The organism is Duganella sp. Root1480D1 (genome assembly GCF_001427305.1).
GTDB lineage: Bacteria > Pseudomonadota > Gammaproteobacteria > Burkholderiales > Burkholderiaceae_D > Rugamonas.
In genome coordinates this window covers 54,965-111,809 of record NZ_LMFZ01000010.1, presented here as the reverse complement: position 1 = coordinate 111,809, position 56,845 = coordinate 54,965, and the positions used below count along the sequence as shown (strand labels likewise).

Below are 56,845 nucleotides of genomic sequence, written 5' to 3'. Positions count from 1 at the left end.
GAGCTGGCGCACGATCACCGAGGTGACCAGCGACTGCAGGGTGCGCACGCCAAGGCGCTGCACGGCCGTCTTTACGCTGGAAATCTCCATGCCGGAACGGTTGTAGGCCACCGAGTTGGCAATTGCCACCGTGCGTGCGGCCAGCAGCGGGTCGGCCTGCACCAGCTTGGCTGCCAGGTCGATATGGCAATTGTCATCGTTCAGCGCGCGCTGCAGCTTGATCGACGCGTCGATATTGGTGGGAAATGTAAGCTCACCGCGGCCGGCTTGGGCTGCAATTGCTTTGAAGGCTTCCAGTCTGTCCATGCGAAAATTATAAGCAGTAATTGCCCTGCGGAACTAGGACAGGGTGGTTTTTTTGATGAAAAAACTGGCCAGGTGCCCAGCTTAGCCTTCGCCGAAGATGGCGTCGCACCCTTCCACGGTGCCTTCGACATCTCCCAGCTCGTCGACCAGTTCCAGGTCTTCGAGTTCTTCCACCGCATTGGTGAAGCTGTTGTGCTTGGTGGCGCCGATCAGGCGGTAGATCTCGCCGTCTTCATTGCGAATGCCAATCAGCAGTTTTTCCTTGCGCACCAGGTCGGCGCTGGTGCTTTCAAGCAGCAGGTTGCCGGTGATCTGTTTATCGAATTTGGCTGGCTTGATGCCGTCCAGCAGGGTCGTCTTTAACATTCTTCTCGTTCTTTATAGTGGTGTACCGGCACTGATCGTGGCCTTCAGCCCGGCCAGGGTGCGTTCCAGGGCTTCATAATCGGCGTCGCTATAGTCGGAAAACAACTGCATGCCTTTAGCGACAATAACAGGAAACACCGTGGCAAACAGCTGCTCGCCCGCCGGTGTCAGCCGGACGAAGAAGGAGCGCTTGTCGTCGGCATTGCGTTCCCTTTCCACCAGGCCTTTCTGTTCCAGGCGTTCGATGACGCCGGTCAGGGTGCCTTTGGTGATCAGGGTGCGTTCGCCCAGCTCCTTGTAGCTCATGCCTGGGGTGTTGCCCAGTGTGGCAATGATATCGAATTGTGCGTGGGTGAGGCCAAGCTGGCGAACATGTTCGCCGGACCACCTCTCAAATCCCTGCATGCATTCGGCCAGCAGCCGGATGCTTTTCAAATATCGTTCGCCCATGACACCGGATTATAGCGCCCGCCAGCCTTGGCCTCCATCGGTTACTATATGCAAACTTATAACAAGATGGTGTTTTCGCCATGCCCCTACACGCACGCGGTATCCTGGCCCTGCTGGTGGTGACCATTGTCTGGGGCACCACCTTCCCCGCCATGAAGGATATGACCGACAACCTGTCGGCCAACTGGATCGTGGTGTCGCGCTTCGCGATTGCCGGCGTACTGTTATCTCCCTTCCTGCTGCGCGCCAAATGGCGCGACCTGCACTACGGCTTCCTGGCCGGGGTCCTGCTGTTCTTTTGTTACCTGACCCAGGTCGAGGGCCTGAGCCTGACTTCGTCCAACCGCAATGCCTTCATCTGCGGCCTGAACGTGCTGGTGGTGCCGCTGCTGGGCATCGCCATGGGCAAATGGCCGGACAAGCGCATCGTGCTGGCGCTGATCCTGGCGGTGGGCGGCCTGTTTGCCCTGTGCTGGGAGGGCAGTTTCACCTGGAGCCGCGGCGACTCGCTGGCGCTGGCGGCGGCTTTCCTGTTTGGCCTGTACATCAAGGTAATGGAGCAGTTCTCGCGCAAGGTGGAGCGCCTGATGACCCTGACCGTGGCCCAGATCTGGACCGTGGCCCTGTTTGCCGGCCTGTGGATCCTGCTGCGCGAAGTGCCGCGCGGGGTGATCGACGTGCCGCATGATGCGTCGGACTATTACACCTATATCTGGCAGGGTCTGGCGACCTATAAATGGAACCTGATTTACCTGGGCGTGATCGCCACTGCGGCCATTATTTCCCTGCAAACCTGGGGCCAGAGCCATGCCACCGCCAATGAGGCGGCGGTGATCTATGCCTTCGAACCTGCCAGCGCAGCCATCTTCGGCTATTTCTGGCTGGGCGAGACCATGGGCGCAATGCAGCTCCTGGGCGCGGTACTGTTGATCTCCGGTATGATTGTCAGCCAATGGAATACCCCGGAGCGCCCGGCGTCAGCGCTCGTCCCTGAATAGAAGATGTCATTTGCTCAACTTAGTCGCCTGAACCGGGAGCAGCCGCTGCGCATGCTGCTGGTGAATGCGGGCGAGCCGGACAGCCTGGCCTGGTCCGGCTTGGCGCAGCCCTTGCGGCTGGCCCAGCGCATCCTGAACGGCAGTTTCCAGCTCGACGTGATGACGCCGGCGCAAACGGCCGCCACGGCGGGCGACTGGCAACTGGCCCTGCTCGTTGCGGACGAGGGGTCGGTGCGCCCGGCCGAAGCCGAGCTGCGCGCGGTGATCGAGCGTTGCCGCGAGGCGGCGTATTGGGGCGGAGTAGGCGCCGGCGTGCTGTGGCTGACCCAGACCGGTGCTGCCGGCGGGGCGCGCATCGCGCTGCCATGGGCGCTATATGCGGAAACCGAGGATGTCACCGAGCGCGCCATCCTCACACCGAATTTGTTCGAGATCGATGGACGGTTGATTTCCTGCTGCGGCGGGGCGGCTTCGATCGACTTTTCGTTGACGCTGATCGAGGCGCTGTTCGGCGCCAATGTGCAGGCCGAGATCAAGGAAGCCTTGTGCATCGACCGGGTGCGCTCGTCGGAGGAGCGGCAACGGGTAGCCTTGCAGGCGCGATTTGGGGCGCTGCAGCCGAAGCTGTCGGAGGCGGTGACGCTAATGGAGGCGAATATCGAGGAGCCGCTGTCGACCGACGATATCGCCGGGCTGGTCGGCCTGTCGCGGCGCCAGCTGGAGCGCCTGTTCAAGCAGTACCTGGGGTCGCTGCCCTCGCGCTATTACCTGGAACTGCGCCTGCAAAGGGCGCGGCAATTACTTTTAGAAACAAACCATTCCATAGTGCAGGTTGGGCTGATGTGCGGCTTCTCGTCGGGATCGCACTTTTCCACCGCGTTTGGCACCTTGTTTGGCAATACCCCGCGCGAAGAGCGGCAGCGCAAATTGCAAGGCTAAAGTCGGGGTCAGCTCCGGCAATCGGACATTTCGCTGCGCGAAATGTCCGATTGCCGGAGCTGACCCCGACTTTCAAGCTGCTTGGACAATTTTGAAAATCCTTGTCGCAGATTCAAAAGAGTTTTAGCATCCCCGCTTTTACAATGCAGTACACCTTACCATTGATGGGGATTTGCTATGAACGCCAAGCTTGACTCGACTGTTGCCACCCGCCCTGTAACCCGCGCCACCTTCGACGAGGTGATCGTCCCGACTTACGCACCTGCCCAGATGGTGCCAGTGCGCGCAGCGGGCCTGGACCTGTGGGATCAGAACGGCAAGCATTACCTGGACTTCACCTCCGGCATCGCCGTGGCCTCCCTGGGCCACTGCAACCCGGTCGTGGTCGAAGCGCTGACCAGGCAAGCCAACACCCTGTGGCACCTGGGCAATGGCTACACCAACGAGCCAGTGCTGCGCCTGGCCCTGGCCCTGACCGAAGCCACCTTCGCCGATCGCGCCTTCTTCTGCAACTCCGGCGCCGAAGCCAACGAAGCGGCCCTGAAGCTGGCCCGTAAAGTTGCTCACGCAAAATACGGCGACAAGAAGCCACGCATCGTGTCCTGCCTGAATTCCTTCCACGGCCGTACCCTGTTCACCGTGTCCGTCGGCGGTCAGGCCAAATACACCGAAGGTTTCGAGCCACTGCCGCCTTCGATCCACCACATCCCTTACAACGATATCGAAGCGGCCAAGGCTGCCATCGGCGACGACGTCTGCGCCGTGATCGTTGAACCGGTGCAGGGCGAAGGCGGCGTGATGCCGGGCAATCCTGAATACCTGAAGACCCTGCGCGAGCTGTGCGACAAAGTCGGCGCCGTGCTGATCTTCGACGAAGTGCAATGCGGCATGGGCCGTACCGGTTCCCTGTTCGCTTACCAGGGCTACGGCGTGACCCCGGACATCCTGACCTCGGCCAAGGCCCTGGGCAACGGTTACCCGATCGGCGCCATGCTGACCACCGACGAACTGGCCAAGCACCTGGCAGTGGGCACCCACGGCACCACCTACGGCGGCAACCCGCTGGCTGCCACCGTGGCGCTGACCGTGCTGGAAACCATCAACCAGCCGGCTTTCCTGGCACGCGTGAAAGAAGCTTCCGAGAAGCTGATCGGCAAACTGGAAGGCCTGGTGCGCGACTTCCCGCAAGTGTTCTCCGCCGTGCGTGGTGCCGGCCTGCTGTTGGGTCTGGTTGTGGCCGAGCCGTTCAAGGGCCGCTCCAAGGATATCCAGCGCGCCGCTGAAGCACAGGGCCTGATGATCCTGATCGCTGGTACCGACGTGGTGCGCCTGGCGCCTGCGCTGATCGTGTCCGACGCGCAGATCGATGAAGCGGATCGCATCATCCGCCTGGCGATTGCTGAGCTGACCAAGGCAGCCTGAAACCGGTAACCCGGTGCCTGACCCGCAGGGTCAGGCACCCCAGTGTCAGAACCTGTGGGTCTGACGGGACGGCCAACCGGCTGGTTTACCGGTTCTGTGTTTTAGAGAAGAATAAAAGAGGAGCACCCCATGTACGTAGTCCGTCCGGTAGAAACCGCCGACATCGCCGCCCTCGAATCACTGGCCGCGGTCAGCATGCCGGGTGTCCATACCCTGCCGAAGACGCGTGAAAAGATCGAGCAGGCAGTCGAGCGTTCCATCGCTTCCTTCTCTGCCCACGTCGACATTCCAAGCGAAGAATCCTACATGTTCGTGATGGAGTCGCTGGCCGACAAGAAGATCGCCGGTACCGCCGCCATCCATGCCTCCGCGGGCTCGAACGGCACCTACTTCTCCTTCCGCAACGACGTTATCCAGCAAGTCTCGCGTGACCTGAACATCAGCCACAGCGTGCRCGCGCTGACGCTATGCTCCGAACTGACCGCCTACTCGCAGCTGTCCGGCTTCTACGTCGACGCCAGCGTGGCGCAGCGTCCGGAAGCAGCCCTGCTGTCGCGTTCCCGGCTGCTGTATGCGGTGCAGGCGCCGCACCGTTTCGGCGACCGTTTCTTCGTGCCGCTGGCCGGCCTGACCGACGAAAACGGCGGCTCGCCGTTCTGGGATGCGCTGGGCCGCAAGTTCTTCAAGATGGACTTCCTGGATGCCGAGCGCGTGATCGGCGGCGCCCGTAACCGCACCCTGATCGTGGAACTGATGCCGCACTACCCGGTCTACGTGCCGCTGCTGCCGGGCGATGCGCAAGCCGTGATGGGCCAGATCCACCCGAGCGGCGAGCTGGCTTTCAACCTGTTGACCTCCGAAGGCTTCGAAGCCGACGAATACATCGACATCTTCGACGGCGGCCCGATCCTGCAGGCCCACAAGCACACGCTGCGTACCTTCTCTTCGTCGCTGTCGCGCCGCGTGGCCAGCGCCGAAGGAACGCAAGCCAGCGATGCGGTGGCGACTTATGCCGTGTCCACCGGCCCCGACCAGCGCTTCCGCGCGGTGACCATCAACTGCGCACCGCTGGAAAATACCGATACCGTCTGCCTGTCCAGGCACGCCCAGGAAATCCTGCGTGTGGAAGAAGGCGACACCGTGACCTGCGTCCGCATTTAAGAACGAGAATACCTATGCTAGTTGTACGCGCCATTAAAGCGAATGACCTGGACGGACTGTTCAACCTCGCCAGCCAGGTAGGCACCGGCATGACCACGCTCAAGCCGGACATGAAGATGATGGGCGACCGCGTCGCCGTGGCGGTGGCGTCCTTCGCCGAAACCATCCCGCCGGAAGAACGCGACTACATGTTCGTGATGGAAGACACCGACACCGGCCGCCTGGCAGGCGTGTGCGCCATCAAGGGCGCGGTCGGCCTGACCGAGCCTTTCTACAACTACCGCATCGGCACCCTGGTGCACTCCAGCCGCGAGCTGAATGTGTTCACCCGCATGGACACGCTGTACCTGTCGAACGACCTGACCGGCTGCTCCGAGTTGTGCTCGCTGTTCCTGCACCCTGACTACCGCCAGGGCAATAACGGCAAGCTGCTATCGAAGAGCCGCTTCCTGTTCATCGCCCAGTTCCCGCACCTGTTCGAGCAGAAGATCATCGCCGAGATGCGCGGCTACCAGGCGGAAGACGGAACCTCCCCTTTCTACGAAGGCCTGGGCCGCTACTTCTTCAAGATGGACTTCCACCACGTGGACGACCTGACCGCGCTGGGCAAGAAGTCCTTCATTGCCGAACTGATGCCGCGCCAGCCACTGTACGTCGACTACCTGCCGAAAGACGCACAGGAAGCGATCGGCAAGGTGCACCAGGCCACCGCGCCTGCGCGCCGCCTGCTGGAGCAGGAGGGCCTGCACTACGAAGGCTACGTCGACATCTTCGACGCCGGCCCTGTGCTGCAAGCGCGCGTGACCGAACTGCGCGCGATGCGCGACAGCGAACTGGCAACCGTGGATCGCGATACCGACACGGCCCACGCCTGCGCGCTGCACACCACCGAACCATACCTGGTGTCGAACACCGTCATGCAGGACTTCCGCATGATCCTGACCGACGCCAATCCATCCGACGGCGGCATTGACCTGTCGAAGGAAGAACAAGCACTGCTGCACTGCCACTCCGGCGATACCGTGCGCACCCTGTCTCTCAACGTGAGGAAGAACCAGAATGTCTGAACTGAGCAATTTCATCAACGGCCAATGGAAATCCGGCCACGGCGAGACCATCGTGACCACCAACCCGGCCACCGGCAAGCATATCTATTCGTCGCAGGAATCGACCGCTGACGACGTGGCGGAAGCCGCGCAGGCCGCGCGCGCCGCCTTCGAAGCCTGGGCCTACCGTCCGCTGGAAGAGCGCATCGCCATCGTCACCAGGTTCCGCGACCTGCTGAAGGAAAACGCGGAAGACCTGGCGCAGACCATTTCCGAAGAAGTCGGCAAGCCGCTGTGGGAAGCGCGCACCGAAGTGACCACCATGGCCAACAAGGTCGACATCTCCGTAACCTCCTACGGCAACCGCACCGGCGAAACCCGCAACAAGGTCGCCGATGGCGAAGCGGTGCTGCGCCACCGTCCGCATGGCGTGTTCGGCGTGTTCGGCCCATACAACTTCCCGGGCCACCTGCCGAACGGCCATATCGTTCCTGCGCTGATCGCGGGTAACACCGTGGTGTTCAAGCCTAGCGAATACGCGCCGCGCACTGCCATCAAGACCGTCGCGTTGTGGGAAAAGGCTGGCGTGCCTGCCGGTGTGATCAACCTGGTCAACGGCGGCCGCGAAACCGGCATTGCGCTGGGCCAGAATACCGAAATCGACGGCGTGCTGTTCACCGGCTCTAGCCAGACCGGCGCGGCCCTGCACAAGCAGTTCGGCGGCCAGCCGGGCAAGCTGCTGGCGCTGGAAATGGGCGGCAATAACCCGCTGATCGTGTGGAACCCTACCGACATCGATGCCGCCGTGTTCATGGCGATTTCCTCGTCCTTCATCTCCGCCGGCCAGCGCTGCACATGCGCGCGCCGCGTGATCGTGCAGAAGGGCGAGCAGGGCGATGCCTTCGTCAAGCGCTTCGTGGAAGTGGCTTCGAAGCTGGGCGTAGGCGCCCCTGCTGCCGAACCAGCGCCCTTCATGGGCCCTGTGGTTTCCGCTGCCGTGGCTGAAAAGCTGGTGCAGGCGCAAGCCGACATGGTGGCCAAGGGCGGCAAGATGCTGCTGGAAATGCGCCAACTGGAACCGGGTACCGGTTTCGTTTCCGCCGGCATCGTCGACACCACCGACGCCAAGGGCATTCCTGACGAAGAATGGTTCGGCCCGCTGGCCCAGATCGTCCGCGTCGACGATTTCGACGCAGCTATCCGGGCTGCCAACAACACCGGCTACGGCCTGGCTGCAGCCCTGCTGTCGACCGACGAATCGCTGTGGCAGAAGTTCCAGCTGCGCGCCCGCGCCGGCATCGTGAACTGGAATCGTCCGACTACCGGCGCGGCCAGCTCGGCACCGTTCGGCGGCGTCGGCAAGTCCGGCAACCATCGTCCTAGCGCATACTATGCAGCGGACTACTGCGCCTACCCGGTCGCTTCGATTGAGAACGGCGCCCTTGAAATGCCTGCCAAGCTGTCGCCTGGCATGAACTTCTGAGGATGGCCATGCCTACTGCTCGCGAATACAACTTCGACGGCCTGGTTGGGCCGTCGCACAACTACGCCGGCCTGTCGTTCGGCAACGTGGCGTCGTTCAACAACGTCAAGAGCGCTTCCAATCCGAAGCAGGCTGCCCTGCAGGGCCTGGCCAAGATGCGTGAGTTGGCCAGGCGCGGCTTCGCGCAGGCGCTGCTGCCGCCGCAGGACCGTCCCAATTTCGGCCTGCTGCGCAGCCTTGGCTACAACGGCACCGATGCCGAAGTGATCGCCCAGGCGTACAACGACTCGCCGGTAATCCTGGCGTGCGCCTACTCGGCTTCGCCGATGTGGACAGCCAATGCCGCCACCGTCAGCCCGTCGGCAGATACCAGGGATGGCCGCGTGCATTTCACCGCCGCAAACCTGAACAACAAGCTGCACCGCGCCTTCGAGCACGTGCAGTCGGCGCGCGCGCTGCGCGCCATCTTCAAGGATGAACGCTTCTTCGCCGTCCACGACGCACTGCCTGGCACGCCGGCCTTCGGCGATGAAGGCGCGGCGAATCATACCCGCCTGTGCGACCAGCATGGCAATCCTGCCGTGGAGCTGTTCGTGTACGGACGCGTGGAGTTCGATCCGAACGCTCCGGCGCCGAAAAAATTCCCGGCCCGCCATACGCTGGAAGCTTCGAAAGCTGTAGCTCGCCTGCATGGCCTGGATCCAGCGCGCTGCGTGTTCGTGCAGCAGAATCCGGACCTGATCGACCAGGGCGTGTTCCACAACGACGTGATCGCGGTGGGCAACTGCAATGTACTGTTCTATCACGAGCAGGCTTTCGCCGACGAACAGGAGGCGCTGGCCTCGATCCGTGCTGCCATGCAGGGCGTTGGTGCCGAACTGATTGCGGTTCGCGTGCCGACTACCGAAGTGTCGGTGGTAGACGCGGTTTCGTCCTACCTGTTCAATACCCAATTGCTGTCCAAGCCGGACGGCAAGATGGCGCTGGTTACGCCGCACGAATGCCAGGAGATCCCGGCTGTTGCGGCCTTCCTGGAGAAGCTGGTTTCTTCCGGCGGCCCGGTCGATGAACTGATTCACTTCGACCTGCGCCAGTCGATGCGCAATGGCGGCGGACCGGCTTGCCTGCGCCTGCGCGTAGCGTTGACCGGGGAGGAGGCAGCGGCCATGCACCAGGGTGTGGTCATGACCGAAACGCTGTACCATAGCCTGGTCGCATGGGTGGAGAAGCATTACCGCGACCATTTGGAACCTGAAGATTTGGCAGATCCGCAATTGGCTGTTGAAGTGCATACCGCATTGAAAGAGCTGGAACAGATTTTGGGCTTACCCGGCCTGTACGATCTGTAAAACCGGTAAACCGATGTCTGACCCGCAGGGTCAGACACCTGTCTGTTCGTAGGCTGGGGCGTTAAAAGCACCTTTGGGCATTGAGCAGCCGGTTTGAAAAAAAGAAGATACCTACAACGTATTTGGAGAAGCAGATGAAACAAATGCCACAAGAGTTGCGCAAGCAAACGCTCGAACTGGTCAAAGCCAGCGGCCCGATTGCGCAACTGATCGAAGCCTGGCTCGGCTCCCTGGACGATGAAGACCTGGCCGACCTGTCCCCTGGCAGCCTGGCCCCGGTCCTTGTGGAAGGTTTCACCCAATTGGCCAAGCGCACCGGTTCCGGTTGCCAGATCGCCAAGCTCCAATATCAGGAAGCACGCGGCGGCCATGCCACCGCGCTGCTGATCGTCAACGACGACATGCCTTACCTGGTCGACTCCATCGTGATCGCCATGCGCAAGCTGCGGGTCGGCTCCAACGGCGTGCTGAACGCCGTGCTGCCGGTGCGCCGCAGCACCGATGGCAGCGTTGAAGCCGTCGGCCAGAAGGGCGACAAGCTTGAGTCCATGGTCCTGTGCCTGCTGTCCGAAAAGCTGGAAGACGGCGCACTGAAAGAACTGACCGACCGCATTGAAATGGTGGCGCGTGACGCCGCCGTCGTGAAACGCGACCAGGCCGCAATGAAGGAGCGCTTCACCGCCGTCGCCACCGACTCCGCAGGCCATGGCGAAGAAGGGCAGGAAGTTGCTGCCTTCCTGCAGTGGGCCCGCGACGAAGGCTTCGAAGTGCACGGCTACGCCTACTATCAGGTGAAGCCGGGTGCGCGCGAACTGGAACGCGACATCCCTAGCCGCATCGGCGTGCTGCAAGACACCGCGCACCCGATCTACGGCACCTGCCTGGCCAATATTCCTGGCGACTTCGACACACTGTCCAAGCGCGCCCACACCCTGTCGATCGTCAAGGCCGACGTGGGCGGCACGCTGCACCGCGACCAGTCGCTGGACTTCATCGGTGTGCGCCACACCGACGGCAAGGGCGCCATCCTGGGCGAGCATTGCTTCGTCGGCCTGTTCACCCGCGCCGCCAACCTGACCCCGCTGGCCCGCCTGCCGTTCGCACGCGGCCGCATTGCGCAAGTGCTGAAGATTGCCGGCGTGCGCGAGACCGGCTTCCGCGCCGAGAAATTCATCGAGATCCTGGAGTCGCTGCCGCGCACCGAAGCGCTGGAAGCGGAACCGGAATGGCTGGCCGAAGTGTGCGGCGCGGTGGTGTCGCTGTACAAGCAGCCGCGCGCCAAAGTGTTCGCCCGCCGCGACGTCTATGCCCGCCACCTGAACGTGCTGGTCTACCTGCCGCGCGAACGCTACTCCGCGTCGGTGGCGCACGCGCTGGCGCGCGCCCTGCAGGAAAGCTCGGGCGCCACCCACGTCAGCTCGCAGACCCTGGTGTCGGACGGCCCGCTGGCCCGCCTGTACCTGATCGCCCACGCTGCGCGCTATCCGCTGGACCTGGAAAGCGATATCCAGCGTCCGCTGCTGACGGTGCTGGACGGCTGGCACGACCAATTCTCGGAACTGGCCGACAAGGTTGGCGAGGAACCGCTGCGCAACAGCTTGCGCAAGCTGTGCTCCACGCTGCCGGTCGACTACGTGGCCGCAACGCCGCCTGCCGTGGCTTTCCACGACCTGGACAAGATCCTGCGCAATGGCGTCGACGAACGCGTCGCCGTGCGCGTCGAGCTGCCATCGGACGGCAATGCCTCTACCACCATCCGCCTGTATTCGGTGGACCGCGTGCCTGCACTGTCGTCGATCCTGCCGGCGCTGCATAACGCCGGCGTCGCCATCGAGCGCGAATCCGCACACACCATTCGCACCGCGGACGGCAAGAAGCATTACGTGACCAGCCTGGCGGTCGATGCGCAGAGCGCGCTCGAGCTGTCGCGCCCAGGCGTGGTGCAAGTGGCGGAAGACCTGTTCAACGCCCTGTTCAACAACGAAGCCGAAGATGGCCGCCTGAATGGCCTGGTGGTTGAAGGCGGCCTGCGCCTGCGCGAAGTGCAACTGGTGCGTGCTTACATGAGCTACTGGCGCCAGGCCGGCACCCAGTTCACCGTGCGCTACATGGCGGAGATCCTGCGCCGCCATCCGGCGCTGGTGAAGGAACTGGTCGACGCATGGAAAGAGCGCTTCGATCCAGCGCTGCCGGAAGCCACCCGCACCGCAGCCAAGGACAAGCTGCTGGCCATCAAGGGCCGCCTGTCCTCGATCAACCATGCCGACACCGAAGTGATCTTCGCGGCCATGATCGACCTGATGCTGGCAACCCTGCGCACCAACTACTTCCAGAACGCGGGCCAGGGCGACAAGATCATCTTCAAGTTCGATACCAGCAACCTGCACCTGGTGCCGGAACCGCGTCCGTTCCGCGAGATCTACGTGTTCTCGCGCCGCTTCGAAGGCGTGCACCTGCGCGGCGGCCCGGTCGCCCGCGGCGGCCTGCGCTGGTCGGACCGCATGGAAGACTACCGTACCGAAGTCCTGGGCCTGGTGAAGGCGCAGATGGTGAAGAACGCCGTGATCGTGCCGGCCGGCGCCAAGGGCGGCTTCGTCTGCAAGCAGATGCCCAAAGACGCGCCGCGCGACGTGGTGGCTGCGGAAGGCGAAGCAGTCTACCGCCTGTTCATCGCCAGCCTGCTGGAAATGACCGACAACCGCGTGCTGGGCAAGATCGTTGCGCCTGAAGACACGGTCCGCTACGACAACGACGATCCCTACCTGGTGGTGGCTGCCGACAAGGGCACCGCGACCTTCTCCGACATCGCCAACAGCATCGCCGTGAAGCGTGGCTTCTGGCTGGGCGACGCGTTCGCTTCCGGCGGCTCCAACGGCTATGACCACAAGAAGATGGGCATTACCGCCAAGGGCGCGTTCGAAGCGGTCAAGCGCCACTTCTACGAGATGGGCCACGACATGAACACCACCCCGTTTACCGTGGTGGGCGTAGGCGATATGTCGGGCGACGTTTTCGGCAACGGCGTGCTGCTGTCGCACCAGATCAAGCTGCTGGCGGCCTTCGACCACCGCCACATCTTCCTGGACCCGAATCCGGATACCGCGAAATCCTTCACCGAACGCCAGCGCATGTTCGCGCTGCCGCGCTCCTCGTGGGAGGACTACAACAAGGAACTGATCTCGAAAGGCGGCGGCGTGTTCCCGCGTACCGCCCGCACCATCGAGCTGTCGCCTGAAATCCGTTCCGCGCTGGACATCGCAGAAACTTCGCTGACGCCGGAAGAGCTGATGCACCGCATCCTGCTGGCCCCAGTGGACCTGTTCTACAACGGCGGCATCGGTACCTACATCAAATCGTCGGCCGAAACCCACGCGCAGGTGAAAGACCGCGCCAACGACAATATCCGCGTCAGCGGCAATGAGCTGCGCTGCAAGGTGGTGGCGGAAGGCGGCAACCTGGGCGCGACCCAGGCAGGCCGCATCGAATTCGCCCTGGCCGGCGGCCGCATCTTCACCGATGCGATCGACAACTCGGCCGGCGTGGATTGCTCCGACCACGAAGTGAACTGCAAGATGTGGCTGGACGTGGAAGTCAATGCCGGCCAGACCACCGAGGCAGCCCGCAACCAGCTGCTGAACGACATGACCATGGAAGTGGAACGTCTGGTCCTGCGCGACAACACGCAGCAAACGCGCCTGCTGGTGCGCGAATTCCAGGCCCAGTCCGAATCGCATGTGCAGGACGGCTACGCCGACCTGATCGCGGACCTGGAAGAGGAGGGCGCGCTGTCGCGCGAACTGGAGCACCTGCCAAGCGTGGCCGAACTGGCGCGCCGCAAGGCCGATGGCCGCGGCCTGACCACGCCGGAACTGGCGGTGGTGATCGCCAACGTGAAGAACCGCTACAAGCGCCTGCTGTCGGCCATGCCGCTGACGGACGAAAGCTGGGCGGAGAAGGTGCTGCGTCCTTACTTCCCTGAACAACTGGTGGCCACCCGTCCGCCGCTGCACCACCCGCTGTCAAATGCCATCCTGGCGACCGTGCTTGCCAATGAAGTGGTGAACCGTTGCGGCCCGTTGATGATCCGCGACCTGGCTGCTGCCAACAATTGCAGCGAACAGGACGTGATTCTGGCCTGGGGCCAGGCGTGGTCCGCGCTGGACCTGGCGCCGGTCTTCGACACGCTGGATGCGGACGCGCTGAACGTCCCGCGCAATGTGGCGATGCGCGTCGATGTGCGCACCCGCGCCATGCTGAAGGCGGTGATGGAAGGCGTGCTGGCGGTACCGAAGGACCAACTGCGTGGCGCCGGCATTGCGGAACTGGCCAAGCTGTTCGCCGATCCTGCTACCGTGCGCAAGATGGCTTCGGACGTGCAGTCGGAAGCGGCAACCCACAGCGGCCTGCGTGCCGAGTTCGTGCAGGCATGGAATGCGGTCGATGCGCTGGAAGGCGTGGCTGCGTTCGTGTTCGCGGCGCTGTCGGTCAAGCGTCCTGCTGGCATGGACCTGCCGGGCTTCCTGGCGGTGGGCATGGCGCTGCGTTCGCAGGCCGGCATCGATACGCTGGAACGCGGCCTGAAGCTGCCGGCTACCTCGAAATCGCAGGAACAGCTGCGCAGCTACGCACAGCAGGCCTTGCGCCGCACGCAGCAGAAATTGCTGTCGCAGGTGCTGGCACGCGCCACCAACGGCCATGATGCGGCCGAAGCGGTGGAGCTGGTGACCTGCACCCTGGGCTTGTCCGGCTATGCCGCCTCGGCGGACCTGGAGCAGGCGATGCTGGATGTGTGGGCGTTGTCGGAGGCGGTCAACGCCGTCGGCCTGGCAGCCTGAACCCGGTAAACCAGCGGCCGCCGCAGGATGGGTGTCGGACCCTGCGGGTCAGACACCGATTTATCGGTTTTCGCGGAGCAGAAAAGAAACAGCAACAAAGAATGGCAGACAATCAAACAATCCCCCCCGCAGTGCGCGCCCTCGCTGAAGCCGACTTCAGCGCGGTAGCAAGCAGTTTCACCAGCGCCGGCTTCAAGGTCGGCCAACCCGCCGACGGCATCCTCACCCTCCGCAGCCAGCAGCCTGGCCGCCCGGCAGTGCTGCTCTCGGTCGGCGTGCACGGCGACGAAACCGGTCCAATCGAACTGGTAGCCTACCTGCTTGACGCCCTGGCGCGAGAACCGCAGGCGCTGCAAGTCGACCTGATGCTCTGCGTCGGCAACATCGGCGCCATCCGCCAGGCCAAGCGCTTCATCGATGCGGACCTGAACCGCATGTTCCGCGCCGAACGCGGCACGCTGGCCGGCACCGCCGAAGCCGCACGCGCCGACGTGATGATCTCCGCCACCAGCGAATTCTTCGCCAACGCCGGCAAAGAGCGCTGGCACCTCGACCTGCACACCGCAATCCGCCCGAGCGTGTACCCAACCTTCGCCATTGTCCCCGACCTGATTGCCGAAGAAGCGAAGCGGCAATTGGTGGGCTGGCTGGGCGAGGCCGCCATCGGCGCCATCATCATGAATCCTTCGTCGGCCGGCACCTACAGCTATTACAGCGCCGAGCACCATGCCGCCGCCGGCACCACGATTGAATTGGGCCGCATTGGCACCCTGGGCCAGAACGACCTCACGCAGTTCGAGGACGCCAAGCTGGCATTGGACCGGCTGCTGCGCGGCAAAGCTCCTGAGCAAGCTGCCAACCAGCCGCACGTCTTCAAGGTCGCGCAGAACATCATCAAGCTGAGCGACAACTTTCAGATGGCCTTCGGCAAGGACACGCAGAATTTCACGGCACTGAAAAAGGGGGACGAGATCGCTCGCGACGGCGACACCGTCTATACCGTGCAGCACGACGAAGAACTGGTGGTCTTTCCCAATCCCGACGTTCGCATCGGCCTGCGGGCAGGAATGATGGTCACGCGCGTGAACTGAAGGATTGCGCTACACTTCCCGGACACTCACCGAAAAGGAGTAGCGCATGTCCCTGTCCATGTATAAAGTCTCCGCGCCCATTTTCGTGCGCGGCCTGAACGTGATGGCTAGTCTGCTGCGCAAGGCGCAAGCGCACGCAGAGGAAACCGGCAAAGTCCCGGAATCGCTGCTGTCGGCCCGGCTGGCCGACGACATGCTGCCGCTGACCGCCCAGGTACAGCGCGCCAGCGATACCAGCAAACTCTCCATTGAACGCCTGAGCGGCATCGCCGCGCCGAAATTCCCCGACAACGAAGCCAGTTTCGACCAGCTGCAGCAGCGCATCGCGAACACGATCGCTTATATCGAGAGCGTGGGGGAGGAGCATTTCGCGAACAGCGAAACGCGGGAGGTGGCACTGAGTTTCGGCAGCTTCAAGCCAACCTTCACCGGCGAGAGCTATCTGCTGACTTTCGCGCTGCCGAACTTCTACTTCCATGTCGTGACGCTGCACGACATCTTGCGCAACCAGGGAGTCAAGATCGGCAAGATCGACTACCTGGGTCCTTACCAGGGTTAAATACTGACGTGCAGGGCGTAGGTCGTCGCCATGGTCAGCAGGAGCAGGCCCACTGAGAACGCTTTCGTTGGGTTAAAGCGGGAGGAAACGGTCGGGATTTTGCGGTACATGGCGGGCTCCTTCTCAATAGCGGTTTTGCATGCTTCGCAGCTTATCAATGCGTGCCGCGCCAAGCTAGGCGCCAGCCTGTATCAATAGTAAGAACTTGTAACTTCATGAGCCATCTGTTCTCCCCTTATGCCTTGGGCCCGCTGCAACTGGCGAACCGCATCGCCATCGCGCCCATGTGCCAATACTCCGCCAACGAGGGCCTCGCGACCGACTGGCACATGATCCACTACGGCCACCTCGCGCTATCCGGCGCCGGCTTGCTGATTTTGGAAGCCACAGCCATTTCGCCGGAAGGCCGCATCTCGCCGGCCGACCTGGGGCTGTGGTCGGCTGCGCACCAGCAGGCGCTTGCGCCAATCGTGCAGGCGATCCGCCGCCATTCGCCGATAAAGCTCGCCGTGCAGCTTGCCCACGCTGGCCGCAAGGCTTCCAGCGCACCGCCATTCGACGGCGGCCAAGCGCTGGCGCCGGGGCAGGGCGGCTGGCAGACGGTCGCCCCTTCCGCACTGGCTCGCGCGCCCACCGATCCCGCACCGCTGGCGCTTGACGCGGCAGGGCTGGCCAAGGTCAAGGCCGACTTCGTGAGTGCAGCGCTGCGCGTGCATGCCCTCGGCATTGAAGCCATCGAGCTGCATGGCGCCCATGGCTACCTGCTGCACCAGTTCCTGTCGCCGCTGGCAAACCAGCGTGACGACCAGTACGGCGGCTCGCTGGAAAACCGCATGCGCTTCCCGCTGGAAGTGTTCGATGCAGTGCGCGCCGCACTGCCGCGCGAACTGGCGATCGGCATGCGTGTGTCGGCATCGGATTGGGTGGAGGGCGGCTGGGACGTCGAGCAGTGCGTGGCCCTGGCGCATCAGTTGAAGCAGCGCGGCGCCGACTTTATCCACGTCTCCAGCGGCGGCGTCTCGCCGCTGCAGCAAATTCCGCTCGGCCCGGGCTACCAGGTTCATTTTGCGCAGCGCATCAAGGCCGACACGGGCATGCCAACGATTGGCGTGGGCCTGATCACCGAACCGCTGCATGCCGAAGCGATCGTCGCCAACGGCCAAGCCGACATGGTGGGACTGGCGCGCGCCATGCTGTACAACCCGCGCTGGCCCTGGCACGCGGCCGCCGCCCTCGGCGCCCAGGTTGCTGCACCGCCGCAGTACTGGCGCTCCCAGCCCCGGGAACTGAAAAACCTGTTCGGCGAAACGCGCCTCGGCCAGCGCTAAAAAACGCGGCTTCGTGGGGCGCCCGCCACGGTTGCCTTTCCGGCATCAAAATCCTTTAGGTACAGAAACTGCGAAGTCTTATAATCGTGGGGTTTTTTTGTCCTGAAGGATATGCCTGTGAATCAATCGCTGGTCCAGAAGCTGACCCGTACCAAACCGACCCCGGTGGATACGGATGCCGGCACGAGCCTGCACGGGGAGGGCCTTAGCCGCTCCATCGGGCTGTTTTCGCTGACGATGATCGGCGTCGGCGCCACGATCGGCACCGGTATCTTCTTCACCATGGTCGAAGCGGTGCCCAAAGCCGGCCCTTCGGTGGTGCTGTCCTTCCTGCTGGCCGCGCTGACCGCCGGCCTGACTGCGCTGTGCTACGCCGAGTTGTCCTTCCGCGTGCCTGCCGCCGGTTCCGCCTATTCCTTCGCCTACCGCACGCTGGGCGAGTTCATGGCCTTCATCGTCGCCTTCTGCCTGTTGCTTGAATACGGGCTGGCGGCCAGCGCCACGGCGATCGGCTGGTCGGATTACTTGAACAACTTCCTGATCAACGCCTTCCACTGGCAGATTCCGGAAAGCCTGCGCTCGCCGATGATCGTCTCGACCCCGAACGGCACGGTGTGGAACATGGGCCACTTCAACCTGCCGCCGGTGATCCTTGTGGCACTGTGCTGCTTCCTGCTGGTGCGCGGCGCCAAGGAATCGGCTACCGCCAACGCGATCATGGTGATGATCAAGCTGGTAATCCTGATCTTCTTCTGCGCGGTCGCCTTCACCGGCTTCGACACCGCCAACTTCACGCCGTTCATCAAGCAGACGCCGGGTGAGTGGCTGCCAGGTGCGAGCGGCATCGCCGCCGCAGCCGGCACGGTGTTCTTCTCCTTCATCGGCCTGGATACCATTGCCACCGCCGGCGAAGAAGTGCGCAACCCGAAGCGTAACGTCCCGATCGGCATCATCGCTGCGCTGCTGCTGGTGACCGTGTTTTATATGCTGGTTGCCATGGCGGCCATGGGCGCCCAGCCTGCCCATAAGTTCGAAGGCCAGGCCGCCGGCCTGTCCGTGATCCTGCAGAACGTCACCGGCAAGGCCTGGCCTGCACTGGTGCTGTCGGCCGGTGCCGTGATCTCCGTGTTCTCCGTGACGCTGGTGACGATCTACGGCCAGACCCGCATCCTGTATGCGATCGCCAAGGACGGCCTGGTGCCAAAAGCCTTCCAGAGCGTGAACCCGAAATCGCACTCGCCAGTGGCCAACACGCTGATCGTCAGCGTGGTCGTGGGCATCGTGGCTGGCCTGGTCGATTCCACCTTCCTGTGGGATATGGTCTCGATGGGCACCCTGACCGCCTTTATCGTGGTGTCGATTGCCGTGCCGGTACTGCGGTCGCAGGAACGTGCGGCGGGCACCTATACCAAGGGCGGCTTCCGCGTACCGTTCGGCCCCTACTTCGTGCCAGGCCTGAGCATCCTGGCCTGCGGCTACCTGATGATCAACCTGTCGCACGCCACCAAGGTGATTTTCACTATCTGGATGGTCGTAGCAGTGCTAACCTACTTCATCTACGGGATCCGGCACTCCAGGCTTAACAAGGTATAAACAAATGCAGGTCAAAGCAATCGCCCACACAGCATTCCTGGCCACGGCCATAATCTCTGGGGCGGTTGCCCAGGCGGGGTCTCCCGGCGCCGCCATCCGCGACTACCGCTCGGTCGCCATCTCCCCAGCCGGCGACCGTGTCGTGTCGCTGGAATCCATCGACACGGGCAACGGCAAGCGCCCGCACCCCACCGTGATCGTGCGCGATGCCTCGACCGGCGCCATCGCCGCCGAATTCGATCCCTGCTCCACATGCAGTTATGACAAGCCATCCTGGTCGCCGGACGGCAAGGCGCTGGCCTTTATCGCCAGCGACAAGCGTTCCTCTTCGGCGTGGCTGTACGTCGCGGCCGGCGGCAAGGCGCGTGCCCTGGCCACCGTGCAGGGCGTCGCCAGCACCGCGCGCTGGTCACCGGATGGCGGCACGCTGTCGCTCCTGGCTACCGTCGGCGCGAAGAAGGAAACCGGCGCCACCGCTGCCGGCGCGCGCCTGGTAGGCGAGATCGGCGCGGAGGAAGATGCGCAACGCATCGCCACCATTGCAGCCGCTGGCGGCACCCTCAAGCTGGTGTCGCCAGCCGACACCTTCATCTACGAATACGACTGGACGCCAGACGGCAAGGGCTTCATTGCCACCAGCGCCAAAGGCAACGGCGACAACAACTGGTGGGTGGCCAGACTGTCCCACATCGATGCCGCCAGCGGCGCGCTGCGCATTGTGGCCAGTCCCGCCACGCAACTGAATATGCCGCGCGTCTCGCCCGATGGCCGCACCGTGGCCTTCATCGGGGGCTTGATGAGCGATTTCGGCTCGGTCGGCGGCGACGTCTACACCGTGCCGTTCGCAGGCGGCGAGCCGGTCAACCTGACCGCAGGCTTCAAAGGCACCTTCAACACGCTGGCGTGGCGCGGCAAAGGCTTGCTGGGCACCGCGCTGATGGGCGATAAGTCGAACGTGCTGTCGCTGGACATGCAGGGCCGCAGCACGGTGCTGCGCTCAGTCGCCGCCTCGACCGGCGCCGGCGATGGCCGGATCTCGTTCAGCGCGGACGGCAGCAAAGCCGCCGCGGCGCAGGAAGACTTCGAGCATGCAGCCGCCATCGTGGCGGGCCCGGTTGGCGTCATGCGCGCCATCACCGACGACAATGCACACCTGGCGCCGCAAGTCGCGGTGCGCAACATTAGCTGGACCAACGAAGGCTTCAGCGTGCAGGGCTGGCTGATTGGCCCGCGTACTACTGTGCCGGGCAAGAAATACCCGATGATCGTGCAAGTCCACGGCGGCCCCGCTGCCGCCGCTTCGCCGCGCTACATCTCTCCGGGAGAGCAGGGCAATCCCCTGGTGCGCGAGCTGGTGGAAAAAGGCTACTTCGTATTCCTGCCCAATCCGCGCGGCAGCTTCGGCCAGGGCCAGGACTTTGCCCGCGCCAACCGCCGAGATTTTGGCGGCGGCGATTTGCGCGACATCCTGGCAGGCGTCGATGCCGCAGCCGCTGCGGCGCCGGTCGACACCACCCGCATGGGCCTCATGGGCCATTCCTACGGCGGCTTCATGACCATGTGGGGGGTGACGCATTCGCAGCGCTTCAGGGCGGCCGTTGCAGGCGCAGGCATTGCGAACTGGGTCTCTTACTACGGCCAGAACGGCATCGACCAGTGGATGATTCCATTCTTCGGCGCCTCCGCCTACGACGATCCGGCGATTTACCGCCAATTGTCGCCGATCGAATCGATCAAGGTGGCGCGCACGCCAACGCTGGTATATGTCGGCGAACGAGACGTCGAGTGTCCGCCGGCGCAGTCGATGGAGTTCTGGCATGGCCTGAAGGCGATGGGCGTGCCGACTTCGCTGGTGATCTACGAAGGCGAAGGGCATAGCATTCGCGATCCGGAGCACCAGCAAGACCTGCGCAAGCGCACGATTGAATGGTTTGGACGTTACCTGGGCGAGTAAGCAAGACGATGCGTTTGCGGTACAAAATGATGGCGGCCCTGCTGGCGACAGGGCTTGGTTCGGTAACGCTGGTGGGCGGTGTCGCCTACCTCAGCGTGAACTATAAGGTCGACTCCTTGCGCCGGCAGCAGGCGGCCGAGCACTTCCACACCTACATGACGGCCTACCTGGCCGAATATGGCGACTGGCAGACCGCCATTGCGACAGAATCCTTCGACCGCTTCGTTCGGCGGCAGGAGGGCGAGCGGCCCGCCGGACGGGAACTGCCCAGCGAAATGCTGGAGCGCATGCCGCCGCGCATCAACAACCAGGCACGCTACGCGCCGCCGCCAGGCGAGGGCGTCTATGTGCCGCGCGAAGGCGGCGGACCTCCGCCCGATCCGACCTTGCCTGCAGCGCGCCGCAGCAGCGGCACCCCGCCGCCGGACGGGGGCTTCCCGCCCGCCGACTACCGTGACGCTCCGCCTGATCCAACCCTGGCTTCGCCCCGGCACCTGGCGCGTGACGGCTACGGCCCACCGCCCGAAGCGGCACGCGAACCCGGGATGGATGGCGACCGCCCGCCACCACCGCGCCGCGACAGCCCGCCGCCATTCCGTTTCATCCTGACGGACGCCGGCTACCGTGTGCTGCTCGGCGGCGGCCAGTTCCGCTATGGCGAGCCATTGCCTGAAAACCTGCGCGGTTCTGCGCGGGCAATCGTGGTGAAAAACCAGACTGTCGCCTACATGTCGTCGGAAGGAACGCTGGCACCGACGCCGCAGGAACAGAAATACCTGGATGCCCTGTACAACTCCCTGCTGTGGGGCATCGCCGCTGCAGCAGGCTTGGCAACGCTGCTCGGCGTGCTGCTAAGCCGCGGCTTGTCGCGCAGCCTCAGCGGCCTCACCAGGGCCGTAAAGCGCATGCAGAAAGGCGAACTGCGGCAGGAAGTGCCGGTGCAGGGCAAGGACGAAGTGGCTGCGCTGGCCACCGCCTTCAATGCCATGAGCGCCCAGCTGGCGCAAAGCCATGAGGAGCTCAACACCTCGCACGCCACCATCCTCGAACAGGCGGAGCAACTGCGCGAACTCAGTATCCGCGATGCCCTCACGCAGCTCCATAACCGCCGCCACTTCGACGAACAGGCCAACACCCTGTTCAACCAGGCAGTGCGCCACAAACGCCCGCTGGCGCTGGTGATCTGCGACATCGACCACTTCAAGAAGATCAACGACACTTATTCGCACGCCACTGGCGACACCGTGCTGCGCCACGTCGGCAACATCCTGCGCAATCACATGCGCCTGTCCGACCTGGTAGCCCGCTACGGCGGCGAGGAATTCGTTATTGCCTTCCCCGAGACCGCAGGCCCGCAAGCTGCCGCCTTGTGCGACAAGCTGCGCACCTTGATCGCAGACTTCCCATGGCATGAGGTGCATCCGGACCTGAAGGTCACCATGAGCATGGGGGTGTACGCCGACATCGCCGCCGGCAGTGCTGAAACCATGCTGCAGAAAGCCGATGCGCTGCTGTACCGCGCCAAGGAAACCGGCCGTAACCGCGTCTGCTTCGCCTGACAAAAGGACATCACCCAATGCGCATTTTTTCCACCCTCATTCTTGCCGCCGTGGTTTGCCAGCAGGCCATTGCCGCGCCGGATGTCGTTCCGCTCGAATTCATAAACGGCATACCATTCATGAATGTCAACATCGGCGCAGCGTCCAGCCGCATGATGTTCGACTCTGGCGGCAAGCTTGGCATTTCATTGCCTGCCCCGGTGATCGAGCAATCAGGTTCGGTTAAAGTACTCGACGAGAAAAAGAAGTTCCGGGACTTGCAGGGCAGGGCTTATGAAACGCCGCGGGTCGTCGCGGAAAGAGTCGTCGTAGGCTCCACGATGCTCGCGCCTGTACAAGGCCAGGTGCACATGCAGTGGGGCGGCGCAGCGGAAGGTCCCGAGGCCGAGCTGACCAAGGCCCGTGCGGGCGGCGCGATCGGCCTAGAGGCCCTGGCGAACTTCCCGCTGCTGTTCGACTACAAGCAGCGCACGATGTCGATCCTTGATGCGAGCCAGCTTGTAGAGCTCAGGGAGCCGAAGTGGCATATCCTCGATCTGAAGTATGGCGGCGAAGGGCCGCTGGTAACCTTGCAGGCGGAGGGAAAACAGCTGAAATTCGTGCTGGACACTGGTGCCCAGGTGAACATCATCAAGTTTGGTGCGGCATGCGACACCAACCAGGCGTGCGAGCTGCGCGACCTGGGCGGGACACTGAACCTGAGCATGAGGATCCACCGCATCAAGCTTGATGGGGCCCCGTTCGACGGCATCCTCGGCGCGCCATTCTTCCGCAGTCACCGCGTCGTGTTCGACGTCAAAGGCGGCAAGCTGTACGTCGCACCGAATACACTCTGATCGCTGGCATTTCGTTGGGCGCTGACTTCTTGCTAGCGGGCTTTGTCCAGCAGGTCTGCCTTGGCTTCTTCAAATGCCACCCGCTCAAGTCGTGGCCAGTTTCGATTCGTCCTGCATGCTGCCGCCTGCCCGCGCGCATGGTCAGCGGCTGTATTGCCTGCGGCGTCGCGCACGGAAGGATCGATCCCTAGCGCAAGCAGGCGTTCGACTACGTCCATTCTCTGGGCATAAAACAACGCAGTCTTGCCAAGGGTATTTACGGTGTTCAGGTTTGCGCCTTGCGCGACGAGACAGTCAAGTATTGTCGTATAGCCCCGGTTTGCGGCCCAAATGACCGGACTCATTCCCTCGTTATCCGCCTGGTCCGGATCTGCGCCGGCATCAAGCAGGAGTTCGACAATCCGAAGATGTCCTGCCATGGTCGCCATAGTCAGGCAGGTGCGACCACCCTCGCCTCTGTGATGTACGTTCGCCCTCTTTCTTATGCATTCGGTGAGGGCGCTGAAGTTACCATCGGCAGATGCCTGCATGAGCGGAGTCATGCCCCATCTTCCTTCACGCTCGATGCCGCGAAAAGACAGATTCTGGAGGAACTTCGCAGCGATCGAGAGCAAGTAGCCGACTCGAACCGAAAGCGGCTCCTGAATTTGAATGACGCGAGTCAATGTTTCGTCATAAGGAATCGGGTACAAGGAAATCTGTTCGCCTGTACCGATGCCGGCATGCGATGCCTCGCCAAGCCCGTCAGACCACTGGGCCCGCGTCGCCTGTGCGAGAAGCGCAATCTTGCTGTCCACGAGTCTGCGATGGGATCGAAACTCGGTATGTACCCGGACCGTTCCCGCAAGGTGGTCGACTTGCAGACATGATTGGCCGCCCTTGAGGTGCGCAAGCTCGTTATCCAGATCACCTGCGTTGATAGTCCCGTCCAGGTGAAAATTGTCCAGGCGCGCCAGCTTTTCCCAATTTCGGATCTCCGCACCGTCCTGGTCAAATACCGCAGCAGGGCCACTGACGATAATTCGCATTTAGCTGATTGCTCCAGAAGAAAGTAAACGATTGAGCCTTTTGGCAGAACGGGCTTCCCCGGCATAGCCGAACGTGCCGGCGTTCAGCACGCCAGCGCCTTGAATCCCAGATGCTCCAGCAGTCGCGCCGACCCGAGGTCCCTGGGGTTGGGGACGACGAAGCAATTGCCCCGTTGATGCAGCGCTTCAAACTCCTTCGATTTTTCAAGCTGGCTTTTCATCTCATCCTTAAATAGGCGGAAGCCCGTGCATGGCGCGGGCTTTGTTGCATTCAGGGGTGTATTCGGTGAATTCGCGGCAGGTGGAAGAGCGCTCGGCGTAGATGGTGCAGCCGACTTCCTTGCCCACCTCGCCGGAAAGCGCGATGCAGCGCACGGGCTTTGCTTCCGTACCGCGCATGGCGGCACGGTGGGGCGTGATGGGCACAGTCAGGTGTGCGGGAACAGCTTCTCCCCAATAGAAGGAAACCCTGAAACTGGCGCAGCATGCGCCGCAGCTTTGGCAGTGCGACATCCCATTCCTCAATCACCGTTTGTAACGTTGCGAACAATCGCTTCACTATGGACGATGATTTTATCCGCATCCGCCTGCAGCAGGCGGATGCGCCGTTGCACCAGCGGCCAGCCGGACCAGGCAACTTCCGGCTCGGCCGCCGGCTCGCGGCGCAGGGGCGCCGCAGGAGGCGTGGCGCCGGTATGGCGCGACAGGGCGACGGTCAGCGTGCGGCACACGGACGCGTGGCTGGTGTCGAGCATGGCGTTCACCGCATCGCCCGGGATATCGCGCACGTGGCGGCGCAGGATCGCACGCAGGGCGGCAACGTGCGCCACCAGCAGGTAGTTTTGCACGATGAACAGGTTGATGTCCTCGGCGGCGCGCTGCTTGCTTTCCGGCTCGTCCAGCATGCGCACCAGCGCGGCGCTGAGTGCGGCCAGGGTTTCCATCAGCCGCTTGCGCTGGATGCGGTAGATGAAGTCATTGCGGTACTTCCCTTGCAGCAGGTCGAAGCTCGCTTCCATATAACTCAGGTTCACCGACAGCACCAGCTTGACGAGGTGCGGCAGCGATTGGTATTCCCAGTTCGCCAGCACGAAGCTGAATGCCGTTGCAATCGCGGCGCCGACGAAGGTGTCCACCAGGCGCTCGGAAATCAGGTTGCTGCTCGGCGCCACCAGGTACATCCACAGCAGGATCATCACCGACACCGCGATCGCCGCGTAGCGGTAGCGCAGGTAAATGAAGGTCGGCGTCGCGATGCAAGACAACACCAGCACGGCCAGGATCGCCGCCGGGTGGTCCATGAACTTCAGCACGACAGCGGTGATAATGCAGCCGATAATGGTGCCGACAATGCGGTCCGAGCGGCGTTGCTTGGTCATGCTGAAGCTTGGCTTCAGGATGATCACGATGGTCAGCACGATCCAGTAGCTGTGTGCCTTGTATGGCAGCATGGCGCCGATCGCCAGCCCGGCGGCAATCGCCATCGACACGCGCAGGGCAAACCGGAACACCGGCGAATCCATGCGGAAGTGCGACACCATGAGCTGCAGTTCGTACTTCTGCTGCGACAGAAAAGGCTGCATGTCCATGTCGCGCCAGAACGGCGTGTCTTCGTACACCTTCTGGCTCGACACGTGCAGCTCGCCGATCATGCGGATGATGGCAGTGATCTTGTTGCGCTGCGCGCGCAGCACGGTGACGGCTTCGCGGCGCGGCTTGCCGGCGTCGAGGTCGTCCTGCAGGCCGGCGATCTGCTGCTCGAGGGCCATCAGTTCCGGCGTGTAGTCGACTTCCGGATAGGAGGCGCGCTTGCGGGTGACTGCGTATGCCACCGATTCGATATCGCGCGCCGCCTTGAACGCCAGGTCGTGCAGCGTGCGCAGGGCAGGCGAGTCGACCAGGTGGGTGCGCAGGGCTGCATAGTCGGTATGGGTGGCGAGCACCTGCTCGTACAAGTCCAGCATGCAGACGTGGATCTGCACCACCACCGCATCCTTGCGGTTGTTGTGCGCACGCAGGATCAGGTCGCGCGAAGCCTGCTGGCGGTCGGCCAGCAAGGCCTGGTGGCGCACCAGCTTGTTGAACTGCTCGGTGAGGTTGTAGCGTGTGTCGTAGAAATCCGCCTTGATGTCAATGTAGGCCGCCAGCTCGAACAGCGCTTCGGCCAGCACCTGCTGCTTGATGCGGTGGCGCAGCACGTAGGCGACGCCCATGGCATAAGCCAGGTAGGCCAGGGCGCCGAACATGAACAAGCCGGCGTGCGCGAACGACTGCGCCGGAGTCAGCACATGCTCGGTCGACATGGTCATGATGAACAGCGTCGCCAACTGCAGCGGCATCGACTTCTTGCCATACACGACCATCATGCTGGCGAAGAAGCTCACCGCCACCAGCATCGGCATCAGCAGCCAGTAATACGGCCCGCACAGGCTGATGAGCAGCGTAACGGCAGTGCATAGCAGCACCGAAGCCATCATCTCGTTGAACTTGTGGCGCAGTGGGCTTGGCATGTCCATCAGCGCGGTGCACAGCGCGCCGATGCCGATCGACATCGCGATATGGATGTCGGTCAGCCACATGGCCAGCGCAATTACGCCCACCAGGCCGGCGCCGAAGCGCAGGCCCAGGTGGAAGTAATGGCTGTAGAAGAAAGTGCGGGGGTCTAGTGCGTAGTGCATGGCCCTCTTACACAATCGACAGCACAGGGTAGCGGCGCCATTCCGGCTCGCGTTGTCGCTGGCAGTTGTGGAAGATGAAGTGCAGCACTGCGTCCTTGTCCTTCACCAGCGCCGGGTTGGCGGCTTTCCAGTCTTCGAACCTGGCATTGGTTTCCGGCTCGGCGGCCAGGATGTCGGCAGCCAGGTCTTCGAACACGTAGTCGGAGATGTTCTCCTTGCGCTCCAGTACGGAGTTGAAGAAGCCCCAACGGAAGAAGGAGTCGTGGCCTTGCGGTTCCAGGGTTTCAACGGCGTAGCGCGCGTTGTCCTGGTCCAGCGAAACGTACCAGTCGCCGGCGTTCAGCTCAAACGTGGCTTCGCGTTTCTCGACTTCCACTTCATCGTGGAACATATGGCCTTCGTAGGCGGTGGGGCGCGAGGTGACGCTGTTGATGTGGTAGTACTGGGCCTGCACGGTGGTCGGTGCCTCGATGCGGGTCATCTGCACGCCGTTCCATTGCAGGCGCTCGACCGCTTCGCGCCATTGCTGCGGCACGACGTAGGCTTTTGGCGCCCTGATTATCGTGTCGGCGGGGAAGCGGTTGAACCACTTGATGTCGCGCGCCCACGGCTTGCTGCGGTCGTAGGACAGGCGGACATAGTCGCCCAGCCTGGACGGGCTGCGTTGTGCTTCGTAGCCTTTGAAATGGAAGGTGCCTGGATTCTCTTCATCCATGCGCCAGGTGACTGCCCATTCTTTCTGCTTGCGCTGCGCGGCCTTGGTGGCGGCGCGCAGCGCCTTGATCTGTTCGCCGTGCTTGACGGTGAAGTTGCGCACGGTGTCGACCAGGGCGCGCATCGACTCGTAGCGGTCGGCGTAAGGCTTCAGCATATGCGTCTCCGGCATGAAGCCGATGATGTTATGCAGCGCGGTGAAGCCGGTCGAGAAGCGTGCGGTTTCCAGGAAGTCGGCGATGCCGTCGTCCGGGGTTTCCACCACCGGATTCACGTAAGGGCAGGTTGGCCAGCCTGCGCCGGCCATGTCTTCGTAAATCTGCGGCAGCATGGTGTCGCGCAGGAATTCACCGAGTTCGCCACCCAGCTTGTCGCACTGGGTGTGGATCAGGGTCATGGTGTAGCTGTAGTCGGCGCCGTTGGAAGTGTGGGTGTCGACCATCACGTCCGGGTCCCAGGCGGTGATCAGCTGGTTGAAGAACTTCGCGTTCAGCGTGTCGCATTTGACGAAGTCGCGATTCAGGTCCAGGTGGCGGCTGTTGCCGCGGAAGCCGAACATCTCGGGACCGTCCTGGTTGGCGCGCGAGGTGTTTTGCCGGTTCAGGCAGCCGTCCACGTTGTAGATCGGGATGAACAGCAGCACGGTCTTGCCCAGGGTCGCCAGCAGCTCCGGCTGGAAGCACAGGTCGCGCACCGTCGCCATGCAGGAGTCGATACCTTCCGGCTCGCCAGGGTGGATGCCGTTATTGTTGAAGAAGACCGTGCGGCCTTCGCGCTTGATCGTTTCGCGGTCGAATACGCCGTCGGCGCTGACCACGCCCACATGCAGGGGGATGCCGCCGTCCGATACGGCTGCCTGTTCAAATTTCAGGATATTCGGGAAGCGGCGTGCCAGTTCCTGGTAGAAGGCGATGCACTCGGTCCAGAGGGTAGTCTGGTTTTTATTGCCTTTTTCGTAAGGCGTGAGCATTTCTTGCATGGTCTGGATCTCAGTCTTCTGCAGTGGGGGAGGTCAGCGATTTTACCACTTCAGCCCTGAATTAAGCCTTGCGGCCATTGGCCTCCACCCATTTGGCGTAAGCGGCTGCCCAGCCGGCCAGCACTTCCCTGGTCTTGTCGTTATTGACCTTGCCGTCTTCGCCGATCAGCGCACTGCCGTTGCCGATGTAGACCTCAGGGCCGGGCATGACCGGCGCGTTCAGCGTCACCATGGTCTGGCGCACGTTGTGGTTGCCGGCAAAGCCGCCTACCGCGCCGGTGGAGGCCGAGATCACGCCCACCGGCTTGGCGTTCCAGATGCTGTGGCCCCATGGGCGGGAGCCGACGTCGATGGCATTCTTCAGTGCACCCGGCATGGCGCGGTTGTATTCCGGCGTAGCGAATACGATGCCGTCCACGTTGCGCAGCTTGTCGCGGAAGGCGGTCCAGGCGGCCGGCGGGGTATGGGCGTCGTCCAGGTCCTGGTTGTACAGCGGCAGCTCGCCGATGTCGACGAACTCGAATTGCAGTTCGGCTGGCGCCACTTCCACCAGTGCGTTGGCGAATTTGCGGTTCAGCGAATCCTTGCGCAGGCTGCCGACGATGAGGGCGATTTTCTTGGTCATGGGGTGCTCCGTGGGTTGGGAATGTCGGAATGACAATGTACATCAAGCGGGGAAAACATGCGCGTCCTGTCGCAGCGCATCGTAGAGGAACTGGCTGAGGGCCTTGATGCGCGCCACGTTGCGCAAGTCGCGGTGGCTCAGCACCCAGAGTTGGGTATGGAAGCGCGGGTCGGGCGGGGCCAGTTGTTCCAGCGCGCGTTCGCGGTCGGCCAGCATGCAAAGCAAGGGCGCCACGCCCATGCCGTTGCGCGCGGCGTCGACCATGGTCACCAGGCTGTCGGTGCGCACCGCAAGCTGCGACGGCGGCACGCGCTCGGCCAGCCATTGGGCGGCGGCCAGGTGCGACAGGCTGTCGTCCGGCGCTACCCAGCGGTGCGCCGCCCAGTCGTCGCGCGCAATGCCTTCGCGCTCGGCCCGGCGCAAATAGGCATGGGAGGCGTACAGCGCCGTCGCCAGCGCGCCCACCTTGCGGCCGACCAGGTTGGCCGGCGGTGTGTTGGACGGGCGCAGCGCCATGTCGGCTTCGCGCTGGGTGAGGTTGAGGAAGCTGTTGTTGACCACCAGTTGCAGTTGTACCGCAGGGTGGGCTTCCTGGAAGCGGTGCAGGTAGGGCATCAACAGGCCATGTGCCAATGTGTCGGTGGTGGTCAAGCGGATGCTGCCGCGCAGCTCTTCATCCAGGCCGCCTACTTCACGCTGGGCGCTGCCGATTTCTTCTTCGATGGGGCCAAGGCGGCCACGCAGGGTTTCGCCGGCGCCGGTCATCACGTAGCCCGATTGCAGGCGTTCGAACAGGCGCACGCCGAGCGACTGCTCCAGGCTGTCGATCCGGCGCAGCACGGTGGAGTGGTTGACGCCCAGTTCGCGGGCCGCAGCCGAGATGGAACCGCCGCGCGCCACGGCGGCAAAGTAGCGCAAGTCTTCCCAGTCGAGTTTCTGCATATTTGCTTAACCGTTCCGCTGTTTTAGGGAATTCTAATGCGTTTTTGCGGGGCATACACTGACTTCATCAAAACGCGAAAGGAGTCGACCATGCTAACCCTGTACACCGCCGATACGCCGAATGGGCAGAAGATCACCATCGCCCTGGAAGAACTGGGCCTGCCGCACAAGGTGCACCACGTGAACCTGTCCGCAGGCGAGCAGCACCAGCCGCCATTCAGCGTCATGAGTCCGAACCACAAGATCCCCCTGCTGGTGGACGACAGCACGCCGGTCTTCGAATCGGGCGCCATCCTGATCCACCTGGCCGACAAGGCCGGCAAGCTGCTGCCCGCTGCCGGTGTAGAGCGCAGCGTGGTGCTGCAATGGCTGTTCCTGCAGGTGGGGCATATCGGGCCGATGCTGGGGCAGTTGTGGTTCTTCCGCCATGGCGCGGCAAAAGGCAGCCCGCGCAACGAGCAGGCACTGGAGCGTTATGGCCGCGAAACCTTGCGCCTGCTGGGCGTGTTCGAAGAGCGCCTGCGCGACAAGGCTTACCTGGCGGGTGACGAGTACACGATTGCGGATATTGCCAGCTTCCCGTGGATACGCTCGCATCATGAACTGGGCGTCACGCTGGCCGATTTCCCGGCGGTGGCCGATTGGGTGGAACGCATCGGGGCGCGCCCGGCCGTGCAGCGCGGCCTGGCGGCGGCAAAGCCATGATGGGTGCCTGGGGCCTGTTGCTGGCGGCGGCGCTGGTGGACATCGCCATGGCGGTCGCGCTCAAGCACGCCGAAGGCTGGACGCGGCTCTGGCCCAGCCTCGCGGGCCTGGCGTTCGCCAACGGCGCAATCGTGCTGCTGACGATGGCCTTGCGCCAACTGCCAGTCGGCACAGCGTTCGCGGTCTTTACCGGGATAGGAGCGGCGGGCGCCGCCCTGGCAGGCATCGTGGTGTACGGCGAAAGCGCCACGCCGCTGCGCTTGCTGCTGATCGGAGCCATCATCGCCAGCATCGCCGGCCTGAAGCTCACAAACGGCTGAGCCCGTGTCACACCATGGGGTCACACCCCGATGGTGACACGGGCTCAGCCGCGCAATGCTTGTGCCCGTGTCACACTTGGGGTGTGACCCCAGGGTGTGACACGAGCTCGGCCATAGGCTTACTCGGCGTTCATTTCCTTCAGCAGGTTGTCGGCCTTGTCGATGTACTTCATGTTCCACAGCATGTAGCGCAGGTCGACCTGGATGTCGCGGGTCTTGGCTTTGTTGAAGTCCCAGTCGGAAATGATCGAGTCCAGGGTGCCGTCGAAGGCCAGGCCTACCAGCTCGGCTTTCGAGTTCAGCGCGGCAGAACCGGAGTTGCCGCCGGTGATGTCCAGCGTAGCCAGGAAGTTCACAGGCACGGTCTTCAGCTTAGGATCGACGTATTTGCCGAATTGCTTCTTGTTGATCGCGTCGAGCTGCGCTTGCGGGGCGTTGAATTCGCCTTCGCCGGTAGCCTTGGCTTTTACGCCGGCCACGGTGGTGAAGGCGGACCAGCCGGTGGTGCCGTCTGCGCCTTCTGCGCGCGAAGCGATCTTGCCGAACGTGACACGCAGGGTGCTGTTCGCGTCAGGGTACACCGCCTGGCCTTTCGAGTTCATGAAGGCGATCTTGGCCTTCATGTAGTTCGCGTAGGATTGCTGGATCTTGCCGCCCAGTTCTTCGTTGGCGGCTTCCTGTTTCATGCCATCGTCGTACAGGGTCACGGCTGCTTTGATGAAGGCGTCGTCGCTGGCTTTGAAGTCTTCCGGCTTCTTGCCCAGCCATGAGGCGCGGAACTCGCCGTCTTCCAGCCTGGAGCCGGCGTACAGCTTGTCCAGCGCCGCCGACAGTTCGGCTTCGCTCATGCCGGCCCTGATGCCCAGCACCGAGTCAAACGCTGCATTGTGTTCAGCCGCTGGCTGCGCGTTGTATTGCTTCAGGTTGTTCAGCACGATCGCCTTGTCGACCTTGGCCACGTAGGTCTTGTTGGCACCTTTCACGGCCTGCTCGATGCGCTTGACGTCGCGTTCCTGGTAGCCAGCCTTGCGGTCGGCGTTAGGCTTGGTGCTTTCGTTAGCCAGGCGGTACATGGCGCGCGCCTGGGTCAGCAGGGCTGGCGAGGAGCGGTCGTAGAAGAAGTCGCGCTTGTTCTCGGCGTCACGCTGGGCGATCAGCTTTTCCACGGCTTCCAGGTCGGCGCCGAAGGTGGCCTTGCGCTTGGCGTCGGCATTCACCCAGGCCTTCAGGGCTGCATGTTCGGCGGTCTTGCGCTCGAGGACATCGCTGCCTTCGTAGCTGTTCAACATGCCCTTGCGGTTCTTGTAGTAGTTGTTGATGCCCGCTACGCGGCCGGCCACCTTCAGGGCCGCATCGCGGTCACCCTTGGTTTCGCGGTCGATGATGGCCAGGGTCTCGTTCGAGTTCCGGATGAAGGCCGGGTATTCAAAGCCGAAGGTGTTCGACACTTCGGACGGCAGGCGGTGGCGGTTGGTGCGGCCTGGGTAGCCCAGTACCATCACGAAGTCGCCTTCCTTCACGCCTTCCTTGGCCAGCTTCAGGAACGACTTGGGCTCGTAAGGCACGTTGTCCTTGGAGTAGTCGGCGGCCTTGCCGTCCTTGCTGACGTAGGCGCGGTAGAAGCCGTAGTCGCCGGTGTGGCGTGGCCACATCCAGTTGTCGGTGTCGCCGCCGAATTTGCCGACGCCGGCGGCCGGTGCATGCACCAGGCGCACGTCGCGGATTTCCAGTTGCTTGATCTGGTAGAACTCCAGGCCGCCGTAGAAGGACGACACGGTGCAGCGGTGGCCTTCATCTTTTTCGCACTCGGCTACCAAGGCCTTCTGGTTCTTCTCGATCGCGTCCACGCGCGCCTTGCCCTGCAGCTTGGCCACTTCCGGGGTGATGATCTTGTCGGTGACGTTCAGCACTTCCTTGGTCACGTACACGCGGCTGCCCGGTGCAGCCGGCAGTTCTTCACCGAAGTTGTGCGCCACGAAGCCGTTGGCCAGCAGGTCTCGTTCCTTGGTGGAGTTGACCGCCACGCTGTTGTACACGCAGTGGTGGTTGGTCACGACCAGGCCTTGCGGCGACACGAACGATGCGGAGCAGCCGCCCAGGCTCACGATGGCATTCATCGGGAACTCGGTCAGCTTGGTCAGCGAGGCTGGGTCCAGCTTCAGGCCGGCGGCCTTCAGTTGCTTGGCTACTTGTGGCAGCTGCCGCGGCATCCACATGCCTTCGTCTGCGAAGGCTGCGGAGGTGGTGCTCAGGACGGCGAGCGCGAGGAGAGATTTTTTCATGGTCTTGAAATGGTTGTAGTGGTGGCCTGCGAGGCTGGGCCGCGGGCGACCTAGAGTATCGGCATGGCGGCGCCTGGCGTCAACACCAAAAATGGGGCGTAAAACTGAAGAAAATTCGGGCGTGGATGGAACTGTTGCTTTGCAGCATAAGGTGCGCCCCAAGTCCCGCGACTGCGAAAAAAAAGCCAGCGCCGCAGCGCTGGCCTGTGAGGAACTTTGCCGTACTACCTGACGCGTCCGCGGAAGACCAGGTTCACGATCGCTAGCAGGATCACCGCACCGAGGAATGACACCGCCAGCGACAGCACGCTGAAATCGTCCGTATTGATGGTGCCTGCCCCGAATAGCGGCGACAGCAGCCAGCCGCCCAGGAGAGCGCCGACGATACCTACCACCACGTTGAGGAACATGCCCTGTTGCGCGTCCGTTTTCATGACCAGGCTGGCCAGCCAGCCCAGGATGCCGCCAATCACAATCCAGATAATGAAGTTCATATCCGCCCCCTTTATTGTTGATGATTCCAGTGTAGGACACATGCGGGCCCATATTCCGTGCGCGAACGTACAGATTTGGAAGACGCCGCAGCCTATCGTGTCCGGGACTCATGCAAAAAGGGGGAATTCCCATGAACACTGCAGACAAGCAATCCCGTATGGTGACCGGCCTGTTTCGTGATCGCAACAGTGCCGAGCGTGCCTGGCAGCACGCCACCTCTCGCGGTTACGGCAAGGACGACATCAACGTCGTCATGAGCGACGCTACCCGCCAGCGCTATTTCAGCGGCCAGGCGGAGACGGAACTGGGTTCGAAAGCAGGGGAAGGTGCCGGCATTGGCGCCAGTGTTGGCGGTGCGATCGGCGCTGCCCTCGCTGCCGTGGCGGCGATGGGCACCACCCTGGTGCTGCCGGGCCTTGGCATTGTGGTGGCTGGTCCGCTGGCGGCCGCGCTGGCTGGTGCCGGCGCAGGCGGCGTGGCAGGGGGCCTGGTGGGCGCCCTGATTGGTGCCGGCATTCCGGAAGAACGCCTCAAGCATTATGAGGAAGGTATCCGCTCCGGCGGCATCCTGATGGGTGTGAATACCCGCGATTCGGTCGACGCGGCCGACATCGAGAGCGCCTGGAAAGAGAGCGAAGGCGAGCACGTGGTTGGCGTTGGCGTCGGCACCACCGGCGGTGCGCTGGCTGGCGCTGCTGCCGGTTCACCGGCTGGCCTGCCTGGCATGGTGGCCGGCGCCGTGATCGGCGGCGTGGCGGGCGCCTTCGTTGGCAAGGGGACGGCGGAAATCGTCAACCCGAAACTGGAGGACGATGAAGACGACCACAACCTGGCCACTGGTGTCGGCGCGGGCGGCGGTGCTGCAGCCGGTATCGCGGCTGGCGCGGCAGCCGGTCCGATCGGCATGGCCGCTGGGGGCGCCATCGGCGCACTGGCAGGCGGCATGGCGGGCCAGGGCATCGGCACCCTGCTCAACCCGAGCGAAGAGCGGGTCTACTGGCAGGACCATTACCGCAACGAGGCCTACTTCAACCCGACCTTCGACTACGACGATTACGAGCCGGCCTATATGCTCGGCTACACCGCGCGCCAGCGTTATCGCGGCACGTGGGAAGAGCTGAAGGACCAGCTTGAGCAGGATTGGGAAACGGTGAAGGGCAAATCACGCATGGCATGGGAGCATGCGAAAGATGCGGTGCGTGCGGCTTACGAGCGTGAATTGCCGTAACAGCCGCACGGGCTGGAGTGTTAGTCGGCCTTGATGGCTTCGACCTGGATTGCCAGCTTCACTTCGGGAGCGAAGGCAGGGGTGGCGTAGTTCAGGCCGAAGTCGGTGCGCTTGAATTCAGCCGAAGCGTCGGCGCCGCACACTTCGCGCTTGTAGCGTGGGTGCATGATGCACTTGAACTTGTTGACCTTCAGGGTGACCGGCTTGGTCACGCCCAGCATGGTCAGCTCGCCTTCCACGGCCACCAGTTGCTCGCCTTCGAACTTGAAGTTCTTGCCCTTGTAGGTCACGGTCGGGAATTTCTCGACGTTGAACATGTCGGGCGACTTGGCGTGGGTGTTCATCTTGTCCAGGCCGAAGTCGATCGATGCGGCATCGATGGTGATGTCCATGCTGCCGGTCTTGGCGGCGACGTCCATCTGGATGGTGCCGCTGGTCTTGTCGAACTTGCCGCGCCATACCGACATGCCCATGTGGTCGGCTTCGAAGCTTGGGAAGGTGTGGGTCGGGTCGATGTTGTAGGTGGCGGCGTTGCCGGCAACAGCGGATACGGCCAGCAGCGCGGCGGTCAGGAACTTCAGTTTCATGGTGTCTCCAGGGGTTTATTGAGCTACTACGTGGAACTTGATGGTCACCTCATCAGCGACCATGCCGGTATCTTTCCATTCGCCTTCACCGACGTTGAAGGCCAGGCGCTTGATCGGCAGTGCGCCGTCGAAGATTTGCTTGTTGCCGTCGGCTTTGACGGTGATCGGGAACGTGACATCGGCAGCCTTGCCCTTGATGGTCAGCTTGCCGCTGACGTTGAGCTTGCCCGGGCCGGCGCTCTTGATCGCGGTCGAGACGAAAGTGGCTTTCGGGAACTGGGCGGAGTTGAACCAGTCTTTCTTGGCCACTTCGGCATTCATATCGGCTTCGCCCAGGTCCAGGCTGGCGGTCTCGATTTCTACCGTGGCTTTGGAGGTGTCAGGCGCGGCAGCGTTGTAGTCGATGACAATATTGTGTTTCTTGAACTTCGATTCGATCGGTACGTTCATTTGCTTGAACACGGCCGACACGCTGCTCTTGGCAGGATCGGCTTTCAGGACGGCGGCGCTGGCTGCAGCCGCCACGGCCAGCAAGGCGGCCAGTAATACGCTTTTCTTCATGGGTGTGGCTCCAGGTTATGGCAGCATGCGCTTGAGCAAGCCGTCCTTGTCGATGAATTGGTGTTTCAGCGCTGCCGCAATGTGGCCGATGACGACGGCGGCGAGCAGCATGTTCAGCCAGTAATGTACCGGTTTCAGGATTTCCTTGAGGGCCGGGCTGGCTTCAAAAAGGGACGGAATCTTGAACAGGCCGAGGTAGACCACTGGTACGCCGGCAGCGGTGGTGTACAGGTAGCCGGAAATCGGCACGGCGAACATCAGGAAGTAGAGGAACCAGTGGCCGGCTTCGGCGGCTTTCTTCTGGCCCTGGGTCATGGAGACGGGCAGCGCGGGCGGCTTTTGCTTCAGGCGCCACAGCAGGCGGCCGGCGGCCAGGGCTAGCACGGTGACGCCCATCCACTTGTGCCAGGAATAGTATTTGAGCTTGGTCGGGGTCAGGCCAGGGATGTCGGTCATCACCAGGCCGAGGATGAACGCGGCTACGATCAGCAGGGCGATCAGCCAGTGCAGCGCGATAGCGGTTCGGGAATAGCGTTCCATTGTGACCTTTGGTAAATAGTACGTGTTAGAACTAATATACCAGAGGGTAACGGAACTTGCTTACAGCTTGCTTAAATGCTGGGTTAAAACCGGTAAACCGGGGTCTGACCCACAGGGTCAGACCCCGCCAGCGCAACGGCCGCGGACCCACAACCAACCCCGCGGCCGCGAGATCATTCCGGGTCTGACCCTGCGGGTCAGACCCGGGTTTACCGGTTTCAGATGGCTTTAGCCAGGGAAGCAGCGATACCGGTGTAGTTAGCAGGCGTCATCGCCAGCAGCTGATCCTTGGCTTCCTGCGGAATCGCCAGCCCGCCAATGAACTCGCGCAGCGCTTCCTTGGTAATGCCCTTGCCGCGAGTCAGTTCCTTCAACTGCTCATACGGATTCTCAATGCCGTAGCGGCGCATCACGGTCTGCACCGGCTCCGCCAGCACTTCCCACGACGCATCCAGGTCCGCTTCCAGGCGGGCAGGATTGACTTCCAGCTTGTTCAGGCCGCGCAGGCAGGAGTCGTAAGCCAGCAGGGTATAACCGAAACCAACGCCGATATTGCGCAGCACGGTCGAATCGGTCAGGTCGCGCTGCATGCGCGATACCGGCAGCTTTTCGGACAGGTGCTTCAGCACCGCATTGGCCAGGCCCAGGTTGCCTTCCGAGTTTTCGAAGTCGATCGGGTTGACCTTGTGCGGCATGGTGGACGAGCCGATTTCGCCGGCCTTCAGCTTCTGCTTGAAGTAGCCCAGCGACACATAAGTCCAGATATCGCGGTTCAGGTCCAGCAGGATGGTGTTGGCGCGGGCGAATGCGTCGAACAGCTCGGCCATGTAGTCGTGCGGTTCGATCTGGATGGTGTATGGGTTGAACACCAGGCCCAGTCGCTGCTCGATCACGTTCTTGGAGAACGCAGGCCAGTCGAACGATGGGTAGGCCGACAGGTGGGCGTTGTAGTTACCGACGGCGCCGTTCATCTTGCCCAGGATTTCCACCTTCGCGATACGCTCGATGGCACGCTGCAGGCGGGCGATCACGTTGGCGAATTCCTTGCCCAGGGTGGTCGGGCTGGCGGTCTGGCCGTGGGTACGGGACAGCATCGGCAGCTCGGCGTTGGCGTGGGCGATTTCCTTCAGGCGGGCAACCAGGCCGTTCAGGGCCGGCACCATCACGCCGTCGCGGGCGGCCTTCAGCATCATGCCGTGCGAGGTGTTGTTGATGTCTTCCGAGGTGCAGGCAAAGTGGATGAACTCGGAGGCGGCCACCAGTTCAGGCACGTCCTTTACTTTTTCCTTCAGCCAGTACTCCACAGCCTTCACGTCATGGTTGGTGACGGCTTCGATTTCCTTGATGCGGGCGGCGTCGGCTTCGGTGAACTCGACAGCCAGCTTGTCCAGCAGGGCGGTGCCGGCAGCGGAGAATGGCTTGATTTCGGCGAAACCAGCCAGGGACAGCGCCTGCAGCCACGCGATTTCGACCTTCACACGGTGGTGCATGAAGCCGGATTCGGACAGGATCGGGCGCAGCTTGTCGGTTTTCGAAGCATAACGGCCGTCCAGCGGGGACAGGGCCGACAGGGTGGAGTAAGGAGTTGTCATGATAATGCTGGGAGAGGAGGCGGGAAAAAACAGGATTTTACCATTGGCCGCCACCCGGCTCCCGCCGCCACTCCGCTGCGCCTGCTATCCGGGGGCGATGCTATACTGTTGTCTAATTCTCCACTTTCAGCATCTATGAAACTAATCGGTTCACTCGCCAGCCCTTATGTACGCAAGGTTCGTGTCGTCCTGGCGGAAAAAAAACTCGACTATCAACTGGAACTGGAAAACGTCTGGGCGCCCGACACCACCATCCAGAAACTGAATCCGCTTGGCAAAGTGCCATGCCTGGTCATGGAAGACGGCTATGCCATGCAGGATTCGCGCGTGATCGTCGAGTACCTGGATTCGGTGTCGCCGGTGTCCAAGCTGCTGCCGCCGAATGGCCGCGAGCGCGCCAACATCAAGTGCTGGGAGGCCCTGGCCGACGGCGTGCTGGATGCCGCTGTGCTGATGCGCCTGGAACGCAACCAGCGTCCAAAGGAAAAGCAGAGCGAAGAATGGATCGCGCGCCAGATGCAAAAGGTTGAACTGGGCCTGGCGTCGATGTCCGAGCGGCTGGACGACGACGCATGGTGTGCCGGCAACCATTACTCGCTGGCCGACGTCGCAGTGGGCTGCTGCCTGGGCTGGCTGAGCTTCCGCTTCCCGGAAATCGACTGGCGCGGCAAGCACCCTAACCTGGGCCGCCTGTTCGACAAGCTGTCCGAGCGCCCATCCTTCAAAGACACCGTCCCCCAGGCGTAACGCCGCCCCGCATGGCAGCCAAGCCACCGTCCCAGGAACGCCTGCAGATGGCGGACATCGCCCGCCTGGCGGGCGTGTCCACCTCTACCGTGTCGCGCGCGCTGGCCGGCAGTAAGCTGGTCAACGAGGAAACGCGCACCCGCATCATGGAGCTGGCGCGTTCGCTCAAGTACACCATCAACGTCGGCGCACAGAACCTGCGGCTGAAGCAGAACCGCTCGGTGGCAGTGGTGGTGCCGTCCGACGCCAAAGTGCACCAAAGCCTGTCCGATCCCTTCTTCCTGTCGATGATCGGTTCCCTGGCCGATGCGCTGACGGAGCAGGGCTTCGACATGCTGCTGTCGCGCGTCGATGCGGAGCAGCTCGATTCCGCCGCCACGCCGTTCGATACCGGCCGTGTGATCGGCATCATCCTGATCGGCCAGTGGGGCCATCACGACCAGTTGAACGAAATGGCGGCGCGCCATGTGCCGCTGGTGGTGTGGGGCGCGCAAATGCCGCAGCAGCTTTACTGCACTGTGGGCGGCGATAACCTGAGCGGTGGCCGCCTGGCTGCCGGGCATTTGCTGGCCGAGGGCCGGCGCCGTATCGCCTTCTTCGGCGACACGCGCCTGCCGGAGGTCGAACAACGCTACCGCGGCTATTGCGCGGCCCTGCAGGCGGCAGGCATCGCAGTCGATCCCGGGCTGTGCGTCGCCGCTTCCTTCCTGCCGGAGGGAGGGCGCGAGGCAGTGGCCGAACTGGCGCGGCGCGGCGTGCGGTATGACGCGGTGTTTGCCTGCTCCGACTTGCTGGGAATGATGACCATCAATGCCTTGCGCGAGCAAGGCCGCTCGGTGCCGGGCGAAGTGGCTGTCGTCGGCTATGACGATATCGAACTATCTTCCTATTTCCATCCGCCCCTGACCACGGTGCGTCAGCCCGTGCAGGAAGCGGGGCGCGCCATGGTGGCGGCCCTGCTGGCGCAGACCGAGGGCCAGGCGGCCCGCTCGGTCGAACTTCCTACCTCCCTGATCCAGCGCGCCAGTTCGCGTTGATTGCAACCGTTTGCATTTGACGCGACGCTGGTGCGAACAGGTTTTGCAAATAATCTTTGCAATCGATTGCAATTTGCCAAAAGCTGATGAATAATGAGGCATCTGCAGATAAACAGACGCGGCCAAAGGCCGATGAATAAGCCCGATCAACGGAGGAGACAATGGTTTTACGTACAGCCCAGCGTGGCTGCATGGCTGCTGCCATCGCTGCTGCATTCGCCCAACCTGCATTCGCCCAGGAAGCCACCCCGCAACCCGCAACGGCCGGCGGCCAGGCTGCCGTGCCAGCCGAAACAGCCGCAGCACCGGCCGATGGCCTGAAACTCGAACGCGTGGTGGTCACCGGCACCGCCAGCCGCAGCTCCAAGATGCGCTCCAGCGTCTCGGTCAGCACCATGGAGTCGGAAGCCATTTCGCTGTCCGCCCCAACCAGCGCCGCCGAAGTGCTGCGCTCTGTGCCTGGCGTGCGCGCCGAATCCTCGGGCGGCGAGGGCAATGCCAACATCACCGTGCGCGGCGTGCCGATTTCGGCCGGCGGTGCGCGTTACGTGCAGATGCAGGAAGACGGCTTGCCCGTGCTGCAATCGGGCGATTTCAACTTCATCACGCCGGACAGCTACGTGAAGATCGATGGATCGCTGGATCACCTGGAAGTGGTGCGCGGCGGTTCCGCCTCCACCCTGGCTACCAATTCGCCGGGCGGCATCATCAACTTCATCAGCAAGACAGGTGAGCAACAGGGCGGCAATATCGGCATCCAGCGCGGCCTGGGCTACGATGAAACCCGCTACGACTTCGATTACGGGGGGCGCCTGGCCGACAAGACCCGCTTCTTTATCGGCGGCCATTACCGCACGGGCGAAGGCCAGCGCAACACTGGGATGAACACGCAGGAAGGCGGCCAAATTCGCGGCAACATCACGCAGGAATTGGCGAACGGCTGGATCAGGCTGTCCTTCAAGCACCTGGACGACAAGGCACCCACCGCACTGCCGGTACCGGTGCGCGTCACCAATGGCCATATCAGTGAAATCCCCGGCATCGACCCGCGCGATACTACCTTCTACTCACCTTACTGGACGCGCGATGTTTCGCTGACCAAGGATAACGGCAAGGCATCCAGCAACGTCAACGACGGCCTGCGCGTGAAGAGCGACACCTTCGGCATTGCAGCTTCCTTCGACCTTGGCAATGGCATTACGCTCAGTGACAGCTTCCGCAAGTCGAACAACAGCGGCCGCTTCCTCGGTATCTTCCCCGCCAATAATGGCGTGGCCGGCAATTACGTGATCGCCACCGGCCCGGACAAGGGCGCGGCCTACAACGGCATGGCTTTCTCTGCCGTGGTGTTCAACACCTCGATCGACAATGCCGACAATACCCTGAACGACCTGAAGCTGGCCAAGACCTTCGTCATCAATGGCGGCAAGCTGACCGCCACCGGCGGTTTGTACACCTCGCTGCAGAAACTGGGCCTGACCTGGAACTTCAACGAATACCTGATGCAGCTCACCGGCGACAAGCCTGCCTTGCTGCAGACCGCATCGGCTACGCCAGGCTTTGTCGGCCCGGCATTTGGCGGCTGCTGCATGCGGGCCGTGGACATGGAATACAAGCTGCTCTCGCCCTACCTGAACGTAGGCTGGGAAAAAGGGCCGCTTAACTTTGACGCCAGCGTGCGTCAGGACCGCCAGCGTGCCAATGGCAGCGCCAATATCGCCACCAATGGCCTGGTCTACGAGGCGGCCAACGAGCAACTGGTCGACTACAAGATCCATCACACTTCATATTCGGTGGGCGGCAATTACCAGCTCAGTCGCGACCTGGCGTTGTTTGCCCGCGTCAGCGATGGCGTGGCCTTCAATGCCGACCGCATCCTGTTCGGCACTCCGCTCGATGGCAGCGCGCCAATCAATATCAATACCGTGCGCCAGGTGGAGGGCGGGGTGAAATGGCGCTCCGGCAGCACCAGCGCGTTCTTGACCCTGTTCCGCGCCAAGACCAACGAATCGAACTTCGAGGCGACGACCCAGATCAGTACGGCCAACCGCTACGACGCCAAGGGCGCCGAGCTGGAGGCCGCATGGAGCCTGGGCGACTTCCGCATCAACGGCGGCCTGACCTGGACCGATGCCGAGATCGTGGGCGCCGCCGCCGGCCAGGAGTCCACCATCGGCCACACGCCGCGCCGCCAGGCCCGCATCACCTACCAGATTGCACCGAGCTACAACGCCGGTCCGCTGACCGTCGGCGGCAGCGTGGTCGGCACCGGCCGCTCCTGGGCAGACGATGCCAACACCATCGACATGCCAGCCTTCCACACGGTGAACCTGTTCGCGCGCTACCAGTTCAATTCCCAACTGAGCCTGTCGCTGAGCGTCAACAACCTGTTCAACAAGATCGGCTACACCGAGGTTGAAGGCGACGGCCATGCCGCGCGTTCGATCGGCGGCCGTGCCGTGAAGATGGGCCTGAACTACTCCTTCTGATTTGGAAACCGCAATGCCGATGTCTTCATCCATCCACCATTTGCTCAACGCCGTGCCGGAGGCGCGCCGTGCGGAAGCTGCGCGGCGCTATGCGGCGCACGGCCCGGCGCTGCACGGTTGCCTGCATAGCCTGTACGGCGACACGCCCGGCTTCGAGCAATGGTATGGCAGCCTGTTGTCCGCCATCGGCGAATTGCATGGAGCGCGCAGCCCGGCGCTGGCGGCGCTGGACACGGCGCGCGCTGCGCAGCCGGACTGGTTTCTCGGGCAGCAAATGCTTGGATACTGCAGCTACGTCGACCGGTTTGGCGGCGACCTGCGCGGCGTCGCCAAGCGCATACCGCACCTGCAGGAACTGGGTGTGCGTTACCTGCACTTGCTGCCATTCCTCAAGATGCGTGAAGGGGAGAATGATGGCGGCTTTGCGGTCGCCAGCTTCGAGGAGGTCGATCCGCGCTTCGGCAGCAATGCCGACCTGGAGGCGCTGACCGGCGACTTGCGCAGCGTCGGCATCAGCCTGTGCGCTGACTTCATCCTGAACCATGTGGCGGACGATCATGCCTGGGCGCGCGGTGCACGCGAAGGCGACGAGCGCCTGCGCCAGTTCTTCCACGTGTTCCCGGATCGTTCGCAGCCAGATGCCTACGAACGCGCGCTGGGCCAGGTGTTTCCGCAAGCAGCTCCCGGCAACTTCACCCATGTGCCGGCGCTGGCTGGCTGGGCCTGGACCACCTTCTATCCCTACCAGTGGGATTTGAACTGGTCGAACCCGGAAGTGTTTGCCGCCATGGCTGCAACCTTGCTGCGGCTGGCCAACCGGGGCATTGAAGTGTTCCGCCTTGATTCCACGGCATTCCTATGGAAGCGGGAGGGCACGAACTGCATGAACCAGCCGGAAGCGCACCTGATCCTGCAGGCCATGCGTGCGCTGGCCTCCATCGCCGCGCCGGGCGTACTGTTGAAGGCGGAGGCCATCGTGCCGATGCGCGAACTGCCGGCGTACTTCGGCCAGCCCGCACAGCCGGAATGCCATATCGCGTACCACAGCAGCCTGATGGCCGCTGCTTGGGGCGCACTGGCGGAGCAGGATGCAGGGCTGGTGCGCAGCGTGGTCGCCGGCACGCCGCCGTTGCCGCCGCACGCAAGCTGGCTCAGTTATGTGCGCTGCCATGACGATATCGGCTGGAACGTGCTGCGTGCGGAAGCCGCTGAAGGAGACCACGATCCCCAGGCGCGCCTTGCGGCCATCTCGCGCTTTTTCGCGGGCGGCGAGGGCAGCTTTGCCCGCGGCGAAGCGTTCCAAAGCAGCGACCCGCACGCCGCGCATGGCAGCAACGGCATGGCCGCCAGCCTGGTCGGACTCGAGGATACCGGCAGCGCGGCCATCAGCGGTGCCGATTCGGACGCCGAAGCGCTGGCCATGCGCCGCCTGTTGCTGCTGCATGGCCTGGTGCTCGGCTTTGGCGCGCTGCCGGTGCTATACATGGGCGACGAGCTTGGCCAGGCCAACGATTACAGCTTCCGCCAGCGCCCGGACCGCGCGATGGACAGCCGCTGGCTGCAGCGTCCCCTGCTGGACGAGCAGCGCTTCGCCCAGCGCCACGACAGTAGCACGCAGGCAGGCCGCGTCTATGCCGCCCTGCGCGCCCTGGTTGCAGCCCGCCAGCGCCTCCCGGCATTGGCGGCGGGCGAGCCGCGTTCGCTACTGCCAGCAGCACCGGCAGTGCTGGCGCTGCAGCGCGGCGAGGCATTCCTGGCGCTATACAATTTCTCGGGCATGTCGCAGCAGTTCCCGCTGCAAGGCCAATGGACCGACGCCATCGAGCGCCGCGGACTTTCCGGGGAAATCACCTTGGCGCCATGGGCCATGCATTGGCTCGAGCGCGATAACTGAAAAAAAATGATGGAGACAGCCATGTGTGTGGCAATGTTCGGCGAAGCCCTCGTCGATGATTTCGGCAGCGAACAGGTAGTGGGCGGCGCGCCTTTCAATGCAGCGCGCAACCTGGCAGCCCTTGGCACGCCGGCACTGATGATCACCCGCATCGGCCAGGACGCCAACGGCGCCGCCGTGCGTGCGGAATTCGAGCGCTACGGCATGCCGCAATGGGGCCTGCAAACCGATCCTGCCTGGCCCACCGGCCGCGTGGTGGTGGAACGCGGCCTGCAAGGCCATGCCTTCCACATCCTGCCGGACCAGGCCTATGACCATATCGAAGCCGCATCCGCACGCGCCGCCTTCGAACCGGCGCGGCCGCAAGTACTGTATTTCGGCACGCTGGCCCAGCGCCACCTGACCTCGCGCACTGCGCTGATCGAGCTGCTGGAGTCCAGCCAGGCCACCCGCTACCTCGACCTGAACTTGCGCGAAGGCCAATACACCGAGCGCAGCGTCTATGAATCCTTGCGCCATGCCGATATCCTGAAGGTCAACGAGGACGAACTGGCGGCCCTGCTGTCTTGGTACGCGCCAGGCGGCCCGCGGCTGGTGCGCGCCCACGACCCCGAGCTGCCGCCGGCCTGCTCGCTGCTGATCGAAAAATTCAACCTGCAGGCGATGGTGCTCACCCTTGGCCCCCGCGGCGCGATGTATATTGATGCAGGCGGCCGCGTGATCCGCGAACATGGCAATGAAGAGCCCTACAAGCTGGTCGACACGGTCGGTGCCGGCGACGCCTTCTCCGCTGTTTTCCTGCACGGTCATGTGCAAGGCTGGGACCTGGCGCTGACCATGGCGCGCGCCAACGCCTTCGCCGGCGCCGTGTGCAGCCTGTCCGGCGCCGTGCCGCAAGACCTGGCGTTTTACGAACCATGGACCCAGCGCTGGCAGGCCGCAGCGGAAGGAGCCACACGATGATGCAGCAAAAACCGCATCTGTCGTTCCGGCAGATCGTCAACATGAACATCGGCTTCTTCGGCATCCAGTTCAGCTTTGGGCTGCAGCAGAGCAGCATGAGCCCGATCTACAAATACCTGGGAGCCGATGAAGCCAGCCTGCCTTACCTGTGGCTGGCCGGTCCCGTCACTGGCCTGCTGGTGCAGCCCATCATCGGTGCATTGAGCGACCGCACCGTCACGCGCTGGGGGCGCCGCACACCGTACTTCCTGATTGGCGCCCTGATTTGCAGCCTGGGTCTGCTGGCCATGCCTTTCAGCCCTGTGCTGTGGATGGCAGCCGGCCTGCTGTGGATCCTCGACGCTGCCAATAACGTCACAATGGAGCCATACCGCGCCTACGTCAGCGACCGTCTGGCTGTGCGCCAGCATTCGCTGGGCTTCCTGACCCAGAGCGCTTTCACAGGACTGGGGCAGACGCTGGCCTACCTTACGCCTTCGATCCTGGTTTACCTTGGCACCAGCCGCGATGCCGTCAACAGCCATCACATTCCCTACACCGTGATCGGCGCCTTCCTGCTGGGCGCCGTATTTTCGATCGCCTCGGTGCTGTGGAGCTGCTGGACTACGCCCGAGCTGCCGCTGTCGCCGAAGGAAGAAGCGGAACTGCGCGCCAAACCGGCTGGCTGGCGCCACACCCTGCGGGAAATTGCCGATGCACTGCGCGACATGCCGCCGACCATGAAGCAACTGGCGGTGGTCAAGCTGTTCCAGTGGTATGCCATGTTCTGCTACTGGCAGTACATCATGCTGGCGCTGGCATCGTCGATTTACAAGACTTCCGACCCTGCCTCGGCCGGCTTCCGCGAGGCGGGACTGCTGAATGGACAGGTGGGCGCCTTCTACAACTTTGTCGCCTTTCTCGCCGCCTTCGCGCTTGTGCCGTTCACGCGCCGCTTCGGCCCGAAAATCACCCACAGCATCTGCCTGGCTGCTGCCGGCGCCGGCATGCTGTGCATCCCGCTGATCCGCGAACCGCTGCACCTGCTATGGCCGATGCTGGGCATCGGCCTGGCCTGGGCCAGCATCATGGGTAATCCGTATGTGATGTTGGCCGGCAGCATTCCTCCAGAGCGCACCGGCGTCTACATGGGCATCTTCAATATGTTCATTGTGATTCCGATGATCATCCAGATTTTCACCTTGCCACTGTTTTACCGCAGCTTGCTGCACGGCGACCCAGGCAACGTGGTGCGCCTGGCCGGCGCGCTGCTGCTGTGTGCTGCCGTGGCAGTGCTGTTCGTCAAGCTGCGCGCGGTGCGACCGCTGTCCGATAACGCCTCGCACAAGGAGGCTGCTTTGGTAAAATAGCCCGAGCCGATCAACGTGGGGAGGGCAGCGATGTCAGAGCGAGTACTGGTATTTGGCGAAGCCCTGCTGGATGATTTTGGCGACCAGCAAGTCGTCGGCGGCGCCCCATTCAACGTGGCGCGCAACCTGACTGCGCTGGGGCTGCCCGCATTGATGGTGACGCGCGTCGGCAACGATAGCTACGGCGACCAGGTGCGCGACGCTTTCTCGGGTTTCGGCATGAGCGCCGAGGGCTTGCAGCATGGTCCGCAACCGACCGGCCGCGTGCTGGTCGAACGCGATGGCAACGGCGGGCACCGCTTCCACATCCTGGCCGAACAGGCATACGACCATATCGAAGCGGCAGCCGCCGTCGATGTGATGCGTGCCTTCTCTCCCGACACAGTCTATTTTGGCACCCTGGCCCAGCGCGAGCCTGCTTCGCGCGCCGCGCTCCACGCGGTGCTCGACGGTGCGGACGATGCCGAATATTTCCTTGACCTGAATCTGCGCGACGGCGCCGACGAATCCGTCGTGTTTGACTCGCTGCAGCGGGCCGATATCGTCAAGGTCAACGAAGACGAGCTGCAGGCGCTGTTCTCGTGGTACTGCCACACCTGTCCCGACACCGTGGACATCGACTGCGCCGCCGTTGAGGCGGAGGCGCGCGCCGTGATGCACAACTTTTCCATCCAGGGCTTGCTGGTCACGCTGGGCGAGCGCGGCGCCATGTATTTCGGCGCCGACGGGTCGCGCGTGGTCGATCACCAGGCCGTCAAGCCGGCGCACTTCGTCGATTCGGTGGGGGCGGGCGATGCGTTTGCCGCTGTGTTCCTGGCGGGCCGTGCCCGCGGCTGGGAGACGCCGCTGATCCTGCAGCGCGCCAACGCTTTCGCCGGTGCGGTGTGCGGCATTGCGGGCGCGGTAGCGCCGGATCCGGCGTTCTACGCGCCCTGGCGCACAGCCTGGGGCCTGGCTTAAGCCGCAGCCACCTTGCGGCGGGTCTGGATCATTTTCCAGCCGTTGCCCGATGGGTCGCGGAAGCCTGCATCCACGGTGCCATAGCGCTCCACCGGCTCTTGCGTGAATTCCACGCCTTTCTGGTTCAGCTTGTCATAAATGGCGAAACAATCGTCCACTTCCAGCACCATCGGCGGCATGGCGCCCTTGGCGACCAGCGCATTCAGCGCCTGCGCGGTTGCGCCATCATGCACTGGCGGGCCTGGCACGTAGAGGCCGAGCTGGAACGATGGCTGCTCAGGATGCTGCACGGTCAGCCAGCGATAGTCGCCGTTGCGCACGTCGGTATGGACCTTGAAACCGAGCTTGTCGACATAGAAAGCCAGCGCTTCATCCTGGTCACGAACGTACAGGCCTACAGTTTGAATACCTTGAGTCATGGGGTGGTCTCCTTTAAGTGAGACTCCATTGTAGGGACGCTTTCCTGGCGCCGCTTCTCCGAAACTGCCATTGTGAGGTCGGGACGGTGTGCGGCGCTGAGCACGCAGGCCGGGACCCGCCCGGCCAGCTCAGCCTCGGCGCGGACCTGTTCCCGGATGTCGCCCGGGTTCTTGCCGGTGATATCGCGGAAAGTGCGCCCGAAGGTGCCAATGCTGTTCCAGCCGGTCGAATAGGCGATATCGGTGATGGGCAAGTCGGTTTCGCGCAGCAGCGTGACCGCGCGCTCGATGCGGCGTGTCAGCAGGTAGCGGTGGGGAGGCAGGCCGAAAGCCTCCTTGAACGAGCGGGCGAAGTGCGTCGCGGAGACGCAGCTCACTTCCGCCAGGCGGCTTACCGGCCATTCCTCGTGCGAAGCGCCGTCCATCCGGTCTTTTGCGCGCAGCAGGCGGCGCAGCAACTCCGGACTCTGGCTGGGCATTACTCAGCTTCCGACATCTGCGATTGCAGGTAGTTCTGGATGCCGATCTTGCCGATCAGGTCGATCTGGGTTTCCAGCCATTCGATGTGCTCCTCGGTATCTTTCAGGATATCCAGCAGCAGGTCGCGCGACACGTAGTCGCCGACTTTCTCCGATTGCGCAATGCCTTCCTTGATGGTCACATGCGCGCCTTTTTCCAGCTTCAGGTCGGCGGCCAGCATTTCTTCGGTGTTTTCGCCGATCAGCAGCTTGTGCAGGGCTTGCAGGTTAGGCAGGCCATCCAGCATGAGAATGCGGTCGATCAGGCGGTCGGCATGCTTCATTTCGCCGATCGACTCGTCGTATTCCTTCTTGCCCAGCTTGTCGAAGCCCCAGTGACGGTACATGCGTGCATGCAGGAAGTACTGGTTAATCGCCGTCAGCTCGTTGGTCAGCTGTGCATTGAGCAGACGGATAACGTCTTTGTCGCCCTTCATGGGGTTTCCTTCTTATCTGGTTGGGAATAATGGCATTTTGCCACGAAGCAGCAGCGCCACCTAGTCATGAGGGGAACATAGGATTGCTAACGACATTGCTAATCTAAATGAAAACAATTATCATTTGCGTTTTATGCCAACAAACCAGAGTTGTCCATGTCTTATATTAAGAGCCGCAAGCACTCGCCAGCTACGCTCGCAGCCATCGCCGCTTCCCTGGCGCTGCCTGTAGCCCACGCCGATACCAACACCGCTGCCCCAGAGCAGAAGATGCAGGAAGTGATCGTTACTGGCCAAAATGGCAACGACTTCCAGGTCAAGAAATCCGCCTCCGACAAATTCACCGCGCCGCTGCTGGACACCCCGAAAGCCGTGACCGTGATCCCGACCGAGGTGATTTCCCAGACCGGCGCCACGTCGCTGACGGACGCGCTGCGTACCGTGCCAGGCATTACCGTGGGTGCGGCCGAAGGCGGCCAGCCGGTGGGCGACAACCTGCTGATTCGCGGCTATAACGCACAGAGCGACACCTATATCGACGGCATCCGCGACACCGGTTCCCAGAGCCGCGAAATCTTCGCGCTGGAGCAGATCGAAGTGGTCAAGGGCCCGAACTCCGCCTACGGCGGCCGTTCCTCCGCCGGCGGCGGCGTGAACCTGGTGTCCAAGACTGCCAAGGCGGAAAACTTCGCCAACGCTTCGGTCGGCATCGGCAGCGCGCAATACCGCCGCGCCACCGTCGACGTGAACCGCATGATCGGCGATGACGCTGCCGTGCGCCTGAACGTGATGGGCCATGACAACCATGTGGCCGGCCGCAACGAAATCCACGGCGACCGCTGGGGCATCGCGCCGACCGTGGCCTTCGGCCTGACCGGTCCGACCAAGGTCAACCTGTCGTTCTACCACATGCAATCGAGCGAACTGCCGGACAGCGGCATTCCGTTCAACAATCCGTTCACCACCGGCGCCAACGTCGCCAGGAACGGCAACGGCACCCCGATGTCCGTGCCGCGCGAAACCTACTACGGCCTGGTCGATCGCGACTTCCGCGACACCAAGTCCGATATCGGCACCATCGACATCAAGCACGATTTCCGCAACGGCCTGTCGTTCCGCAACGTGACCCGTTATGGCAAGACCGAGAATGACTACGTCTACACCCAGCCTGACGATTCCAAGGGCAATGTGGTGCTGTACGGTACCCTGTGGCGCCGCGCCAATACCCGCGTTGCCGAAACCGACGCGCTGGCCAACGCTTCCAGCCTGAGCGGCGAATTCAATACCGCCGGCATCAAGCACACCTTTACCACCGGCGTGGAGATCAGCCGCGAGATCACCGACCGCAGCACCTACCTGTTCACCCCGGGCACCAACAACCCGCTGACCAAGACCAGCACCTGCCCGACTGCCGGCGCTGCAACGCTGTACAACTGCACCACCCTGCTGAACCCGAACCCGAACGATCCCTGGAGCGTGGGCCAGGTGCGCAGCGTGTCGCCTGCTGCGACCAATGTGCATACCAACAGCCGCTCCGCGTATGGTTTCGACACCATCGAATTCACCCCGCAGTGGCTGCTGAACGTGGGCCTGCGCTGGGATGAATTCCGTTCCGCGCTGTTCACTGCCGCCAATCCGACCGCTTCGCCGGCTACCGCTGCCGTGAATGCGGAAGTGAAGTCGACCTTCACCAACTACCAGGCTGGACTGGTCTACAAGCCGGCTGCCAACAGCAGCATCTACATTTCCTACGGCACCTCGTCGACCCCGCCGGGCAACGACGGCGGCGAAGGCAATGACGGCCTGACCGTGGCAGTGAAAGACCTGAAGCCACAGGACAGCAAGAACTTCGAACTGGGCACCAAGTGGGAAGTGCTGGCACGCCGCCTGTCCCTGAGCGGCGCCATCTTCGAAAGCAAGATGAACAACGCCCGCGTCAGCGGTCCTAACGGCACTTCCTTCAACGCCGGCAAGAAGACTGTGCGTGGCGCGGAATTCGGCATCAGCGGTTCCATCACCAACAACTGGCAGGTATTCGGCGGCGCCACCTGGCTGGACGCCGAAGTGGGCGACAACGGCTTCACCAACGTCGGCACCACCGCCGCGCCGGTATGGGTGAAATCGCCATACGACGGCAACGCCTTCCCGGGCGTGCCGAAGACCAGCGCTACGTTGTGGACTTCCTACGCCGTGCTGCCAGGCCTGACCATTGGCGGCGGCGTGAACTACTCGGCCAAGATCTGGGCTAACATCAACAACACCAAGTACGTGCCGGCCTACACCCGCTTTGACGCGATGGCGAGCTACGAAGTGAACAAGAACATCAGCCTGCAATTGAACGTGCAGAACCTGACCGACAAGTTCTACTTCGATAAATCGGTCTCGAACCATTACGCACAGGTGGCTGCAGGCCGTACCGCAATCCTGACTGCGAACTTCCACTACTGATCATGATGCTGCATATCCCCGGCGTGCTGACGCCGGAACAAGTCACATACTTCCGCCAACGCCTGGCGGCCGCCGAATGGATCGACGGCCGCGCCAGCGTGGGGACGCAGGGGGCGCAAGTCAAGCGCAACCGGCAGATCGCGGAAGGGACGCCGCTGGCGCTGGAACTCGGGGATATCATCATCAAGGCATTGGCGAAGAACCCGCTGTTCTATTCGGCGGCGCTGCCGCTGAAGATCCTGCCGCCGTACTTCAACAGCTACGCCGGCGGCGAGACTTACGGCCTGCATATCGATGGCGCGATCCGTCATATGGCAGGCTCGTCGGATGTGATGCGTTCGGACGTTTCCACCACCGTGTTCCTGTCCGATCCTGAAGAATATGAAGGCGGTGAGCTGACCGTGATGGACAGCTATGGCGCGCATGAAGTCAAGCTGCCGGCAGGCGATGCGATCGTCTACCCGGCCAGCAGCGTGCACCGCGTGAATCCGGTGACTGCTGGCGAGCGCGTGGCGTCTTTCCTGTGGACGCAATCGATGGTGCGCGATGACTGGAAGCGCACCATGCTGTTTGAACTGGACCAGAATATCCAGAAGCTGCGCGGCGCGCATGGCGATGACGAGGCTACTGTCGGGCTGGCAGGGCACTATCACAACCTGCTGCGGATGTGGGCTGATCTCTAAAACCGGCAAACCAGTGTCTGACCCTGCGGGTCAGACACTGGTTTGCCGGTTTTCAGGACATCTGGAAATTAATCGGCACCATCACATACACTGGCTGCGCCTTGCCATCTTCCACATACGGCTTGAACAGCGCGCGCATGACGGCGGCGCGGCCTGCTTCGTCCAGGTTGTTGGAGCCGGAAGACTTCTGGATCGATGCCTGCTCGGCATAACCCTTTTCATTCACCAGCACGCGCAAGGTCACCACGCCCTGTTCGCCCATGCGGCGCGACACCGACGGGTAGACCGGCTGCGGCGCACGGATATATTCAACAGCCGAAATCACGCGCGGGCCAGTCGGCGCGGCGGGTGCCGCCGGCGTAGCGGCCACCGGTGCCACGGCAACCGGCGTCACGGGTGCGGGCTCGGCAACGCGAGGTTGCGAAGGCGGCTGGGTGATGGTGTTTTCGATCACGATCGGCAGCATCGGCAGTGGCGGCGGGGTGATCGAAGGCGCTTTCTGCGCGATTTCTACCGTTTTTGGCTGCGAGGCTGGCGGGGGAGGTGGTGGCGGCGCCACAAAAGTGACGTTGACGACTTCAGGAATACGGTCCACGAGGCGGTGCATCGTGCCGTTGATAAAGGCATAACCCAGGGCTGCATGCAAAGCGACGACTACTGCGATCTTGGTCATCTTGTCGCTGCCAACGCTGGCGCCGAAATCGCCGCCAGCCGGGAATGTCATCGATTGCATGAAGCGCTCCTTACACGGTCAGTGATGGGCGCTTCAGTACAGTCTCCTGAATGCCGCTGCCCAGATGTTCGTCCAGCACTTCCACCGCGTAGCTGAGGCAGTTGCCGCAGCAGGTGGCCACGCCGAGCGCTTCGCGCAACTCGTCCATGGAGCTGATACCCATATCTATGGCTTGTCGGATTTCTCGATCAGAGATGTTGTTGCAGACACAAACGATCATTTCAGAGATTACCTTCTGGCTAAGATTGCGATTCCGTTATTGAGAATCATTATCATTACGTTTCCCATTCTACCCGAACAGCGATACAATGCAAGCCGTATCTGCAAACAATTCTCATTTATAATGGCGAGGTTGTATTTCGCCCTGGAAAGTTCGCCATGACCCTTGCTCCTACCCTGATCAAGCTTGATTCCCTGCCGGTGGGGCAAAGCGGAACGGTGATCCATATCGCTCCGGGCAATCCTGAAGATACCGAGGACGGCGCCGACCTGGCGCGCCGCCTGATGGAGCTGGGCTTTGTACCCGGTGAGCGCATCCGCATGCTTAAGCGTGGCCTGCCAGGCGGCGAACCGCTCGCCATTAAAGTCGGCAATGCCACGTTTGCCTTGCGCCGCTTCGAAGCAGCGCTGATCTCGATCCAACCGGAATAAAGCAATGGGTGCAGTAGAAAAGGCCGCGCAAGCCATCACGCAGCAGCCAATGGTCGCCCTGCTGGGCAACCCGAATTGCGGCAAGACCGCACTGTTCAACCGCCTGACCGGCGCACGCCAGAAGGTCGCCAACTACGCCGGCGTGACCATCGAGCGCAAGGAAGGGCAGTTCACCTCCAGCGCCGGCAACCAGTACCGCCTGCTCGACCTGCCGGGCGCCTACAGCCTGTCGGCCCACACGCCGGATGAAATGATCACGCGCGACGTCGTCGCCGGCCTGCGCGAAGGCGAGCGTTCGCCCGACGTGGTGGTGTGCGTGGTCGATGCCACCAACCTGCGCCTGAACCTGCGCCTGGCCCTGGAAATCAAGCGCCTTGGACTGCCGATGGTGCTGTGCCTGAACATGGTCGACGTGGCCAAAAAGCGCGGCATCGTGGTTGATGCGGCCAGGCTGTCGCAGGAACTGGGCATGCCGGTGGTGGAAACCGTGGCCGTGAAGAGCGGCGGCGAAAAGGCCCTGGTCGATGCGCTGGACGGCCTGTGGCCGTTCTATGAAAGCGTGGCCAACCCGCTGTCCGCCATCGATGCCGTGAGCGTCGAAGAAACCCAGCGCGAGGTGCGCCGCATCCTGTCGGTCGCGGTGAAAGACAGCGACGACCGTGGCAACCGTTCCGAAAAGATCGACCATTTCGTGCTGCATCCGTTCATGGGACCGGTCATCCTGGCCGTGCTGATGTTCTGCGTGTTCCAGGCCGTGTTCAGTTGGGCTGAGGTGCCGATGGATATGATCAGCGGCGGCGTCGAGCATCTCGGCGCGCTGGTCAAGGCCCATATGGCTGACGGCGTGCTGCGCTCCCTGCTGGTGGACGGCGTGCTGGGCGGTGTCGGCGCCGTGCTGGTGTTCCTGCCGCAGATCCTGATCCTGTTCTTCTTCATCCTGGTGCTGGAAGATTGCGGATACCTGCCGCGCGCGGCCTTCCTGCTGGACCGACTGATGGGCGGCGTCGGCCTGTCGGGCCGCGCCTTCATCCCGCTGCTTTCTTCGTTCGCCTGCGCCATTCCGGGCATCATGGCAGCGCGCACCATCCAGAACCCGCGCGACCGCATCGTCACCATCATGATCGCGCCGCTGATGACATGTTCGGCGCGACTGCCGGTATATGCGCTGGTGATCGCCGCCTTCATCCCGGACCGCGAAGTGTGGGGCTTCTTTAACCTGCAAGGCCTGGTGCTGTTCTGCCTCTACTTTGCCGGCATCATCTCCGCCATGGCTGTGGCCTGGGTCATGAAGCGCTCGATGCGCGCCAAGCGCAACCAGCCGCTGATGCTGGAGCTGCCGGCCTACCACTGGCCGCATATGCGCAACCTGGCGATCGGCCTGTACGAGCGCGCCAAGATCTTCCTGATGCGCGTCGGCACCACCATCCTGACCCTGATGGTGCTGCTGTGGGCCCTGTCCAGCTTCCCTGGCGCGCCGGAAGGGGCCACCCATCCGCCGATCTATTACAGTGTGGCCGGCATGCTGGGCCGCGCGCTGGAATTCATCTTCGCGCCGATCGGCTTCAACTGGCAGATCTGCATTGCGCTGGTGCCGGGCATGGCTGCACGGGAAGTGGCGGTGGGCGCGCTGGGCACCGTGTATGCGCTGTCGCAGACCGGCGACGAGCTGGCCAATTCGCTGGCACCGGTGATCCAGGCCAGCTGGGGCTTGCCGACCGCGCTGGCGCTGCTGGCCTGGTACGTATTCGCGCCGCAGTGCCTGTCCACGCTGACCGTGGTGCGCCGCGAAACCAATTCCATGAAATATCCGCTGATGATGGCGGCTTATATGTTCGTACTGGCGTACACCGCCACCTTCATCACTTACCGCGTCGCCCTGGCGCTGGGAGGCTGAGTCATGTGGCAGGAAATCATCGTCGGGATCGTGGTGGCCGCGGCCGCGCTGCACGCGGCGAGGAAATACCTGCCTGCCGCATGGCGCCAGCAAATCGTCCATGCCCTGTCGCGCCGCGGCCTGTCGCAGGACAAGCTGGCACGCTTCTTCAACACCGAATCGAGCTGCAGCAGCGGCTGCGGTTCCTGTGGCGGGTGCGGCGACTCACCCGCTCCGCCAGCGCCGCCGTCGGAAGGCGGCCCGGCGCGCCGCGTCATCATGCTGAACGTCCAGCGCTAAAAAAATTCCTGCACCGCGATCCGTTCTGGATCGCCGGTTCGTCTTAGTTGTGTCGAAACCAAGGAGGCACATCATGACAACCGGAACTGTTATCCTCATCAATCACCTGAAGGTCCAACCTGGCAACCAGGCGGCGCTACTTGCGCTGCTGAAGGCGAATATCGACGCAGTCGCCAGCAAGCTTGCGGGCTGGCGCGAAAGCCGCTTGATTGCGGCGCTCGACGGCAGCAGCGTGACCATTTACTCGGAATGGGATTCGCCGCAAGCGGTCGACGCCATGCGGGCCGACCCGCGCATGCAGGCCTGCTTCCCGCGCATTCGTGAGCTGGCGAGTTTTGATTCCGTCCTGGGACATATCGCATGAACAACGATGAATTCGAAGCACGCTTGCAGGAACTCAGGCCGCGGCTGCATCGCTACTGCGCCCGCATGACCGGTTCGGCAATCGACGGCGAGGACCTGCTGCAGGATGCCTTGGTCAAGGCCCTGCGTGCGCGTGCGGAAGGTATGGAGGTGGACAACCTGGGCGGCTGGCTGCTGCGCATCGCCCACAACACCTGCCTGGACTTCCTGCGCCAGCGTGCCCGCAGCAATGTGGTTCCTTTGACCGAAGACATGGAGGGCGGCGGCGCCATGCCGGAAGCCGGGATCATCATGGCAGGCTTCCAGGCCTTCATGCAACTGCCGGAATTGCAGCGCTGCGCCGTGATCCTGAAAGACGTCCTGGGTCACTCAGTGGAGGAAGTGGCGGAGATTGCCGGGTGCACGCCGGCCGCCGCCAAATCGGCATTGC

At 62.9% G+C, this 56,845-nt stretch carries 53 protein-coding genes (2 of these 53 cut by a window edge); 32 read left to right on the top strand and 21 right to left on the bottom strand.

Annotation, left to right across the window (positions count from 1 at the left end):
* The 3 genes from ASD58_RS12050 to ASD58_RS12040 all read right to left on the bottom strand — a co-directional run.
* A protein-coding gene (locus tag ASD58_RS12050) for an HDOD domain-containing protein (protein WP_057261413.1) crosses the window boundary here: on the bottom strand, window positions 1-306 show its 5' portion. Its footprint begins 534 nt before the window's first position; only the first 306 of its 840 coding nucleotides appear in the window; its start codon is at window positions 304-306; the stop codon falls past the left edge of the window.
* Window positions 307-387: 81 nt separating this feature from the next.
* Window positions 388-672 carry a hypothetical protein gene (locus tag ASD58_RS12045; RefSeq protein ID WP_057261412.1) on the bottom strand — a complete coding sequence of 95 codons (285 nt, stop codon included), beginning with the start codon at window positions 670-672 and terminating at the stop codon, window positions 388-390.
* Window positions 673-684: 12 nt separating this feature from the next.
* Entirely contained in the window at window positions 685-1,122 is a 438-nt protein-coding gene (locus tag ASD58_RS12040; RefSeq protein ID WP_057261411.1) for a MarR family winged helix-turn-helix transcriptional regulator, read from the bottom strand.
* A gap of 80 nt (window positions 1,123-1,202) precedes the next feature.
* Here ASD58_RS12040 and ASD58_RS12035 point away from each other — a divergent pair, with 80 nt between their 5' ends.
* The 15 genes from ASD58_RS12035 (at window position 1,203) to ASD58_RS11965 (ending at window position 23,275) form a co-directional block, all read left to right on the top strand.
* The gene (locus ASD58_RS12035; RefSeq protein ID WP_057261410.1) at window positions 1,203-2,120 is read left to right on the top strand and encodes a DMT family transporter; all 918 of its coding nucleotides are present in this window, start codon (window positions 1,203-1,205) and stop codon (window positions 2,118-2,120) included.
* A gap of 3 nt (window positions 2,121-2,123) precedes the next feature.
* Complete coding sequence (locus ASD58_RS12030) at window positions 2,124-3,059, top strand: GlxA family transcriptional regulator (RefSeq protein ID WP_057261409.1); 936 nt, start codon at window positions 2,124-2,126, stop codon at window positions 3,057-3,059.
* 177 nt (window positions 3,060-3,236) lie between these two features.
* On the top strand, window positions 3,237-4,481 hold the full coding sequence (gene astC / locus ASD58_RS12025; RefSeq protein ID WP_057261408.1) for an acetylornithine/succinylornithine family transaminase: 1,245 nt from the start codon (window positions 3,237-3,239) through the stop codon (window positions 4,479-4,481).
* Between the two features lie 129 nt (window positions 4,482-4,610).
* A complete protein-coding gene (locus ASD58_RS12020) occupies window positions 4,611-5,642 on the top strand; it encodes an arginine N-succinyltransferase (protein WP_057261407.1) in 1,032 nt (343 codons plus the stop codon).
* A 14-nt stretch (window positions 5,643-5,656) separates the two neighbouring features.
* Window positions 5,657-6,709, top strand: coding sequence for an arginine N-succinyltransferase (gene astA, locus ASD58_RS12015; protein WP_057261406.1), 1,053 nt, complete (start codon window positions 5,657-5,659; stop codon window positions 6,707-6,709).
* On the top strand, window positions 6,702-8,171 hold the full coding sequence (gene astD / locus ASD58_RS12010; protein ID WP_057261405.1) for a succinylglutamate-semialdehyde dehydrogenase: 1,470 nt from the start codon (window positions 6,702-6,704) through the stop codon (window positions 8,169-8,171). The genes astA and astD overlap by 8 nt, the downstream gene beginning before the upstream one ends.
* An 8-nt stretch (window positions 8,172-8,179) precedes the next feature.
* Window positions 8,180-9,520: an N-succinylarginine dihydrolase gene (gene astB / locus ASD58_RS12005; protein ID WP_057261426.1), complete on the top strand. Its 1,341-nt coding sequence runs from the start codon at window positions 8,180-8,182 to the stop codon at window positions 9,518-9,520.
* 134 nt (window positions 9,521-9,654) lie between these two features.
* Window positions 9,655-14,355: an NAD-glutamate dehydrogenase domain-containing protein gene (locus ASD58_RS12000; protein WP_057261404.1), complete on the top strand. Its 4,701-nt coding sequence runs from the start codon at window positions 9,655-9,657 to the stop codon at window positions 14,353-14,355.
* A gap of 101 nt (window positions 14,356-14,456) precedes the next feature.
* Window positions 14,457-15,446, top strand: coding sequence for a succinylglutamate desuccinylase (locus ASD58_RS11995; protein ID WP_057261403.1), 990 nt, complete (start codon window positions 14,457-14,459; stop codon window positions 15,444-15,446).
* Between the two features lie 46 nt (window positions 15,447-15,492).
* Entirely contained in the window at window positions 15,493-16,005 is a 513-nt protein-coding gene (locus ASD58_RS11990; protein WP_057261402.1) for a DUF1993 family protein, read from the top strand.
* A gap of 215 nt (window positions 16,006-16,220) precedes the next feature.
* A complete protein-coding gene (locus ASD58_RS11985; protein WP_057261401.1) occupies window positions 16,221-17,333 on the top strand; it encodes an NADH:flavin oxidoreductase/NADH oxidase in 1,113 nt (370 codons plus the stop codon).
* Between the two features lie 117 nt (window positions 17,334-17,450).
* Complete coding sequence (locus ASD58_RS11980) at window positions 17,451-18,926, top strand: APC family permease (protein ID WP_082565373.1); 1,476 nt, start codon at window positions 17,451-17,453, stop codon at window positions 18,924-18,926.
* Between the two features lie 4 nt (window positions 18,927-18,930).
* A complete protein-coding gene (locus tag ASD58_RS11975) occupies window positions 18,931-20,880 on the top strand; it encodes a S9 family peptidase (protein WP_057261399.1) in 1,950 nt (649 codons plus the stop codon).
* A gap of 26 nt (window positions 20,881-20,906) precedes the next feature.
* Window positions 20,907-22,439, top strand: coding sequence for a diguanylate cyclase (locus tag ASD58_RS11970; protein ID WP_229209964.1), 1,533 nt, complete (start codon window positions 20,907-20,909; stop codon window positions 22,437-22,439).
* Between the two features lie 17 nt (window positions 22,440-22,456).
* Complete coding sequence (locus ASD58_RS11965; protein WP_057261397.1) at window positions 22,457-23,275, top strand: hypothetical protein; 819 nt, start codon at window positions 22,457-22,459, stop codon at window positions 23,273-23,275.
* Window positions 23,276-23,307: 32 nt separating this feature from the next.
* Here ASD58_RS11965 and ASD58_RS11960 read toward each other — a convergent pair whose 3' ends face one another.
* The 7 genes from ASD58_RS11960 to ASD58_RS11935 all read right to left on the bottom strand — a co-directional run bounded on the left by ASD58_RS11960 (window position 23,308) and on the right by ASD58_RS11935 (window position 30,241).
* On the bottom strand, window positions 23,308-24,303 hold the full coding sequence (locus ASD58_RS11960) for an ankyrin repeat domain-containing protein (protein ID WP_057261396.1): 996 nt from the start codon (window positions 24,301-24,303) through the stop codon (window positions 23,308-23,310).
* Window positions 24,304-24,386: 83 nt separating this feature from the next.
* Entirely contained in the window at window positions 24,387-24,524 is a 138-nt protein-coding gene (locus ASD58_RS31190; protein WP_200951601.1) for a hypothetical protein, read from the bottom strand.
* Window positions 24,525-24,531: 7 nt separating this feature from the next.
* Entirely contained in the window at window positions 24,532-24,816 is a 285-nt protein-coding gene (locus tag ASD58_RS11955; RefSeq protein WP_057261395.1) for a YkgJ family cysteine cluster protein, read from the bottom strand.
* An 8-nt stretch (window positions 24,817-24,824) separates the two neighbouring features.
* The gene (locus ASD58_RS11950) at window positions 24,825-26,981 is read right to left on the bottom strand and encodes an FUSC family membrane protein (protein ID WP_057261394.1); all 2,157 of its coding nucleotides are present in this window, start codon (window positions 26,979-26,981) and stop codon (window positions 24,825-24,827) included.
* Window positions 26,982-26,988: 7 nt separating this feature from the next.
* Window positions 26,989-28,665, bottom strand: a complete 1,677-nt coding sequence (locus tag ASD58_RS11945) for a M14 family zinc carboxypeptidase (RefSeq protein WP_057261425.1) — start codon at window positions 28,663-28,665, stop codon at window positions 26,989-26,991.
* 70 nt (window positions 28,666-28,735) lie between these two features.
* Complete coding sequence (locus tag ASD58_RS11940) at window positions 28,736-29,299, bottom strand: NADPH-dependent FMN reductase (protein WP_057261393.1); 564 nt, start codon at window positions 29,297-29,299, stop codon at window positions 28,736-28,738.
* 42 nt (window positions 29,300-29,341) lie between these two features.
* The gene (locus ASD58_RS11935; protein WP_057261392.1) at window positions 29,342-30,241 is read right to left on the bottom strand and encodes a LysR family transcriptional regulator; all 900 of its coding nucleotides are present in this window, start codon (window positions 30,239-30,241) and stop codon (window positions 29,342-29,344) included.
* Between the two features lie 90 nt (window positions 30,242-30,331).
* Here ASD58_RS11935 and ASD58_RS11930 point away from each other — a divergent pair, with 90 nt between their 5' ends.
* Together ASD58_RS11930 and ASD58_RS11925 are read left to right on the top strand one after the other, a co-directional pair.
* Entirely contained in the window at window positions 30,332-30,946 is a 615-nt protein-coding gene (locus ASD58_RS11930; RefSeq protein ID WP_057261391.1) for a glutathione S-transferase family protein, read from the top strand.
* The gene (locus tag ASD58_RS11925) at window positions 30,943-31,266 is read left to right on the top strand and encodes a multidrug efflux SMR transporter (RefSeq protein WP_304438517.1); all 324 of its coding nucleotides are present in this window, start codon (window positions 30,943-30,945) and stop codon (window positions 31,264-31,266) included. The genes ASD58_RS11930 and ASD58_RS11925 overlap by 4 nt, the downstream gene beginning before the upstream one ends.
* 119 nt (window positions 31,267-31,385) lie before the next feature.
* Here the strand turns inward: ASD58_RS11925 and ASD58_RS11920 are convergent, their stop codons facing one another.
* Window positions 31,386-33,548, bottom strand: coding sequence for a S46 family peptidase (locus ASD58_RS11920; RefSeq protein WP_057261390.1), 2,163 nt, complete (start codon window positions 33,546-33,548; stop codon window positions 31,386-31,388).
* A gap of 224 nt (window positions 33,549-33,772) precedes the next feature.
* The gene (locus ASD58_RS11915; RefSeq protein ID WP_055934298.1) at window positions 33,773-34,042 is read right to left on the bottom strand and encodes a GlsB/YeaQ/YmgE family stress response membrane protein; all 270 of its coding nucleotides are present in this window, start codon (window positions 34,040-34,042) and stop codon (window positions 33,773-33,775) included.
* A gap of 131 nt (window positions 34,043-34,173) precedes the next feature.
* Between ASD58_RS11915 and ASD58_RS11910 the strand changes: the two genes are divergently transcribed.
* Window positions 34,174-35,271: a hypothetical protein gene (locus tag ASD58_RS11910; RefSeq protein WP_057261389.1), complete on the top strand. Its 1,098-nt coding sequence runs from the start codon at window positions 34,174-34,176 to the stop codon at window positions 35,269-35,271.
* Between the two features lie 20 nt (window positions 35,272-35,291).
* Here ASD58_RS11910 and ASD58_RS11905 read toward each other — a convergent pair whose 3' ends face one another.
* From ASD58_RS11905 to purB, 4 genes are all read right to left on the bottom strand, one after another.
* Window positions 35,292-35,858 carry a YceI family protein gene (locus ASD58_RS11905; RefSeq protein WP_057261388.1) on the bottom strand — a complete coding sequence of 189 codons (567 nt, stop codon included), beginning with the start codon at window positions 35,856-35,858 and terminating at the stop codon, window positions 35,292-35,294.
* Between the two features lie 15 nt (window positions 35,859-35,873).
* Entirely contained in the window at window positions 35,874-36,419 is a 546-nt protein-coding gene (locus ASD58_RS11900) for a YceI family protein (RefSeq protein ID WP_057261387.1), read from the bottom strand.
* 15 nt (window positions 36,420-36,434) lie between these two features.
* The gene (locus tag ASD58_RS11895; RefSeq protein WP_057261386.1) at window positions 36,435-36,959 is read right to left on the bottom strand and encodes a cytochrome b; all 525 of its coding nucleotides are present in this window, start codon (window positions 36,957-36,959) and stop codon (window positions 36,435-36,437) included.
* A gap of 218 nt (window positions 36,960-37,177) precedes the next feature.
* Complete coding sequence (purB, locus tag ASD58_RS11890; RefSeq protein ID WP_200951600.1) at window positions 37,178-38,551, bottom strand: adenylosuccinate lyase; 1,374 nt, start codon at window positions 38,549-38,551, stop codon at window positions 37,178-37,180.
* Between the two features lie 135 nt (window positions 38,552-38,686).
* On the opposite strand from purB, the gene ASD58_RS11885 reads away from it, so the two are divergent.
* The 7 genes from ASD58_RS11885 to ASD58_RS11855 all read left to right on the top strand — a co-directional run bounded on the left by ASD58_RS11885 (window position 38,687) and on the right by ASD58_RS11855 (window position 47,990).
* Window positions 38,687-39,298 (top strand): glutathione S-transferase family protein, encoded by a 612-nt coding sequence (locus tag ASD58_RS11885; protein ID WP_057261385.1) that lies wholly within the window; start codon window positions 38,687-38,689, stop codon window positions 39,296-39,298.
* Between the two features lie 11 nt (window positions 39,299-39,309).
* Window positions 39,310-40,335: a LacI family DNA-binding transcriptional regulator gene (locus tag ASD58_RS11880; protein WP_057261384.1), complete on the top strand. Its 1,026-nt coding sequence runs from the start codon at window positions 39,310-39,312 to the stop codon at window positions 40,333-40,335.
* Between the two features lie 161 nt (window positions 40,336-40,496).
* Complete coding sequence (locus ASD58_RS11875; RefSeq protein WP_057261383.1) at window positions 40,497-42,824, top strand: TonB-dependent siderophore receptor; 2,328 nt, start codon at window positions 40,497-40,499, stop codon at window positions 42,822-42,824.
* Window positions 42,825-42,837: 13 nt separating this feature from the next.
* The gene (locus tag ASD58_RS11870) at window positions 42,838-44,718 is read left to right on the top strand and encodes an alpha-amylase family glycosyl hydrolase (protein ID WP_057261382.1); all 1,881 of its coding nucleotides are present in this window, start codon (window positions 42,838-42,840) and stop codon (window positions 44,716-44,718) included.
* A gap of 6 nt (window positions 44,719-44,724) precedes the next feature.
* Window positions 44,725-45,681 carry a PfkB family carbohydrate kinase gene (locus ASD58_RS11865; protein ID WP_057261381.1) on the top strand — a complete coding sequence of 319 codons (957 nt, stop codon included), beginning with the start codon at window positions 44,725-44,727 and terminating at the stop codon, window positions 45,679-45,681.
* Window positions 45,678-47,030 (top strand): MFS transporter, encoded by a 1,353-nt coding sequence (locus tag ASD58_RS11860; RefSeq protein WP_057261380.1) that lies wholly within the window; start codon window positions 45,678-45,680, stop codon window positions 47,028-47,030. The genes ASD58_RS11865 and ASD58_RS11860 overlap by 4 nt, the downstream gene beginning before the upstream one ends.
* A 30-nt stretch (window positions 47,031-47,060) precedes the next feature.
* Window positions 47,061-47,990 (top strand): PfkB family carbohydrate kinase, encoded by a 930-nt coding sequence (locus tag ASD58_RS11855; RefSeq protein WP_057261379.1) that lies wholly within the window; start codon window positions 47,061-47,063, stop codon window positions 47,988-47,990.
* On the opposite strand, the gene ASD58_RS11850 is transcribed toward ASD58_RS11855, so the two are convergent.
* The 3 genes from ASD58_RS11850 to bfr are packed head-to-tail and all read right to left on the bottom strand — an operon-like array spanning window position 47,987 to window position 49,364.
* The gene (locus tag ASD58_RS11850) at window positions 47,987-48,409 is read right to left on the bottom strand and encodes a VOC family protein (protein WP_057261378.1); all 423 of its coding nucleotides are present in this window, start codon (window positions 48,407-48,409) and stop codon (window positions 47,987-47,989) included. The two genes, ASD58_RS11855 and ASD58_RS11850, sit on opposite strands and share 4 nt — an antisense overlap.
* Entirely contained in the window at window positions 48,406-48,888 is a 483-nt protein-coding gene (locus ASD58_RS11845; RefSeq protein WP_057261377.1) for a helix-turn-helix domain-containing protein, read from the bottom strand. Before ASD58_RS11845 ends, ASD58_RS11850 begins: the two co-directional genes overlap by 4 nt.
* A complete protein-coding gene (gene bfr / locus ASD58_RS11840) occupies window positions 48,888-49,364 on the bottom strand; it encodes a bacterioferritin (protein WP_057261376.1) in 477 nt (158 codons plus the stop codon). Before bfr ends, ASD58_RS11845 begins: the two co-directional genes overlap by 1 nt.
* Before the next feature lie 156 nt (window positions 49,365-49,520).
* Between bfr and ASD58_RS11835 the strand changes: the two genes are divergently transcribed.
* Both ASD58_RS11835 and ASD58_RS11830 read left to right on the top strand, forming a co-directional pair.
* Window positions 49,521-51,812 carry a TonB-dependent siderophore receptor gene (locus tag ASD58_RS11835; protein ID WP_057261375.1) on the top strand — a complete coding sequence of 764 codons (2,292 nt, stop codon included), beginning with the start codon at window positions 49,521-49,523 and terminating at the stop codon, window positions 51,810-51,812.
* 2 nt (window positions 51,813-51,814) lie between these two features.
* A complete protein-coding gene (locus ASD58_RS11830) occupies window positions 51,815-52,495 on the top strand; it encodes a Fe2+-dependent dioxygenase (protein WP_057261374.1) in 681 nt (226 codons plus the stop codon).
* Window positions 52,496-52,547: 52 nt separating this feature from the next.
* Here ASD58_RS11830 and ASD58_RS11825 read toward each other — a convergent pair whose 3' ends face one another.
* Entirely contained in the window at window positions 52,548-53,228 is a 681-nt protein-coding gene (locus ASD58_RS11825; protein ID WP_057261373.1) for an energy transducer TonB, read from the bottom strand.
* A 10-nt stretch (window positions 53,229-53,238) separates the two neighbouring features.
* Window positions 53,239-53,448, bottom strand: a complete 210-nt coding sequence (locus tag ASD58_RS11820; protein WP_057261372.1) for a bacterioferritin-associated ferredoxin — start codon at window positions 53,446-53,448, stop codon at window positions 53,239-53,241.
* Window positions 53,449-53,606: 158 nt separating this feature from the next.
* Between ASD58_RS11820 and ASD58_RS11815 the strand changes: the two genes are divergently transcribed.
* The 5 genes from ASD58_RS11815 to ASD58_RS11795 form a co-directional block, all read left to right on the top strand.
* Window positions 53,607-53,879, top strand: a complete 273-nt coding sequence (locus ASD58_RS11815) for a FeoA family protein (protein ID WP_057261371.1) — start codon at window positions 53,607-53,609, stop codon at window positions 53,877-53,879.
* Between the two features lie 4 nt (window positions 53,880-53,883).
* Complete coding sequence (locus ASD58_RS11810) at window positions 53,884-55,773, top strand: ferrous iron transporter B (protein ID WP_057261370.1); 1,890 nt, start codon at window positions 53,884-53,886, stop codon at window positions 55,771-55,773.
* 3 nt (window positions 55,774-55,776) lie between these two features.
* On the top strand, window positions 55,777-56,052 hold the full coding sequence (locus ASD58_RS11805) for a DUF6587 family protein (protein ID WP_057261369.1): 276 nt from the start codon (window positions 55,777-55,779) through the stop codon (window positions 56,050-56,052).
* A gap of 73 nt (window positions 56,053-56,125) precedes the next feature.
* A complete protein-coding gene (locus ASD58_RS11800; protein ID WP_057261368.1) occupies window positions 56,126-56,416 on the top strand; it encodes an antibiotic biosynthesis monooxygenase in 291 nt (96 codons plus the stop codon).
* Window positions 56,413-56,845: the start of a sigma-70 family RNA polymerase sigma factor gene (locus tag ASD58_RS11795; protein WP_057261367.1), read on the top strand. Its footprint extends 437 nt past the window's final position; only the first 433 of its 870 coding nucleotides appear in the window; its start codon is at window positions 56,413-56,415; the stop codon falls past the right edge of the window. The genes ASD58_RS11800 and ASD58_RS11795 overlap by 4 nt, the downstream gene beginning before the upstream one ends.

Bases quoted from the DNA above. Each gene is read 5' to 3' on its own strand.
- ASD58_RS12045 (WP_057261412.1), bottom strand. From the start codon at position 672: ATGTTAAAGACGACCCTGCTGGACGGCATCAAGCCAGCCAAATTCGAT.
- ASD58_RS12040 (WP_057261411.1), bottom strand. From the start codon at position 1,122: ATGGGCGAACGATATTTGAAAAGCATCCGGCTGCTGGCCGAATGCATG.
- ASD58_RS12035 (WP_057261410.1), top strand. From the start codon at position 1,203: ATGCCCCTACACGCACGCGGTATCCTGGCCCTGCTGGTGGTGACCATT.
- ASD58_RS12030 (WP_057261409.1), top strand. From the start codon at position 2,124: ATGTCATTTGCTCAACTTAGTCGCCTGAACCGGGAGCAGCCGCTGCGC.
- astC (WP_057261408.1), top strand. From the start codon at position 3,237: ATGAACGCCAAGCTTGACTCGACTGTTGCCACCCGCCCTGTAACCCGC.
- astA (WP_057261406.1), top strand. From the start codon at position 5,657: ATGCTAGTTGTACGCGCCATTAAAGCGAATGACCTGGACGGACTGTTC.
- astD (WP_057261405.1), top strand. From the start codon at position 6,702: ATGTCTGAACTGAGCAATTTCATCAACGGCCAATGGAAATCCGGCCAC.
- astB (WP_057261426.1), top strand. From the start codon at position 8,180: ATGCCTACTGCTCGCGAATACAACTTCGACGGCCTGGTTGGGCCGTCG.
- ASD58_RS12000 (WP_057261404.1), top strand. From the start codon at position 9,655: ATGAAACAAATGCCACAAGAGTTGCGCAAGCAAACGCTCGAACTGGTC.
- ASD58_RS11995 (WP_057261403.1), top strand. From the start codon at position 14,457: ATGGCAGACAATCAAACAATCCCCCCCGCAGTGCGCGCCCTCGCTGAA.
- ASD58_RS11990 (WP_057261402.1), top strand. From the start codon at position 15,493: ATGTCCCTGTCCATGTATAAAGTCTCCGCGCCCATTTTCGTGCGCGGC.
- ASD58_RS11985 (WP_057261401.1), top strand. From the start codon at position 16,221: ATGAGCCATCTGTTCTCCCCTTATGCCTTGGGCCCGCTGCAACTGGCG.
- ASD58_RS11975 (WP_057261399.1), top strand. From the start codon at position 18,931: ATGCAGGTCAAAGCAATCGCCCACACAGCATTCCTGGCCACGGCCATA.
- ASD58_RS11970 (WP_229209964.1), top strand. From the start codon at position 20,907: ATGATGGCGGCCCTGCTGGCGACAGGGCTTGGTTCGGTAACGCTGGTG.
- ASD58_RS11965 (WP_057261397.1), top strand. From the start codon at position 22,457: ATGCGCATTTTTTCCACCCTCATTCTTGCCGCCGTGGTTTGCCAGCAG.
- ASD58_RS11960 (WP_057261396.1), bottom strand. From the start codon at position 24,303: ATGCGAATTATCGTCAGTGGCCCTGCTGCGGTATTTGACCAGGACGGT.
- ASD58_RS31190 (WP_200951601.1), bottom strand. From the start codon at position 24,524: ATGAAAAGCCAGCTTGAAAAATCGAAGGAGTTTGAAGCGCTGCATCAA.
- ASD58_RS11955 (WP_057261395.1), bottom strand. From the start codon at position 24,816: ATGTCGCACTGCCAAAGCTGCGGCGCATGCTGCGCCAGTTTCAGGGTT.
- ASD58_RS11950 (WP_057261394.1), bottom strand. From the start codon at position 26,981: ATGCACTACGCACTAGACCCCCGCACTTTCTTCTACAGCCATTACTTC.
- ASD58_RS11945 (WP_057261425.1), bottom strand. From the start codon at position 28,665: ATGCTCACGCCTTACGAAAAAGGCAATAAAAACCAGACTACCCTCTGG.
- ASD58_RS11940 (WP_057261393.1), bottom strand. From the start codon at position 29,299: ATGACCAAGAAAATCGCCCTCATCGTCGGCAGCCTGCGCAAGGATTCG.
- ASD58_RS11935 (WP_057261392.1), bottom strand. From the start codon at position 30,241: ATGCAGAAACTCGACTGGGAAGACTTGCGCTACTTTGCCGCCGTGGCG.
- ASD58_RS11930 (WP_057261391.1), top strand. From the start codon at position 30,332: ATGCTAACCCTGTACACCGCCGATACGCCGAATGGGCAGAAGATCACC.
- ASD58_RS11925 (WP_304438517.1), top strand. From the start codon at position 30,943: ATGATGGGTGCCTGGGGCCTGTTGCTGGCGGCGGCGCTGGTGGACATC.
- ASD58_RS11920 (WP_057261390.1), bottom strand. From the start codon at position 33,548: ATGAAAAAATCTCTCCTCGCGCTCGCCGTCCTGAGCACCACCTCCGCA.
- ASD58_RS11915 (WP_055934298.1), bottom strand. From the start codon at position 34,042: ATGAACTTCATTATCTGGATTGTGATTGGCGGCATCCTGGGCTGGCTG.
- ASD58_RS11910 (WP_057261389.1), top strand. From the start codon at position 34,174: ATGAACACTGCAGACAAGCAATCCCGTATGGTGACCGGCCTGTTTCGT.
- ASD58_RS11905 (WP_057261388.1), bottom strand. From the start codon at position 35,858: ATGAAACTGAAGTTCCTGACCGCCGCGCTGCTGGCCGTATCCGCTGTT.
- ASD58_RS11900 (WP_057261387.1), bottom strand. From the start codon at position 36,419: ATGAAGAAAAGCGTATTACTGGCCGCCTTGCTGGCCGTGGCGGCTGCA.
- ASD58_RS11895 (WP_057261386.1), bottom strand. From the start codon at position 36,959: ATGGAACGCTATTCCCGAACCGCTATCGCGCTGCACTGGCTGATCGCC.
- purB (WP_200951600.1), bottom strand. From the start codon at position 38,551: ATGACAACTCCTTACTCCACCCTGTCGGCCCTGTCCCCGCTGGACGGC.
- ASD58_RS11885 (WP_057261385.1), top strand. From the start codon at position 38,687: ATGAAACTAATCGGTTCACTCGCCAGCCCTTATGTACGCAAGGTTCGT.
- ASD58_RS11880 (WP_057261384.1), top strand. From the start codon at position 39,310: ATGGCAGCCAAGCCACCGTCCCAGGAACGCCTGCAGATGGCGGACATC.
- ASD58_RS11875 (WP_057261383.1), top strand. From the start codon at position 40,497: ATGGTTTTACGTACAGCCCAGCGTGGCTGCATGGCTGCTGCCATCGCT.
- ASD58_RS11870 (WP_057261382.1), top strand. From the start codon at position 42,838: ATGCCGATGTCTTCATCCATCCACCATTTGCTCAACGCCGTGCCGGAG.
- ASD58_RS11865 (WP_057261381.1), top strand. From the start codon at position 44,725: ATGATGGAGACAGCCATGTGTGTGGCAATGTTCGGCGAAGCCCTCGTC.
- ASD58_RS11860 (WP_057261380.1), top strand. From the start codon at position 45,678: ATGATGCAGCAAAAACCGCATCTGTCGTTCCGGCAGATCGTCAACATG.
- ASD58_RS11855 (WP_057261379.1), top strand. From the start codon at position 47,061: ATGTCAGAGCGAGTACTGGTATTTGGCGAAGCCCTGCTGGATGATTTT.
- ASD58_RS11850 (WP_057261378.1), bottom strand. From the start codon at position 48,409: ATGACTCAAGGTATTCAAACTGTAGGCCTGTACGTTCGTGACCAGGAT.
- ASD58_RS11845 (WP_057261377.1), bottom strand. From the start codon at position 48,888: ATGCCCAGCCAGAGTCCGGAGTTGCTGCGCCGCCTGCTGCGCGCAAAA.
- bfr (WP_057261376.1), bottom strand. From the start codon at position 49,364: ATGAAGGGCGACAAAGACGTTATCCGTCTGCTCAATGCACAGCTGACC.
- ASD58_RS11835 (WP_057261375.1), top strand. From the start codon at position 49,521: ATGTCTTATATTAAGAGCCGCAAGCACTCGCCAGCTACGCTCGCAGCC.
- ASD58_RS11830 (WP_057261374.1), top strand. From the start codon at position 51,815: ATGATGCTGCATATCCCCGGCGTGCTGACGCCGGAACAAGTCACATAC.
- ASD58_RS11825 (WP_057261373.1), bottom strand. From the start codon at position 53,228: ATGCAATCGATGACATTCCCGGCTGGCGGCGATTTCGGCGCCAGCGTT.
- ASD58_RS11820 (WP_057261372.1), bottom strand. From the start codon at position 53,448: ATGATCGTTTGTGTCTGCAACAACATCTCTGATCGAGAAATCCGACAA.
- ASD58_RS11815 (WP_057261371.1), top strand. From the start codon at position 53,607: ATGACCCTTGCTCCTACCCTGATCAAGCTTGATTCCCTGCCGGTGGGG.
- ASD58_RS11810 (WP_057261370.1), top strand. From the start codon at position 53,884: ATGGGTGCAGTAGAAAAGGCCGCGCAAGCCATCACGCAGCAGCCAATG.
- ASD58_RS11805 (WP_057261369.1), top strand. From the start codon at position 55,777: ATGTGGCAGGAAATCATCGTCGGGATCGTGGTGGCCGCGGCCGCGCTG.
- ASD58_RS11800 (WP_057261368.1), top strand. From the start codon at position 56,126: ATGACAACCGGAACTGTTATCCTCATCAATCACCTGAAGGTCCAACCT.